The following is a 57,671-nucleotide window of genomic DNA, read 5'->3' on the forward strand; positions in this document are numbered from 1 at the left end:
GCTTTATCATTTTTATCTTCATGTTTAACAACTTGCTTTGTATCTAGGTTGTAATCTTTATCTGTATCAATTAGATTTTCAACAGATTCAGCATTTTCAAATACAACATATTTTTCACCAACTAGAAGTTTTTGATTACCAAAGTCTAATTCCCAAGTACCACTTCCGTTTTCACCGGCTGTTACTTCTGTAGTCTTAGTAGCAACTTCTTCTAATGAACCATCAGCTTTTACGTGTATTAGTTTACCAGTAAGATTATATTTTTCATTAGCTACTAGATCTTTATACTCTATAGTGTCTTTAACATCTACGCCATCTTTAGAATTTTCAAAGTTTACTAAAGCTTCTTTTTCAGAAGAACCATTTATACCATCAGCAGTTACAGTAGTTTTTAAAGTACCTTCTTTAACTTCAGGTATGGTATTAGGAAGTTTTTCATTTTCCAACTTAATAAGGTTTGGTGTAACAAATTTTGTTCCAAGTAAATTTTGATAATAAGTATTATCTGGAAGATATAAATTTAAGACTAAATTATCGGGAATAGCATTCTTTGCATTTATTAATTCATTTAAAGCATCAATTTCTTTTTGAGATAATTTGTCTAAACTTAAATTACTATCTGTAAAGTTCCAAACAGCTCTTTGAGTAATCTTTCTAAACTGTCCTTCTGTTAATTGGTATTTTTCTTTAATGCCCAATGCGTTACTAGGATACCCGTTATATATAACTCTTAAAACTGAATTTTTTAATTCATCACCTTTAACCCTAGGCTTAATAGCTTTTTCTGTAAAAAGTTTAGGACTACCAAATTGTTCATTATATAAAAGTTTTATAACTGAACCTTTAAATGGAGGAGTAGCCTTTGTAACATTAAAACAATAAACAACAGAGCTAGTATCATTATTATCCATATCTTCAATATAAATAGCGTCTCTAAAATCATCTTCTTTAGGATATTGATCAAGTAGAGTGTATGCTTTATATTTTGTGCTTGTTTGAAGTCCCCCTGTAGGTGAAACCGTAAAAGTAATAGGATCTGCCTTTATATATCCATTAGGCACAGAAACTTGCACTAAGGTATATGTACCAGCTTCAAGTTTAAACTCTTTAATCTTTCCATCTGACACCCAACTTAATCCCTCTACTGGTGGACCAGATGTGTCAGTACCTTTTACAATTTTAAAACTTGCACCTTTTAATTCCGTCATAGTATTAGATTCAGTATTACTAAATTTAATTAATATTTTAGGATTTTCAGATGCAAAAACAAAGTGAGATCCAAAATTCATAAAAATAAATGTAAGCATTACAATACATGAAATTATTTTTCTTAATTTTGATTTGATAATAATCACATCCTTTTTAATATAATAAAAAATCTATTATTTAAATAAGTAGCTAAATAGCATTAAATTTAATGCTATTTTTAAAAGATATAAAAATATAATTTTAAAAATTTATAGCCAAGTACTTGTCCAACTTTTGTAATTAATTTTATATAAGTGAAATATAAAATTAATAAAAAAATAACGAATAAAAATTAATAAATAAAAAAAGCTACTTAGGATTTTAATAAATAATTAAATGTTATCGTTATCTGTTTATAAAATTTATATATTTTTAATTATATATTAACATAGAAAAGGAAATTTTAACATGATAATTTGTAAAAATTATTAATTAATTATTTAAATTTGATAACATTATTTACATAAACATAAAAAATATTAAGGAATATCGTTTATACTTGTATTGTTAAATATAATTCTCTTGAATTTAATAATAAGCTTAAAAATCATATTGTTTTATTAAGAAAAAAATCAGTGGTATTATAATGCTAATAAATAGAAATTGTTATGGAGATAGTTGGTTATTTGAAGTGGTTTAAGAGTATATTTTAATTTTTAAAATTTTATATGGAGGGAGATAAATTTGAAGATTAAAGAATCAAAAACTAGAAGATACTTAATTAATATTTTATTAGTGACTATGGCTATAATAGGTATAATTCTAATATTAAATGATCCAATTAAAGATTATTTTATAAAAAGAAACAGCAGAAAGTATTCTGTAGAAAATTTAGAAATAAATGATGTTAAAAAAAATAAGGAAATGCCTGCTTCTTTTGACTTTGATAATGTAAAAGAAATTGATTCTAAATCAGTATTTATGGAACAGTACAAAAATAAAGAATTGCCAGCTATAGGGGGAATAGCAATTCCAAGTGTAGGTATAAATTTACCAATTTTTAAAGGATTGTCTAATGAAGCCTTGATTTATGGTGCAGGAACTATGTCTAAGGATCAAGTTATGGGAAAAGGTAATTATTCATTAGCAAGTCACCATACAAAAAATCCAGAACTTTTATTTACTCCATTAGAAAAGGTTAAAGTAGGTGAGAAAATTTATTTAACTGACTTAGAAAATATTTATGTTTATGATGTTATATCAAATCAAAAGGTATCACCAGATTCAGTGTATTTATTAGATGAAATTCCAGGTAAAAATATTGTTACTCTTGTAACCTGTGGGGAAAGTGAAGGTATTACTAGAATAGTGGTTCAAGGGGATCTAATATCAATTACTCCATTAAATAAATCTACAAAGGATATGAAGAATGCATTTAATATTGATTCGAAAACATACTAATTTAAAATTAGTATAGGTTATTGAAGAAAAGTAAGTATTTTAATTAAATACTTACTTTTTTTGAATTTTTAAAATATTAATCCATAGATTATTTAAATTTTATATATTAGAATATTTATATGTTAAATTATTAACAAAATAATTGATTTTTGGTAAAATTTTAATAGAGGGTATATAAGTTGATTATAAATTAAGAGAATTGCATTATAGCTTTGCTAATTTATATATTAGTAAAAATATATTCAGCTTTAAGCAAAAGAAGGGGAGAATTAATATGAGTAAATATATTTATGATGAGAATGTTTTCTTGAAGATAGATAATTTTGATAATATTTATTTTGAAGAAAAAGATTCTGTTTTAAATATAAGATTGGTCAAAATAGAAGATGGGTTAGTAAAAGAGTTTTTTGAGGATGATTTAAAGTTTGATTTATCCAAGTATAACAATACAAAGAAAGAATTAAATAAAAGTTTAGTTTATGAATTAAAGAATGAATTCTTAGATTTTATGGATAATGAAAAAGAAAAAATATTTGATGTAATTATAAATTTAAAAGAACTTAAGGAAGAACTATGTAGTAAACCAATAAGTTTAGTATAGTTTTATAGAAATAAAAATAAGATTAAGATAGTATCTTAATCTTATTTTTGTTTAGATATTAATAATATCCTGAAATTAAATTGTATACTTTAATCTATCTTTAGCTTAGTAATATAAAGATGATTTATTTTTAAATAATTTAATAAGCTTTAATCCTCCTATTAATAATAAGATAATAGAGATTATTAGGAAAACTATATTTGTTATTATTGGTGAGAAATCTTTTAGTGAGGAAGTTATTAATGGAAGTATTAAAATACCAAATAAATTATAAGTTATATGAGATATTATTGATGCATATAAGGAATTTGTATAGTAAAAAAACGCACCTAAGAATAATCCTAATATAAATGCATAAACACCTTGAACTAAATTACCATGAGCTATAGCAAAAATTAATGCTTGTACTATTAAGGCTATTGGGAATTTATAATTATCTCTTAAAAAACCAAAAATAACTCCTCTAAAGAAAATTTCTTCAAATATTGGTATTAAAACTATAACTATTACAAGTGCCAGTATTGAATTATGAGTAGCACTTATAGCATTTCCTACAAGTGAGTAACTTTCAAATATACTAGGGAACAGACTACCGAAAAATCCCATTAAGAATAATATAAGCATTGTTAATCCAATAGAAAAAATTACTATATAGATTAATGTGTTTCCTTTAACTTTATTAAATCTACAACTTTTAAATAGTTTTTCTTTTGCGCCTAAGTATATTAAAAATAATACAATAAGCATTATTAAATCGGAGATTAAGGATAAATGATACATAACAGGCGTGATAACTTCCATTATATTAAATGAATCTGGACCTACTTTATTTATGACAAAATAAACTCCTATATAGATACCTGAAACCAAATTTGATATAAAAAAATAAAGTAGGGGCAAGCCTATTACGAATCCTAATGTTTTAAAGAATTTTTTCATTTATTTTCCTCCTTTTAGTTTAAAATATTTTAATTATAAATATTAGTATCTTAAAGTAAAATATTTATAAAAAGTAAAAAATATGAAATAATTATTAATATTGTATCAGAAAAAACACACTATGTATACTTTGATACTGGAGTAAAGCATTTAAATATTTATGGCTTTATAAATATTTTTTGGTATTTATTTAATGAGACTAAAAGTTAATTAATCATTTAATAATAGCAATAAAAAAAGAATTCTTGTAATTTAATATGTAATAGATTTTACTCTATGAAGAAAGCTTAATTGTAATTCTATATATAATTAAATACTTATAATATTTATATAAAATAAGTATTTTTACTTATAAGAGAAATGGTATATAATAAAATCATCAAGTGAGTAGGAAGTGGTGATTAGATAGATGAAAAAATATTTAGATAAGCTTCAAAACATGCCAATAGGAATTAGTGGAACTTGCTTGGCATTTATAACATTGAGTAATTCATGGAATTTAAAAGGAATAAATTATTTTAAACCAATAGCAATATTTTTAGCAGTTTGTATGCTATCTTTAATGATTTTAAGGCTTATAAGATTTCCAAAGGTTATGTATGATGAACTTAAAAACCCAGTAACAGGAACATTTTATCCTACAATGGGTATGGTTGTTTGGTTAGTATCAGGATTCTTTTATCCTTACTTTCCAGTAGTATGTAGTTGGCTTTGGATAGCAGCTGTAATATATCATTATGGAATAGTTATTTTCTATACAATAATCAGAATAAAAGAAAGAAAGTTTGAAAACATAATGCCAACTTGTTTCATAGTTTATACAGGTATGATAACAGGTAGTGTAGCAAGTAAAGGTATGGATGGAGTAATTCCTCAAATTCCTCAAATAGCACATTTTATGCTTATGTTTGGATTTATATTCTATACAATTCTTCTACCACTAGTTTTATATATAGTATTTAAAAGTGAAATATTAGATGATCACAAATTACCAACAGTAGGTATAATTTGTTCACCAGCTCCACTTGGAGTAGTTGGTATATTAACTATAGAACCAAACCCTAACCCATACATGTTAGCTTGGTTAATAATAACAGGATTAATATTACTTGTTGTTGTTTATGGATACATTTTAAAACTATTTAAAGAAGGTTTTAAACCATCATACGCAGCATTTACATTCCCATTAGCAATTGCTACTTTATCAGCATTTAAGTTATCAACTTATTTTACTGGTTTAGGATATGCTAAAATGGCTAACTTATTTAAATTCTTAGGTGATGTTGAAATATTTATAGCAACATATGTAATATTCTTTATGCTACTTAACTTCTTAAATATGTTCTTCAAAGCTATAAGTCCAAAACTTGGAGAATATGTAGAGGAAGAAGAAGAATTAATAGGTGGAACTCTTTATTCAAAATAATTGAATAGAGTTTACATATAAACTTAAGACTTGATTCACAGTTGAATTTTAGTCGAAAATTTCTAGAATGGGGCTTAAACTTCTAGAGATACAAACTCTTATATCTATTATTGTTATAAGATAAGCTTTTAGTTAAACAACATAATAAAAATCTCAATCACTTTACAGTATTTTATAATAAAGATTATGGGTAATTCTTTAATAGTAAGTCAAACTCCCACCGACTTTATAAAATGATAAAATAAACAAATTTAGCCTCTACTCATAATCTTTTTATAAGATGCTCCAAAAATAATGTGTCATGCTGTATTTTCTATTTTTTGGAAAATCTAAAAGGTAAGTGGAATGATTTAATAGTCATTCCACTTTCTTTTTTATATAACTAAAAACTTATTATTTATATAATTTTTTAGTATTTTTATTTATATATCGAGGTATGTATAATAATTTCGTAATGCAACTAAAGATGAAACTTTGGAGTTTATTTAATATGAGAACAAGAAAGGAAACATATGAAGAATAAAATATTAAAAAAATCTAAGTCCATATTACCTGGACTTTTTATATGCTTAATAATAGGCATTATTGCTGAAGTTTTAGGAAAAAGCTTTCCTACTATAGGAGCAGCTACCTTTGCAATATTTATAGGAATATTTTTAGGAAATACACTTTTTAAAAGTGATAAGTATGATGAAGGTACTAAATTTTCAGAAAAAGATCTTTTAAACTATTCAATTGTTTTAATGGGAGCATCTTTAAATATTATTGATATAATGGCTCTAGGATTTAACGGAGTGTTTTATATAGCTATTTTAATGACATTAACAATATGCACAACTTACTTTATAGGAAGAAAGTTAGGCTTTGGAGAAAAGTATTCATTACTCATGTCAGCAGGAAATGCTGTGTGTGGTTCATCAGCAATAGGATCAGTTTCTCCAGTAATAAAGGCTAAGGATTCAGATAAAGTAATTGCCATAACAATAGTAAATGTAACAGGTACAATATTAATGATACTTTTACCATTAATAACATCTATTTTATATAATAATGATGTTTTGCAGAGCTCTGCATTAATGGGAGGAATATTACAGTCTGTAGGACAAGTTATTGGTTCTGCTAAATTTATTGGTGACCCAGTTGTAGAGCTAGCTACAGTATTTAAGATTATAAGAATAATATTCTTAGTTGTTGTAGTTTTAGTTTTTGCTAAGATAGAGGTTAATGAAGAAAATAAAGAAGAAATAGCTCATCATCACAAACCAACACATAAGGTTCGTATTCCATGGTTTATAATAGGATTTTTCATTATATGTATTTTAAATTCTATTGGAATTATTCCAGGAATACTTGGAAGAACATTTAAATGGATTAGTTCTAATTTTGAAATCATAGCTTTAGCTGGTATAGGAATGAGAGTAAAAATTGGAGATTTAGTAAAGGAAGGGCCAAAGGCTATGCTTTATGGAGGCCTTGTAGGAGTCTGCCAAATTATATTTGCTATATCATTGATTAATATATTTATAAAATAAAAATCGTCAAGAAAGTTGGATAAAATATTTAAATAGTATTTTATTCAACTTTTTAATTTTTATATACTTTCATTATGATGTTTTATTAGTTAAATATTTTTTCTAAAATGCATTGAAAGCTTATATGATAAATTAAAGCATCATTTTATACCTTAAAAATTCATATATCTTAAATGAAGAGTTTATTAGGAGGAATAAAATGATAGGAGAGGTATTAAGTTTTGGATATGATCAATGTGCTAAACTAGGTTATGCTATAGGCTTTGGAGCAATGGAGGGGTTAGTTATATACCTTGGGCTTTTAGCCATAATTGTATTGAAGCTTTTTAATAGTAAAAGCAAAGCTAATTAGTTACATTAGTAAGTATGTTTGTGAATAAATTTGATTTGAGAAGGGTTAAATACTTCAATAGATTAGAATACTAAATTTTTAGGTTTTATAACATTGATTTTTATAAGATAAAAATTTATAATTAATTGATTTCATTATAAAATAATAATTTTTAATTTTCGACAAAAAGAAAAAGGCTGTGAAGTTATCACAGCTTTTTTCTTTGTTTTAAATAATAGTTTTAATCTGTAGAAACTAAAGAGTTATCTTCATTTACTTCTTCTATAGAAGGCTTTTTATTTCCTAAAATATTTAAAATTGAAGAGCCAACTATTATTATATATCCTGTAAAGGATAAGAAATCAGGAACTTCTCTAAAGAACATAAAGCCGTATATAGCTGCTATAATAAGCCCAATGTAATCATACATTGATATTTCAGATGCTGGAGCATTTTTGTAAGCTATAGTTAAGGCAACTTGTCCTAATGTGAAAGCTATTCCTGCACTAACAAGTAGAAGTATATTTATTAGTGTTAAATTTTCTGTGTTCATAAACATTGAAGGTAACATAACAATAGTAGCTATACCTGTAAAGGATAAGATTATTGTCCAGAAGTCTTCTTTATCACCAAGTACTCTTATCATTGTGTATGCTATTCCTGCAAAGGCAGCAGAAGCTACGCCAATAAGAGATGGAATTATAGCCGTACTAAATTGAGGTTTTATTACAAATAAGCTTCCTGCAAATGCTACTATTAAAAGTGTAAATTGTTTTTTAGTAATTTTTTCGCTAATTAATAAATAAGAAAAGATTATTGTAAAGAATGGTGCTAATTTAGTTAGTATTGTTGCATCAGATAAAAACATTTTATCTAGGGCATAATAGTTTGTTAGTATGGACAGAGTACCTACAACCCCTCTAACTAGCAAATATTTTCTACTTTCTTTTTTTCCAAAAAAAGAACCTTTTTTAGATGCTATTATAAAGCAAACTATTAAAGTTGCTACAACATTTGTCAAAAAAGTTTTTTGATATGAGTTAACTCCTACAGCTAGCTTACTAAGTAAATTCATAGTAGCAAAGGCTGTTGAGGCAAGTATCATAAAAATAATTCCTTTAAATTTTGAATTCATTTTTTCCCTCCTTAATTTATTTTTATATAGATCTTCAAATACAATTTATTTTTAGTCAGTATTCATTTCATTGTTTATTAAAATACTATTAATATTCTATATAAAAATTAAAAGTATTATTATAAATAAACAAAGACTATTATAGAGCTAAGAAAATAAGAGGTCAAATTTAATTGTAAAAATATTTATATAATAATTATGAATAATAGGAAGAATATAAATAAAAACTAGGACATAGAGAAGAAAGTAGAGTAAAATTATTTGTTAGAGGATAATAAATAATTTTATAGAAATAAAATTATAAATTAAGTTTGAGAAGGTGATTTTTTTGAAAGCTGAAATAATGGCAATAGGAACAGAAATACTTTTAGGCGATATAGTAAATACCAATGCCCAATTTTTAGCTAAGGAGTTAGCTAACTTAGGAATTGGAGTTTATCATCAATCAGTAGTTGGAGATAATTCTGAAAGGATTTTAGAGGCTTTTGACAATGCTTTTAAAAATTGCGATACAATTATTACTACAGGTGGGTTAGGACCTACTAAAGATGATTTAAGTAAGGAGCTTGCAGCAAAGTATTTCAATATGGAAATGTGCTTAAGAGAAGAGCTTCTTTGTGATTTGGAGGATTATTTTAAGAAGAATAACCTTGAAATGACAGAGAACAATAAAAAACAATGTTATTTTCCAAGGGAGGCCATAATACTTCCAAACCCTAATGGAACAGCACCAGGAGCTATTTTAGAAGGAGAAAATAATAAGAGAATAATACTTCTACCAGGGCCACCAAGAGAAATGGAGCCAATGTTCACAAATCATGTAGTACCATATTTAAGTAAGTTTACTGATAGTGTTTTAGTATCTAAAATTTTAAGAGTTTTTGGCATTGGAGAAAGTAAGATGGAGGATTTAGTATGTGATCTTTTAGATAATGAAAATCCAACCGTTGCTCCTTATGCAAAAAATATAGATGTTATTTTAAGAATTACTGCTAAGGGAAAAAATAAAGAAGAGGCAGAAAAACTTATTGCTCCTATGGAAAAAGAGATTAGAAAAAGACTTGGAGATAATATTTATGGTGAAGGGGAAGTAACTTTAGAAGAAGTGGTTGGAAAGTTATTAGTTGATAAAAAAATGACAGTATCAACAGCTGAATCTTGTACTGGTGGCATGGTTGCAAGCACATTAATAAACTATCCAGGAATATCAGAAGTGTTTATGGAAGGTGCCGTAACTTACTCCAATGAAGCAAAAATGAAGAGACTTGGAGTAAAAAAAGAAACTTTAGAGGATTTTGGTGCAGTTAGTGAAGAATGTGCTAGAGAGATGGCAAAAGGTATTGCTAAAAATGCAGGAACAAGAATAGGAATATCTACAACAGGTATAGCAGGTCCAGGTGGTGGAACAGAAGAAAAGCCAGTAGGTCTTGTTTATGCTGGATTATGTATAGATGGAATTACAAAGGTTAAAAAATTTAATTTTAAAGCTGATAGACAAAAAGTTAGAACTAGAACTATGATGAATGTTTTAGATTGGTTAAGAAGAGAACTTGAAAAAATTGATTAAAGAAAATTAAGCTTTAAAAATATTTTTACTTTATGTATAGAAAAGAAATAAAAAATTACCCATTAAGTAAACTTAATGGGTAATTCATATGTGCTTAGAATATCTAATAAATTATTTTAAAAAAGCTTAGCTTTAAAATATATGTCTTACTTAAAAATTGAGAGAGTATATGAATACTCTCTACTAGAAAAACATGAAGAAAATTTATTACATTATAAGGGTTTTAAGGGGGAGACAGTTTCGTTAGTCCGTATTTTAACGAAACTGTCAGTATAAATAAAATGGGGGAGAGGCTATTATAAGATTGAAGCTTATTGCCTCAGTAAATATTATTAACAGTATTAATTTTTTTATACAGTTAAAATAAAATATTTTTTAGATTTATTTTTAGAAAAAAAGATTTAGGAAAAAATTAAGTTGTTTAAACTTAAATATGATAAAAATAGCTTATTAAGATATTTATAGAATTTATATGTTTTAAAATTAATATAATAAAAGGTGAGTAAAATAAAAAAAGTAATTAATTAGTACTATAAGCTAATTGATAAATATGTTATATTTTAAAATGATTAAATATGATTTAAAGTATTAAAATTATATCTATATGATTTTTAAATTAATTTTTTTTAGGAGGGAGAAATAAGATGAAGCCTATATTTAAAGTAAGTTTATATTTTCTTATAGTATTAGTTTTATCTATAATAGGGCCAATGTTTGTAACTCCGGTTCTATACAAAATAGGATTAGCGCCACCATTGGTTTTAATGGTAATACACATAATATTTTTCATAGTACCAGCAATAATATATATAATTGTAACTAAGAGTAATTATAAAAAGGTTTTTAGTCTTAAAAAGCCAAAGGGAAAAGATGTGTTCTTTTCTATATTAATAGCAGCTTTAGCGCTTCCAATAATGACATTCTTTTCATATACATCAAGTTTCTTTTATACAAATGATGTAGCATTAGTTTTAGATCAAATGAGATCATTCCCATTATGGTTAATGATTTTAGTTGTAGGGGTAACACCTGCCATAACAGAAGAAATAACTATAAGAGGTATTGCTTTATCAGGATTTGAATTTAAAAGTAAACATGTAGCAGCAATAATGACAGGAATAATGTTTGGTATTCTTCATTTAAATGCACATCAATTTTTATATGCTACAGCTATGGGAGTAATTTTAGCTTATGTAGTAAGAGCTACAGGAAGTATATTTTTATCAATGTTAATCCATTTTTTAATTAATTCATGGAATTTAATTCTTCAAAGAGTAGTCAGTCAAGGAATAACTACAGAGGATTTAGTACATTCAATGGATTCTATAAAAAATATTTCAATGAATTTGAAAATAGGAATGTTCTTCTATTATTTAATTGCTGCAATAGTAGCTGCATTTTTAATTAGTTATCTAATAAGAAAAATGGAAAAGAGAAACTTCGATATAACTTTAGATGAGTTAGATGTTGCAACAAGAGTTTCTTACAAAGAAGAGAGAGTAATAAACATACCATTTATATTAAGTGTAATAGTATTTGTTATATATACATTTTTTATAATGAAAGGTTAATAAGCAAACACTGAAATTTATAATAATTTAGAAGTAAAAAAGGAACTGTTTGGGAGAACAGTTCCTTTTTCTATTAAATTGTGTGGTTAACTTAAGAGTGTATTAAGCTATTAATATTATTGACTGATAATTAAAAAAATATACCAATTAATATATTTTAAATTTTTTCCCTAGAATAGTATTTTTATATTCTAAAGTTGCATCTGTAAAGAAATGAGAAACCTTCTTGTCGGCAACTATTTTAATACCATTATCAACAACCACATCATCATTTTCACGCTGTTCATCCAGAACAACTTCAATATTTAAGCCTGCTCAGCCAGAGGAACAAGCTTTTATTCTAAGGGCATCTTTATCACTGTTATCAAGCATATCTTTAACTTTATCTAATGTATTTGGATGTATTTTAACCTTCATAATAAAAACCTCCTTATAAATTTAAAAGTATTTATATTATAAATTAACTTTATGGATTAAATTATATACTCATATTAAAAAGGTCGCTATAGTATGTAATTTTAAGGAAATATAAAAATAAAATATAGTTATTATTTTCTTATATATTTGAATAATAATATATGAATTTAGAAACAATATGAATGTTTAAATGATAAAATAGTTTTATTAACAAAATGTTCAAAAAATACTTGAAATTTTACCTGAAAGTGATATTATAAATTATATAAGGAATAACAATTATTAATTAATATGACTTAAAAATTATTTATTTGGAAAAATAATTTTAATTGTGTTTTTTCAAATAAGTGATTTGTAGGAGGTTTTTTATTATGAAAAGTTTAAAAGGAACTAAAACAGCTGAAAATTTAATGAAATCATTCGCTGGTGAATGCCAAGCAAGAACAAGATATACTTATTTTTCAAGTACAGCTAGAAAAGAAGGTTATGTTGAAATATCAAATATATTTTTAGAAACTGCTGAAAATGAAAAAGAACATGCTAAGAGATTTTATAAATTCTTAAAAGATGATCTTCAAGGAGAAGCTGTAGAAATAAATGCTGCTTATCCAGTAGAATTACCTACAGATACATTAACTAACTTAAAATTTGCTGCTGAAGGAGAACATGATGAATTAAGTAATCTTTATCCATCATTTGCTGATGTAGCTGATGAAGAAGGATTCCCAGAAGTAGCTGCTGCTTTCAGAATGATAGCTAAAGCAGAAACTGCTCACTATAATAGATTTACTAAATTAGCTAAAAACATTGAAGAAGGAAAAGTATTCAAGAAAGATGAAGTAGTACTTTGGAAATGTGGAAACTGCGGATTTATTTGGGAAGGTGCAGAAGCTCCATTAAAATGTCCTGCATGCTTACATCCACAAGCTTACTTTGAAGTTTTCAAAGAAACTTATTAAAATATAGATTTTATTTACGCTTAACTCGTACCATTTTTATGGATTGAATGTGAATTTAATAAACTAAACTCATTTCAGAGAGAAGAAATTCTCTCTGATTTTTTTATTTTAAGGTAATGGATAACTAAACACAACCATTTTATTTTCATCATTTATTGGTCTCCAAAATTGAATTTCATCAATTAAAAGTTCCCTATCAAAATTATAATCTTGAAGTTTTGTATAAGCTGACTCAAACTCATCCTCTCCCCATACTCTCTGTGCAAAATATGGGTTAGCTAATGATACATGAAGTTGCCATGTATCTGGGTTAGAAGTCAATTTAAATCCTTCTTTTAATAAATTCTCATAAAGCTCTATGGAAAGTTTCTTGATTATTCCGCTTTCTTCATCTACTTTTAAATTTACAGATCTATAAGGGTCTCCAAATTTAATTAACCCATTTAAATGAACTTCAAATTTTTTATATGATTTTAATGTATTTTTTACTACTTCATTTAATTTATCCATATCAGGATCTTCAATTACAGCTAAGGTAATATGAAGCATAGGGAGATTTTTATAAAGTTTATATTCATTTGAAATAGATTCTTGCAATGGTTTTATTATTGCATAGGAAACCTTATCAAACAGTGCCACTAAATAATATAGCATAAACAAACCCCTTTCTTACTAATTTGTACAATTTATACCAAGTATTTAATTTATTATATCATATAGAAACTTAGTAGTACTACAAATTGAATTTATTACAATATGATATACAATCTTAAGAGAATAGTTGATTTTGTTAAAAAGTAATATTAATTTTTTAGAACAAATTTTAAAAAGATGTATATATTAGTTTATTGAGGGAATTTATAATGAATCTAAAAAGTTTTAGTAAATTGAGAGTAAAAAAGAGATAAATTTTATTGGGAGGAAGAAAAATATATTTGAAAAACTAAAGTTAGATAATATACTATATATAATGTGTATTAGAGAAATTTTATTTTTAATTAATATATTTTAATTTAAAACTTTTGAAAGGTGGAATAGGGAAATGGTAGAAAGCAGAGTAAGTAGATTAAACAAGAAAAAGTCATCTAAGATGTCAGTTCTATATAATATAGTTGAAATTTGCTTTTTAGCTTTAATTTTATTTGTTGGTAGTCAAATGTTTCTTTAATAATTTATTATTTGGTTGGAATCTATTTGCATAGATATAAGTTCTGTATAAAGAAGTTATTTTTTATAGTTAATCAAATTATTTTCTTTATATGGATAAAGTGAGTGTAAATAAAAATTCCAGCTTAAAATATTTAGTATTTTACATAATATGAGGTTTAGTTTAGAAAATAGATTTTTTTTATTAAGGGATAGTATTTTGAGTTCATATATTTTATGAGATTATTTTTATAGAGATTTTTAAATAAGGAGAGATAGAAGTTAAATGAGTATTTTAATAGTTAAAAATATAAATCATGGCTTTGGAGATAGAGCTATATTTGAAGATGTGTCTTTCAGACTTTTAAAGGGGGAGCACGTTGGACTTATAGGAGCAAATGGAGAAGGTAAATCAACTTTCATGAACATAATTACAGGTAAACTTATGCCAGATGAGGGAGATGTTCAATGGAGTAACAAGGTTAGAGTTGGTTACATGGATCAGCACGCTCATCTTGAGAAGGGCAAAACTATAAGAGAAGTTTTAAGAGAAGCATTCCAGTATCTTTTTGATATGGAAATTGAAATGAATGGTCTTTATGAGAGAATGGGTGAAATGTCAGAGGATGAGATGACTAAAGCCTTAGAAAGAACAGCTACAATTCAAGATATGTTAGATCATAATGGATTTTATATGATAGATGCAAAGGTTGAAGAGGTTGCAGCTGGATTAGGTCTTAGAGATGTAGGATTAGATAAAGATGTTACTGATTTAAGTGGAGGACAAAGAACTAAGGTTTTATTAGCTAAACTTTTATTAGAAACACCAGATATATTACTTCTAGATGAGCCTACAAACTATCTTGATGAGGAACATATAGCTTGGCTTAAGAACTATTTAATAGGATATGAGAATGCATTTATCTTAATATCACATGATATTCCATTCTTAAATAGTGTAGTAAATGTAATATACCATGTTGAAAATAGAGCATTAACTAGATACACTGGTGATTATGATAATTTTATGAGAGTGTATGAAGCTAACAAGAAGCAATTAGAGGCTGCTTATGAAAGGCAACAGGCTGAAATAGCTAAACTTGAAGACTTCGTTGCTAGAAATAAGGCTAGGGTTGCTACAACAGGTATGGCAAGAGCTAGACAAAAGAAATTAGATAAAATGGATAGAATTGAGCTTGCTGCTGAGAAACCAAAACCAGAGTTTAACTTTAAGCAAGGAAGAACTTCAGGTAAATTAATCTTTGAAGCAAGAGATTTAGTTATAGGATATGATGAGCCATTAAGTAAACCACTTAACATAAGAATGGAAAGAGGGCAAAAAATAGCCTTAGTTGGAGCTAACGGACTTGGAAAATCAACACTTCTAAAAAGCTTAATGGGATTAATAAAACCAATAAGTGGAGAGGTTGAAACAGGAGATTACCAAAGCATAGGATACTTCGAGCAAGAAATAAAAGAAGCAAACTATAATTCATGTATAGAAGAAGTGTGGCAAGAGTTCCCTGGATACACTCAATATGAGGTAAGAAGTGCCTTAGCTAAATGTGGATTAACAACTAAGCACATAGAAAGCTCAGTAGCAGTATTAAGTGGGGGAGAACAAGCTAAGGTAAGACTTTGTAAACTAATAAACAAAGAAACAAACATACTTATCCTAGACGAGCCAACAAACCACTTAGATGTTGAAGCTAAAGATGAATTAAAGAGAGCATTAAAAGAATATAAAGGAAGCATACTTTTAGTTTGCCATGAACCTGAATTCTATAGAGATGTAGTAACAGATGTGTGGAATTGCGAAGAATGGACAACTAAGATTGTATAATAAATAATTAAATAAATTAAAGCTATGGTTTAAAAGCCATAGCTTTTTATTTTATTTAAAATTATTTGTTTATTGTAGCTTACTTTAATATAACCTTAATTATATTATGCGGTATTAATATTAAAAGTATTAATATAACTTAAATATTAATAATTCTTTATAAGTGTAATATCAAAAGTAGTATTGTTATGTATCTTTATATTCTAAGATATCTCCTGGTTGACAATTTAATTCCTTACAAAGTGCTTCTAAAGTAGAAAATCGTATAGCTTTGGCTTTTCCGTTTTTTAATATAGAAAGATTAGAATTAGTTATGTTAACTTTTTTAGACAAATCTTGTAAAGATATTTTATTTTTAGCCATCACTACATCTAAATTTATTATTATTGCCATGGTAAAAATCTCCTCATCAATTAAATTGTTTGGTCATTTTCATCTTTAATTTCTTTAGCATTGTAAAACAATTCTGCAAATACTAAACATAGAAGCGTTAATGGTATACAAATTATTGAAATTAGAATCATTATAGGAATCATAGTAAAGTCATTGAAAATATTTGTGTTGAATTTTAAAAATAGTGAAGCAAATATAAAGATTAACATTTCACTAAAAACACATATGGCTATTGTTTTTAAACATGTAATACTTTCGTTTGAAAAGGACTTATTTTTAATTACTAACTTGCAAAGTTTATTTAATTTAAATAAGGCTATTATATAAGGTATTGCACATAAATAAATACAAAAAGATACTTTAAAAATTAATGAATGATTTAAAATTCCAAATGCACTTTTGAAAAAAGCAGTAGCAATTAATGGCGTTCCTAAAAGAGCAAAGAATGTTAATATTATACCTAATATTAAAATTACGTTTAAAATCTTTGCAGTTAAATGTTCTTTCATTTTGTTACCTCCATGAATTAAATATTATCAAAAAAATAAATAATTAAAAAGCTTAAAAATTGGATTTTTTTAATCTTTTATATAAGATAAATAAAACTTTAGTAAGAAACATGATTATTCCTATGAAGAAGCATACATATCCAATAGGAATTAAAAAGAAAAATGGTTCAATAAGCATTCCATTAGGTGCAATACTTGAACCAGAGATTCCTGATATAATAAAGCAAAATATTCCTAAAATAAATGGTAAAATGTAAATGTATTTTTTCATATAAAGTACTCCTTTCGAATTTGTAAATTTATAATAGCATACATGCAATTAAAAAACAACAATAATTTATTGATAAACAATAAATTATTGTTGTTTTAAAATGATGAGATAATATACTTAATTTAATAGTAGGTCTGTTATAAGCACATATATCTATCAGTATTTGAATATTGAGTATATAGAGCTTACGGATAAGGGGAAAGATTATTGTAAAAAGAGTATAGAACTGAAAAAACAAATAGAGAGAAATAGAAGAGGTTCTAGGAAAAGAGAAAGTAGAAGCACTTAAAGATTTAGTGAGTAGGGATTGGAGTATTAAATAATAGATTTAGTATTAATATTTATGAGTTCAGATTATTAAATTTAAAAATAGCTATTGTTCTCTATGATGATTAAACTTCAACAAGCATATTAATTACTGTATATAAAATAAATTAAATATATATTAAAGTTAAAAGAATAATTTATATTAATTTTATTTATTAAAATAGAGTGAAATATTTAAGTTTTAATAGAAAATAGTATTATTTTAATATTTTATTCTTTAGTGACAGAGTTGTGACGTATTTTTGACGGAGTTGAAACCGGAGTTTTTCTAGTGATACCAATGGTTTTGACGGAAGTGACGGACTTTTTCCTTTTCTGGAATATAGGGAAAAAAATAAAAAAATATATAGTATACATGTATACATAGAAATAGAAAAAAGTCCGTCAAAGTCCGTCATAAGTCCTTCTAAGTAAGTTATATCAAGGCTTTAAAGTATGTGACGGACTTATAAAAGTCTGGTACAAGTCCGGCAAAGCGCTTTTAGAGATTAAATTCACATGGTCTAAGTGGTTAAAAAGGTACTATTTATGATAGAATTCTCTTATTAAGAAGATAATGATATTAATAATCTAAAATTTATTTTTGAAGATAATTTTATTATGCTTTATTAGGATAAGTTAGAAATATCATAGGAGAGTAAGGGAATTGGTGGCATGAAAAATAATGATTCAAAGATAAGTAAATACATAAGTTTAATACTAAGACATAAGCCAGAAGAAATAGGATTAAAACTAGATGAGCATGGATATTTAAGAGTATTAGATTTAATAGAGGGGATAGATAAGTCCTATGAAGGATTTAGCATGGATGATTTAGAAAGAATAGTTAGAGAAGACTCAAAGGGGAGATATTCTTTTAATGAGGATAAGAGCAAAATAAGAGCTAATCAAGGTCATTCAATTAAAGTAGATCTAGGCTTAGAGTCTATTAAGCCACCAAAGGTTTTATATCATGGTACTGGAAGAAAATATTTAGAGTCAATTTTGAAAAATGGACTTATAAAGAAGGAAAGACAGTATGTTCATTTATCAAAGGATATAGAAACTGCAAGTATTGTTGGAAAAAGACATGGCGATTTAGTTATTTTAGAAGTAGATTCAGAAAGTATGTTTAAGGATGGAATTAAGTTTTATTTATCTAAGAATAATGTATGGCTTTGTAATTATGTTCCAGTAAAATATATCAAAGAATTAAATTTAGACAAAATTATTTAAGATTATTTTAAGTTTAAAATATAAAATTAAGATGAAAAAATGATAAAGATTCGTGTCGAAAACATAAAAAAAACAAATCTTTATTGATAAGTTGATATTAAATTATATTAAAATTTATTGTATTAATAATAAAAACTTGATAAATTTAATAAACAATATTTGCTTAGAAAAAATGTATTTTGACAATTTTTTTAAAATACTGTAACATACAGATACAAATTGAAAATTGAATATTAAAAAGTAATGAGTTTTAAGAAATAATTAGTAAATACTAAAATATTATAGAAACGTTGATGTATATTCTGTATCTGGGCATCTGGGATATACTGAGTTAGTGATGCAACCGACTATATTTATAAAAATTATAAATATAGTCGGTTTTTTATTTTCCATTTTTAAGAGAGGAGGGCTTATTTTATGAAAAATAGTAAAAATTATAATATATTTACCTTATGGTCAATTATTATTTCTATGATATTGATTATGATCGCACCTGGAAGTATTGCTTTAGGAGAAGAATCAAAATCACTTCAAAATGATGGTGCTGTTGAAATTACAAGTGCTACTTTTGAAAGCAATACTGTGGCTAAAGATATAAGCAATAATTTACGGATTGACTATAAAATTTTAAATAAAGATAAGCTTAAAAATGGTGATAAAATTATCATTAGTTTACCAGATATATTTAAAGATATAGAACCTAAATGTCCTGAGCAGCATTTTAAAGACTTTGATGTTAAGGATGGAGTGGTAACTTTAACCTTTAATGAAAATGTAGAAAAAGCCGTAACGGGATATATGATTATAAGATTTGTAGGAAATAGTAATATTAGAAAGGGAGTAAGCTACCCAGTTAGTATTGATTTAAATGGTAGACCAAAGACTATTTATATAACAGGAGAAGAATATTCTAATCCTAGTTCAGGTGGTCAATATCCACTTATGTATAAAACTGCTAACTTACCAACAGCTGCTACAGATAATGGACATGGAAAGGAATATTACGGAGAAATAGTCAATAGAAATGAGCCAATACAATATTATGTAGAGATAAATTTAGGTGATGGTATAAATCCCAATACAAGAAGTTATCTGAGAAATGCTGATTTTATTGATAATATTCCAAAGGGAATGGCTTTAGATGTAAATAGTATATCCATAAAAAGAATGGGATATTATGATGAAAGAAGTACAGATGTTACAAAAGATTTTTGGGAGGGCAATAGAATTAAAGCTGATACCAAATATTTAGAAATAAGTTTTGGAGATATAAAATATGAACGTTACTCAATTAGCTATCAGACGCGAATTACTTCTACTGAAAGTGGGTATTTAAATAATGCTAACTTACATTATGATGGTGATAAGGATTTGCCTTCAAAACATTATTCAAAATTATCAAAGGATGCAGGGGCATTAAATGTTTATAAATATGTTGATAAGACAAAAGTAAAAAATGATCCTAATGATCAAAAAATTAAATATCAAATTAAGTTTGATTCTTATGGATACTTTTTAAAAGATACTTTAAATATTTTTGATAAATTAGATTCTAGATTAAGTGATATTAAAATTACAGCTACTGATCAATTTATAATTGATTTTGATGAAAATACAAAAGAGCTAGTTATTAAAAATAGTAATGAAAATATAGATGCTAAAAAACCAGCATATATTACCATAGAAGCAAGTATGAAAGGTGTAAGTCCAGGGGATGAAGTTAAAAACATTGCATACATAAATGGGAATCCAACCAATGAAGTTTCAACTAAAAAAAATCCTTTAGTGGAAATAATCAAGGTTTCTAAAGACGATGCAGAATCAAATTTACTTGAAGGAGCAGTTTTTAAACTAACAACTAAAGACGGTAAAACTGTTAAGGATGTGTACAATCAAGAAATTAAAACGTTTACATCGAGTTCTGAAGGGCCAATAAGGTTTGAATTACCTAATGGAGATTATAAATTAGAAGAAATAAAGGCTCCTAAGGGGTATAAACTTGATCAAACTCCTATTGAATTTACTGTAAATGATGAAAGTAAGATAGTTAAGGTTGTGGCTAAGGATGATCCTCTACCAACTACTTGTAACTTAGTTATAAACAAAATAAATGAAAAAGAAATTCCTATTTTAGGAGCTAAATTTAAATTGTTTGAAGAGAGCAATCCAAAAAAAGTTTTAAAATTTAGTTCTCAAAAAAATAATTACGAATTAAATCAAAATGGAGTTGGAAAATTAACACCTTCAGGGAAAAATGCATCTTTTAAAATTAATAATTTACCTTATGGCAATTACATATTAAAAGAAGTACAGGCTCCTAATGGATATAAATTAAGTGATGATATCTATATAACTTTAAATTCTGAAGAAAGTTTTTATAGAGTTGGAAAAGAAGGAGAAAAAATAATTTTACATAAAAATACAGAAACAAATACATATGATATTTCAGTTAAAAATATTCCAAGAATAATATTACCTGAAACAGGTGGGAGTGGAACTTTTAAGTTTTTATTCATTGGAATTACATTGCTAGCAGGTGTATTAAGCTTGTTAGTTACTACAGAATTTATTTTAAGAGAAAGGAAGAATTAATAGATGAGAAACAATATATTAAAAAAGTTTAGTTTTATAATGGTGTTTATGTTTATTTTTATTACAACATCAATACCTGTATTTGCGGCGACGCCATCAATATCTAAAGATGCTCCTACTGAGGGAAGCATAACAATATCAAAAAAAGGTGCTGTTTTTACTGCATATAAGTTATTAGATGCAACTCAAAGTGGGGATGCATATGAATACTTACCAAGTAATAATTTTAAAGATTTTTTCAATAATTCTAAGTATGGTTCTTATAGCCAAGAAGCAATACCAAAGTTAAGTGGAGAAGAAGTAAAAGAATTTGCTGTTAACTTACATAAATATGTTCTTGATAATAAGATATCTGGACAAGAACTTACAGATGGACAAAAAAATAATGTTGATTTAGGTTATTACCTAGTTACAGAAACTTCAAGTAATTCAGAGGGGGCAGCAGTTGCTTCAACACCTATAATAGTTTCAGTTCCTCAAGTTTCAGGAGATTCATGGAATTATGATGTAACTATTAATCCAAAGGATAATACTCCTATATTAGAAAAAAACATAGTTAAAGAGAATCAAAGAGTTAAAACTTCATCTGAGAATATTGGAGATGTTATTAAATACGAAGTAAAAGCTTCTATACCAGTTTATCAAAAGAATGTACAAAATATAATGTATAAATTTACTGATACTATGAGCAAAGGCTTAACATATGATGAGAAAACTGGCTTTAAGGTAACTTCAGGAGATAAAGTTTTTACTAAGGATACAGATTATACTGTAGATGTAAAAAAACAAGAAGATGGGTCAACAATTATTATAATTAACTTTAATTATGATAATATAAAAGCTTATTCAGAAACTGGAATAGCTTTAAATTACCAAGCTACATTAAATAATGAGGCAGTTCTTAGCACTCAAGAAAATGTGGGAAACACTAACAACATACAATTAGATTATACTAATAACCCACATGTTAAGGATAGTTATAAGAAATTAACTGATAAGGTTACTACTTATACTTGGGGATTGGGTATTACAAAGGTTGATTCAGAACTTAATTCTAAGCTTTTACAAGGTGCTGAGTTTTCAGTAAAAGATGAAAGTGGAAAGACAGTAGCTAAATATACATATGGTGAAAAAGGACAAGTGGTTTCTTTAAGTGGAAATGGGGTAACAGATTCAAAGGGAGTTACAACGTTCATAGGCTTAAAAGAAGGAAAGTACAGTATTAAAGAGGAAGTAGCTCCATCTGGATATAGCTTATTAAAAAATCCAGTAGAAGTAACAATTACAGCTAATAAAGATAAGTCTGGAAATTATACAGGAGCTGCAACTATAGAGGTTTCTAATAGTAATAAAGCAGGAAAAATAATAAATGATATTTCAGAGAAGGATGGAAATATCTTATTTAATGTTCAAATAGAAAATCATGCTGGATTTTCTCTTCCATCAACAGGTGGATTAGGAAACACAGGATTTATAAAAATAGCTATTATCTTATTAAGTATAGTTTGTGTTTTAGCTATACTAGGACTTGGCTACACTAAATTTGAAAATAGCAGAAAAACTAAGAACTAAACTTAAAAATAGACTTAAAAATTAAATACAGAGATATAAATCAAAATACAATAACAAAACTTACAAACAGTATGAAGAGAATATCTAGATGAGCTTTAGAATTTAAATTATTACGTAGAATATATTACGTTAAAAAGCTGAGACTGTTAATTTCTTAGGAATACAATCTCACAAAGTTAGATTGCATAAGTTCAAGAATCCAAATTAAAAATTTGGTCTTTCACTTAAGTTTCGAAGCTTTAGTAATATCTTCGAAGTAATAATTATTAAAATGACTCCAATGTAACTAAAGTTCCATTGGATAAGTTCAAGGTTCCAAATTAAAATTTTGACTTTCACTTAAAATCTAGTAATTCTCGGAATATGTTTGTAAGTTTTATAAAAGTATTTTGATATAGAGCATATAAATAAAAACTTCTTTTTATAATTCAAATTAAAAAGAAGTTTTTTTATGACATGAAGATTTGCGTCTTTTAGGTTAATTAAACTTTAGGAGGTGAATTGGTGCATATCAAAATAACCTATAACTAATGAATTTTGATATAGCACTAGATTTTTTGAAAAGGCTAAAAAAAATATATTTTTCTATTTTAATTTTAATTACACTTATTGCTCTAGGATTTTTGTTATATCCTAGTTTTTCTAATTACATAAATAATAAATTTGCAGTTTCTACAATTTCTGATTATACAGAGAAAATAAATAATGTTAAGGATGAAGAAGTTGATGATTTAATAAAAAATATTAATAAATATAATGAAGATTTATTTAATGGAACTGCTGAGAATGAATTGCCAGATTACTTAAATATTCATCAGGGGGATGTCTTAGGATACATAGAAATTCCTAGCATAAATATTAAATTACCTATATACTATGGAACTTCAGTTGATATTTTAAAAAAGGGAGTTGGAGTTTTAGAGGGAACATCATTGCCCGTAGGAGGAGAAAATACACATTCAGTCTTATCAGCTCATACTGGATTAACAAACCAAAAACTTTTTACTGATATAGACAAGCTAAAAGATGGGGATATTTTTTACCTACACATTTTAAAAAAAGATCTTGCCTATAAAGTGGATCAAATAAAAGTTGTTCACCCAGATGAAATTGATGAACTAAAAATATCAGAGGGCCAGGACTATGTAACTTTACTAACTTGTTATCCTTATGGAATTAATACTGAACGTTTATTAGTAAGAGGAGAGAGAACTGATTTAAGTCCAAGTAATGTAGAGCATATTCAAAAGGAAATAAGCACTTTTAATCATTCAAATGGAAATCTAATACTAATAGTTACAATATTAATTTCATTACTAATAATCATTTTCTTATTATTTTTAATTATGAAATTTAAATATAAGAATAAGAGTAATAAGTAAAAGTTATTTAGCTTAAAATGAATACTATAAATAATAAATTCAAATTTATTATTTGAGTTAATTTACTAAATTAAAATATAAATACTTATTATAAATAGGGAAGTTGTGAAAATAAGCTTTATTAATAGGAAAGAGTAGTTTTGAAAGGCAGAAAATACTAAGATGAGCTTTAAATAAGTCTTATTAATAATTTTTTATAACTTCCCTTAAGATTTTAATAGGTATAAATAAGTCTAGATAACTCTGCACTTAAGAACACAATTGTTCTTTTAAGAGTATAATATATAAAAAATTAAATTGGAGAATATTATGATATCTAGAGAAAAATATGTTACCTCATCATTAGAATTACATCTTTTTTTTATGAGAATTATGAAAGAACATGCAATATTTTTAGAGGCAGGATTAGGACCTAAAAATTCAAAACTCGCTAAAGAACTTGATAAGTGCAAGGGAAATCTTGAGAAACTTTTATTGGATGTAGTAAAGCTTAGTAAGGGAAGGGTTAGACAATCCATAGTAGATTCAGGAGAAGTTTTTACTGATTACACTTTAGAGACAGAAAAGAAAACAGAACATTATACAGGAATTAATATTAATTCTAAAATAACAACAATGGAAAAAGATTTGATGTGTGCTCCTAAAAAGAGTATTGATTCTAAAGTAGCAAGCTGTGTAAAAGATATTAACAATAAGGCTATTAAGTTATTAGATGAATTAATAGATCTTAAGATGAAAATTTTAGATGATGTATTATGTTGCAAGATTTTCACAAGTAATTATCCATCACTTGTTGAACATATCATAGAAGAAGCTAAATTATATCGTTCATATATAGATGATATTGAATGCAATAGAGATATAGATGAGGTCAATATTAGTAAGACAGAATCTTTTTGGAATGAAATTATGATGGAACATGCTCTATTTATAAGAGGACTACTTGATCCAAGTGAATATGAATTAATAAATACTGCAAATGAATTTGCCCTTGAGTTTAATGAATTAATTCAACAATTAAATAATGTTACAAATGTCACAATAGAAAATGTTACCCATGAAACCTTAAAAGAAACAATTAGATTAAGAGATTTTAAGGAAGAAGGTACAAAGGGAATAATGAATTGTAATATAAAATCCTTAATATTACCGCTTCTTTCTGATCATGTTTTAAGAGAGGCAAATCATTATATAAGAATATTAAGATGCTATGAAAAATAGATTTTAAACTTTTATAGTACAAGACTTATGCTTTAAAGAATTTAAAGTTTTTTATCATATATATTTAAATAGAATTATTAGAAGATGTATCAAAAGTTAATAATAAAACTTACAAAACTATGGAGTCAGAGGGTTCTATAAATATTTTGTAGGTTTTATTAAAAGATATTTTGATATATCTTCTTTTTTTATAACAACTTGTTCTTAAATAAAAATGTAATGTAAATTTAAGATTATTATAATATATAAGTTCAGTATTATAGGTTATAATGTATGTAAAAAATTGCAAGTGATTTACATAAAAAAGAGTTAATATGGTTAAATTTAGAGTATATATAATTTTAATTTATATTAACTTTAGACAGTAATTTTATTTTAAATAGTTCTTTGTTTTAGAAAGATAATAGATAGAATAAATACTTATTTAAAATAGAATTTAAAAACTATTTAAGGAGGAAAATCTAAGATTTAAGTTTATTTATGAAGAAGAAGAGTTTAATAATTTTAAGTATAATAGTTTTAATATTTGTATGTATAACTCTTTATTTAACTAGAGAGCATATAATGGTTTTTTATAAATTAATTACTAATGGTGAAGTTGTAAAGAGTTATCTTGAAAGGTTTGGTCCATGGGCAGCAGTAATATTTTTTATATTCCAAATATTACAGGTTGTTATATTCTTTATTCCAGGAGAGGTTATACAAGCTGCTGGGGGATACATATTTGGAGCCTTAGGAGGAACTTTACTTTCATTTTTCGGTATAGCAGTTGGATCTGCAATATTATTTTACATATGTCAAAAGTTTGGAAAGAAGCTAGTACAAAGGTTTGTACCTAAGGACATGTATGATAAATTAGAAAAGATTTTAAATAGTCCTAAATTTAAGCTTATTTTGGTAATACTATTCTTTTTACCAGGAGCACCTAAAGATTCACTTATTATGGTTTGTGCACTAAGTAACATAACAATAGGACACTTCATAATATTCTCTATGATAGGAAGAATACCAGCCTTAGTTGCATCTTCTTTTATGGGAGCAAACTTAGCAGAAGGAAATATTGTAGGTGTAGCGATTATTGGGGTAATAGCCTTAATAGCTTGTGCTTTAGGAGTTATATTTAGAAAAGATGTATTTAAGTACATGGAAAAACTTTAATATTTTATTTAAATGGAGATTTATAAAAATTCATATATAAAATTTATAATTTTATATGAGAGTTTTTACGTAACTCCATTTTTTTATTTAGAATTATAGTTTTATGATAATATGTTCAATGGAAAGGCTTCAGAAGTGTTTAATATAAGCATTGAGTAGAAGGGATTTTAAGAAAAAGGTCTGTTTAAAGTTTTATAGTTAGGTTAGAATATAAGCAAGTTAAGGGGGAGGTATTATGAGATATTCTATAGAATGCATTTGCGAGAGATTTAAGAGTGAAGAGAATTTAGATTTCTTATTTTTCTGGGGACATACAAAAAATAAAAGTGACAAAATAACTAAGGTGTGTTTTAGTCAATGGTATATTTCTGATTTTACTATTGATGGAGTTTTATATAATTGTGCAGAGAAGTATATGATGGCTGAAAAGGCAAGGTTGTTCAAAGATTATAAAACTTTGGAAGAAATATTAGTTACTGAAAATCAACCAGAAATAAAAGCCTTAGGAAGAAAGATTAAAAATTTCAATGAAGAGATTTGGAATAGAGAAAAATATGAAATTGTTAAGAGAGGAAATTTAGCTAAGTTTTCTCAAAATGAAGATATTAAAGAATTTTTATTAAGCACAGGAGATAAAATAATAGTTGAAGCAAGTCCATATGATTGCATTTGGGGAATAGGAATGGGAGCCAATGATGAAAATATAGAGGATCCTACAGCTTGGAAGGGAGAAAATCTCTTAGGTTTTGCTCTTATGGAAGTAAGAGACTTGTTAAATAGAATTTAGGAAGATTTAGGAGAAAATAAATTTCAATATATTCTTTTATTAATATTTAAATTGTGTATTTTAAAATTATAAAAATATATTAATTTTAAAAGGGCATTTATCAAAACAACTTTTAATAAAAATTACAAATATTCAGCGAAATCTAGCAATTCTCTGAATGTTTTTGTAAATTTTGTTATTATTTTTGATAAAGCCCTTTTTGCTTTAGCCTTCAAATTTAGTTTTTTCTATTTCATTTAGAATTTTAACAATATTATTTAAATCATATTGTATTGCTAAATTTGAAAATATGTAAATATTATTATAGTTTTTTGGTATGTAATTGGGATCAAAGTTTGTAATTACAAGATCATAGTTTTCTTGTTTATGTTCATCATAAACTTCCACAATAACATCAAATTTTCTTCTTAAAAACTTTCTTAAATAATCGATAGTGGTGTTAAGAATTAAACTATCTATTCTAGATAAAATACCTATATTAAGGGAATGTTTGGACACTCCACTAAGATAATTTAAGGTTAATATTATGCAAAGTTTAAAGTAATCTGGGTCAAAGGAATATTTTACTTTATATAAAGAATTAATTTTTAATAATAAGTTATTAACAAATTTTTCTCTAGAATCACTTGTAAATTCATTTAAATAATAATTTGTAACAATTTTATTATTTGAATAAAAAACTCCCTTGAAGAAGTAACTTTTAAAGCATAAACTTAATAAATGTAGCTTTAATTCATCATTAAAATTGCTAGGTGGAGTAGTGTATAAATTGCTCATTTCGCTAGTCATTAAAGTAAAAATCTTAAAGGGAGTACTTTCGTTAATAATAGAAATTTCTTTAATAACTTTATATGGGATTATATTAAAACTTAAAATAAAGCAAAGGGTAGAGTAAGCTAAGTATGTACTAGAGGATTTATTTAATGAATCTTTTTCAAAGAAATTTTTAAGTTCTATAAAAATCTTATTATTTTCTAATATTTTTAAATTCTTTTTTGTAAATTCATCCATAAAAAAGTCTTCAACAAAAAATCTTTTTCGTATAATTAAAATTTTTAACCAAGTATATAAGGGATATTTTTCATTAATTTTTAGGGAAGTATTAAAAATTTTTTCAATTACTTCACTTATGTTGTGATTAGATGATACTACAGAAGATATATCTATTCTGTTATTCCAAAATAATAAATAATAAAAATAAGCTATTTGTAATTGAGAACCTGTAAGTTCATAGTTTTTAATAGATATATCAAATTCTTTTAGAATTAGATTACATTCTAATATTTTTCTATTTAAAGTTGCTAAACTTACATTAAAAAGATTACAAAGCTGTATTCCAGTAAAATTTTTTTGATAATTAAGAAAGAAAAACTTTAAAAGTTTATATTTAAGAGAATTTTCTATATAACAAGTTGTTAAACAGTGAAGACTTATTCCAGTATCATATTTCAAAAAAATAAAATCTTTTGAAGAAGATATTTTTACTTTTGATTTATAACATTTATCTAATAAGTCTTCAATTTTTTTTAAGTGATTTTTTAGAGTTGGTAAAGAAATATTCAATTCATTACATAAATTATTTTTATTAATTTTACCGTTATTTACATATACTTTTTTAAAAATGTTATATTGAACTTTCTCAGATGTTTCCAGTAAATCTTCTTTAAACATGTTTAAACCCTTCTATTTAAAATTTGTTTAATATATTACAAATTTTCCTAAGGTGTCAAAGTATTTTGTCAATAAAATATGTAAATATTACATTTTAAAATATAACTTAAAAGTACAAGCATTTCAACTAAAATAAAAAGATTAGCACTAGCTATATTATTATGTAACTAAAACATGAAATTTTAATAATTTACAAAGTAAATTACATAAAAGTTCAAAAAGTTTCAATTAAGTTTAAAATTAACTCTTAAATTTTAAAAAAATAAAAAAAAGTTGAGATTAAGCAATTGAAAAAATAAATTAATATTAATGTATAATTAGTTTCATTAAAATATTAAGCGAGAGAGGACTGGTTTAGATGAAAAGGTTAAAACTAGCTTCAACAATATTAGCTATGTCATGTATTGTTGGAATAAGTATTTTAAATCCAGTTAATACTTTTGCAGCTGGTTTAAGTGGGTATGAGAATATTGCAACATTAAATGATGCTAAAAATGTTGTTAAATCAGATCAGAACTCATTGAATGCTACTAATCAAGAAGGTATTAACTCTGGAATTTTAGGTTTAAAATATAACAGAAATCAGGTTTTAGCTGTAAATGGAGACACAATTCAAAGTTTTGTTCCAAGAGAAGGTAAAAATGCAGGTGAAAAATTTATAGTTGTAGAGCGTAAGAAGAAATCACTTACAACAGCCCCAGTAGATATTTCAATAATTGATTCTGTAAATGATCGTACATATCCAGGAGCATTACAACTTGCTGATGAAGCATTTGTTGATAATAGACCAACATTGTTAATGGTAAAAAGAAAGCCTATTAATCTTAGTATAGATTTACCAGGATTAAAAGGTGAGAATACTGTAACAGTTGATAATCCAACTTATGGCAATGTGTCTGGTGCCATTGATGGATTAGTATCTAAGTGGAATGAAAAATATTCATCTACTCATACTTTACCAGCAAGAACTCAATATTCAGAGTCTATGGTTTATAGCAAATCACAAATAGCAAGTGCACTTAATGTTAATTCTAAGGTTCTTGAAAACTCACTTGGAATAGACTTTAATGCAGTAGCAAATAATGAGAAAAAGGTTATGGTTTTAGCATATAAGCAAATATTCTATACAGTAAGTGCAGCCTTACCAAATAATCCATCAGATCTTTTTGATGATAGTGTTACATTTAAGGAATTGCAACAAAAGGGTGTAAGTAATGAAGCACCACCGCTTATGGTTTCAAATGTGGCCTATGGAAGAACTATATATGTTAAGTTAGAAACAACATCTAATAGTAAAGATGTACAAGCTGCTTTCAAAGCTCTTATAAAAAATACTGATATAAAAAATAGTCAACAGTATAAAGATATTTATGAAAGTAGTTCATTTACAGCAGTAGTTTTAGGTGGAGATGCACAAGAACATAATAAAGTTGTAACTAAAGACTTTGATGAAATAAGAAAAGTAATTAAAGATAATGCAACTTATAGTACAAAGAATCCAGCATATCCAATATCATATACTAGTGTTTTCTTAAAAGATAACTCAGTTGCTACTGTTCATAACAAAACAGACTATATAGAGACAACTTCTACAGAATATTCTAAGGGAAAAATAAACTTAGATCATAGTGGAGCTTATGTTGCACAATTTGATGTATCATGGGATGAAGTTTCTTATGATGAAAAAGGAAATGAAGTTTTAACTCATAAAACATGGGATGGAAATTATAGAGATAAAACAGCTCATTTTTCTACTCAAATCCCTTTAAATGCTAATGCAAGAAATATAAAGATTAAAGCAAGAGAGTGTACAGGTCTTGCTTGGGAATGGTGGAGAACTGTGGTAAATGAGCATAATGTGCCATTAACAAAAGATATAAATGTTTCAATATGGGGAACTACATTATATCCTAGATCAAGTATTACTTACAATTAATCTAAAGTTAAAAACTGATTTTGGCTTATGTCAAAATCAGTTTTTATTTTATAATTGAAAGTATTATAATTGCTGAGTATTTTTTTATTTATACTATAAAGAGGTTATAGGCTTAGTTATAACTACTCTCATATAAATATTTTTATTAAAACACCTAAAAATGTCACAATAATAAATAGAAATATATATTATTAATAAGAATAATTTTAGGAGATAAATAATGGGACATTATATTGAGGTTGAAACAGGAGTAAATTTGTATGTAGAGGATCTTAATAAAGAAGGAAATGAAACCATAGTTTTTTTGCATGGATGGCCAGGAAGTCATAAGCTTTTTGAGTATCAGTTTGACTATTTAGCACAAAATGATTGTCGGTGTATTGGAATAGATCAGAGGGGATTTGGAAAATCTGACAGACCATTACATGGATATGATTATAATACATTAAGTGATGATCTTAGATGTGTGATTCAAGCACTTGGACTTAGTGATTTTACATTATTAGGGCATTCTACAGGTGGGGCAATAGCTATTAGATATATGTCTAGACATAAAGGTTTTGGAGTGAAAAAACTTTTGCTATGTGCAGCTGCGGCACCAAGCCTAATTAAACGTTCTTACTTTCCATATGGTATAAGAAGAGAAACGGTAGAAGATATAATTAAGGGAACATATAATGATAGACCTAAAATGCTAGAGAACTTTGGGAAAATTTTTTTCTATAAGAAAGTTAGCCATCCATTTTCACAATGGTTTTTGCAGTTAGGTTTTGAAGCCGCTGGGTGGTCAACAGCAGAAATTGCTAAGACTTGGCTTGGTGAAGAGCAGTTATTCCAAGATATGAGAGAAATAAATAAACCAACATTAATTATTCATGGTATTCATGATAAAGTATGTTTATTTCAATTAGCAGAACAGCAGAAAAAGCTCATAAAACATAGCAAGCTCAAAAGATTTGAGAATAGTGGACATGGATTATTCTATGATGAAAGAGATAAATTTAATAGAGAAGTTTTGTGCTTTGTTAATTTAAATAAATAATATTATATAAGTAGATTTTAATTAAATAATAGGATAAATAATAGAATATAATAAAATTACTACTTTTTATCCTATTATAATTTAAAATTTTATTTTATTAAAAAATATTTGATTTTTTTGTGATTTAGTATAAAATATAAAATAACTTTAATAATTTGTAAAATAATATTAAAAATTAATCTTTATAAAATAATATTGTTAGAAGTTAAAGTAAATAATTTATGAAAAATTAAAAATTTAATAGTTAATAATAAATTTTATTATAAATCAATCAGTAAACGTTTAAAAGAAAAGTTTTTTAAAAACTAAGGAGGAAAATTTATGCAAGTTTTAATTGGGGCAGGGCTTTTATTAATAGTTTTAGGATTGTTTACCTTATTTAGTTATAAGGCGCCACATGGAATGAAGGCTATGGGAGCATTGGCAGGAGCAGCATGTGCAAGCTTTTTAGTTGAGGCATTTCACTCATCATTTTTTGGAAATGTTCTAAATATAGAATTTTTGAAGAAGGTTGGAGATGCTAATGGAAGCTTGGGAGGAGTTGCAGCAGCAATTCTTGTACCTTTAGCTTTAGGAGTTTCACCAGTTTATTCAGTTTTAATAGGACTATCATGTTCAGGATTAGGAATATTACCAGGCTTTATAGCAGGTTATTTAATGTCATTTGTGGTTAAATTCTTAGAAGAAAAATTACCAAGTGGTTTAGATTTAATTGTAATAATAGTTGTGGCTACGCCTCTTACGAGAATAATAGGTGATTTTACAGCACCAGTAGTTGATTCTACTTTATTAAAAATAGGACAGGTTTTAATAGCTTCAGCAAACTCTAATCCAATAATAATGGGAATAATACTTGGAGGAATTATAACGGTAGTTGCTACGGCACCCTTAAGTTCAATGGCTTTAACAGCTATGCTTGGACTAACAGGAGCACCAATGGCAATAGGAGCATTGTCAGTTTTTGGATCATCTTTCTTAAATTTTGTCTTATTCCAAAAAATGAAGTTTGGAAGCAAAAAAGATACAATATCAGTTGCAATAGAACCATTAACGCAAGCAGATATAATAACTGCTAACCCTATTCCTATTTATGTAACTAATTTTATTGGTGGCGCTTTATGTGGAGTTATAATAGTTTTAATGGGACTTACTAATATGTCTCCAGGGACAGCTACCCCTATTGCTGGATTTGCTGTAATGTTTGCATATAATCCAGCATTTAAGGTATTAATGGCTTCTCTAGCTTGTGTAGTTGTAAGTGCAGGTAGTGGATACTTAGGATATTTATTATTTAAAAACTACAAAATACATACAGTAGATGAGATACGTGGAAATGATTTAGAATTGGAATAATTAAATTATAAAATTAGAGGATGTATCAAAATAACTTTTTATATTTTGGATATATTCTCTTTTTTTTATTTAAGTTTTAAATTACCAAAAAACTAGAGTATAAAATTAGAAAATAGTTGATATGGTTTATTCTGTGATGAAAAAGATAAGTTTAATAGAGAAGTTTTATGCTTTGCTAATTATAATAAATAATATAATAATTTTAGATTTTTAATAGGATAAAGTATTTAATATTAAAATGTTATAATATTTTATCCTATTATAGCAATATTTTATTTTTATAATAAATGAATCTTTTTATATATACTTAATAATTTTTAGTTGTATAATAAGAATAAATATTAGACTTAACTTGAATATTACTAACTAATAAATTTGGTTGGCATGTATTAGGTTCATATGAATTAAAAAAGTTTTTATGAAGCCGAGTTTAATAAAATTTTTATTGGAGGGATTAAAATGAAATTAGCTGAGGCATTGATTTTAAGAGCAGATTTACAAAAAGAATTAATGAGTTTAAAAAATAGAATAAATCAAAACTTATTAGTTCAAGAAGGTGAGAAACCCTCTGAGAACCCATATACACTATATGATGAGATATTGTTGAAAGTAAGTGAACTAGAGGGGTTAATTTTAAAGATTAATAAAACTAATAGTAATTACATAACTAGTAATAATGAAAGTATTTCTGATTTAATTGTAAAAAGAGATATGCTTGGAAAGAAGATAAGCATATTAAAAGAAATAGCTGAAGAAGCTACAGTAAAAGTAAATAGATATTCTCAAACTGAAATAAAAATATTTTCTGCAATGAAGGTAGATCAATTGCAGAGAGAAATAAATAAATATTCTAAGGAATATAGGGAACTTGATACTAAACTACAAGGTCTAAATTGGACAATAGATTTAATGGATTAGATATTTAAATGTTGGTAGCTTTTATTAATGAGGTCATAAATCCTAACCTGGGAGAAAAGGTAATTATGTTACATATGTATCTAGGAGCAGATACTTATTTTATAATTTATGCTCAAACAAGTTACATGGGTACTATTTAAGAGTTACAATTTACAACCATATGACTATTAATAATAAGTGAGGATGGGGCAAGGGGATACAATTTAAAGAAAATAGAGCTATGATATTTTAAAGAAATTATAGCTCTATTTTTTTATTATTAATTTTATTTGTTCTAAATTAAAGTAAATAAAAACTAATTAAATTTAATACAGATCTATTTTTTATAATTCTATTCTCATTTTTTATAATTCTATTGTGAAAATTCACTTCTAAATTATTATGGTTTACCAATAATATCCTGAATTTAAGTAGAAAAATGCTTTTAAAAGAAATTTTATCTTTATTTATGGTAAATATTTAATACGTAAAAATTTTAGTAATAGTTTAATACTATTATACTTCTACATAAACATTTTAAAAGTAACTAATTATAAGATTTCTTTAAAGATATTTTCCAATAAAATCAAAAAAATATAAATTATAATAAATTATTAAAGATAATAATAAATAAAAAACTAAATTTCAATATAGTTCACAGAAATAATATTTATGCACTAATAAATAATAAAGAGTAAATTTTAACTAAAAAACTTAAAGAAATAAAAATTGATTTTTTATCTGTTTATTAATAATATAATTAATTTCAAAAAATACTGAGAAAACATTAAAAAATAATAGTGTTTTTGGTTGATATATCAAATAATATAGGTTTTTATAAAAAATATGGTTAATACTTAATGTTAAAAATATTTTAATTAAAGGTAATTTAGTAAAATAATTTAGTAAAATTATAGTTTTTTTACTAAATATTCAAATTTTGTACATTAACATTTTCACAAAAAATGATATTATAATGTCAGAAAACGTTTCCTAAGGAAACTTTATACTTAAAATATGAAATATGAGGGGGATTTTTAAGATGAGTGAGAGAAAAAGGTCGCTTAGTTCAGGGGCTTTAATGCTTATGACATTTACAGCGGTATTTTCATTCGGAAACATAATTGATAGTAGTGTAAACATTGGACTAGCTACAATACCATCATACATATTTGGTACAGTATTTTACTTTTTACCATTTGCTTTAATGATTGGTGAGTTTGCTTCAGCTAGTTCAGATTCTGAATCAGGTATAAATAGTTGGATAAAGAAATCTTTAGGGGCAAGATGGGCCTTCTTAGGATCATGGTCTTATTTCTTTGTTAACTTGTTCTTCTTTACTTCACTATTACCTAAAATATTAATTTATGCATCTTATACCTTTGTTGGTAGAAATGTATTTGATGGAAAAACAGTATTAATTTCTATTATATCAATAGTATTATTCTGGGCAGTAACTATAATTTCTACTAAGGGTGTATCTTGGATTTCAAAAATAACAAGTATATCTGGTGTAGCTAGAATAATTTTAGGTTTAGGATTCATAGTATTATCTTTTGGAGTTATTTTATTCTTAGGAAAAGCTCCAGCTCAAGAATTTACAGCAGAAACTATTATGCCTAAGTTTAACTGGTCATATTTCATGGTTTTAGCTTGGATTTTACAAGCAGTAGGTGGTGCTGAAAGTATAGGTGTATATATTAAAGACGTAAAGGGTGGAAATAAAACATTCATAAGAACAATGGTAATTTCAACTGCTATAGTTGGTGGTTTATATGCACTTGGAGCTGTTTCAGTAGGTTTAGTTGTACCTTCAGAAGTATTACAAGGTAATTTCTCAAATGGTTTATTTGATGCCTTTGCAATATTAGGTGCAAACTATGGAGTAGGTAATATAATAACTAACATAGTTGGATTCATAATGATGCTTGCTTCTTTAGGTTCATTAGTTTTATGGACTGCAGCTCCTGTTAAAGTATTATTCTCTGAAATTCCTGAAGGAATCTTTGGTAAATGGATTGCTAAAACAGATAAAAAAGGAACTCCTGTAAATGCTTTATATGTACAAGCTGTAATAGTAACAGTATTACTATTAGTACCAGCTTTAGGAATAGGTTCAGTTGATAGCTTACTTGAAATGTTAATAAACATGACTGCTTCAACTTCATTAATTCCAGTATTATTCTTCTTAGTTGGATACATTGTATTAAGAGCTAAGAAAGATGATATGGAAAGATCATTCAAGGTTGGATCTAAAAACTTTGGAATAGCAATTGGGGTATTATTACTTGCTTTATTCGTATTCGTATTTGTAATATCTTCAATTCCAGCTCCACAAGACTTTGCAGCTTACTTTAATGGAACATTAGCAGAAGGTGCAACAAATCCTGTATTCGTACTTTTATACAATGTATTGGGATTAGTATTCTTCTTAGGGTTTGCTGAAATCTGCTGGAGAAAATATGAAAAGAAAGTTGGAAAAGCTGTAGCTAATGAATGGGACGAAGAAGAGGTTTCAGAAATAGCTTAATTATAGTAATCACAGGGTTTTAAAAGATATCAATTAAGGAATAAGCTATAAAAATATAGCTTATTCCTATAACTATAAACTTATTTAGAAATACACAATTTACTTTATAGATTAATAAGAGAAGAAAATGATTAACTTGGTAAAATGGAGGGATTATTTTGAAAAATTATGGACCAATAAGTTCTAAAATAACAAAAATGCTTCATGGAGCAGACTACAATCCAGAACAATGGATTGATATGCCTAACATATGGGGAGAAGATGTTAGATTAATGAAGCTTTCTCATACAAATGTTGTAGCTGTAGGAATATTCTCATGGACAATGTTAGAACCTGAAGAAGGTAAGTTTAACTTTGAATGGTTAGATGAAATCATGGATTTAATGCATAAGAATGGAAACCACGTAATACTTGCTACACCAAGTGGAGCTAAACCAATATGGATGGCTCACAAGTATCCAGAAACTTTAAGAGTTGCTCCAAACAGAGTAAGAAACTTATATGGAGAGCGTCATAACCATTGCTACACATCTCCTATATATAGAGAGAAAATTGCTATAATAGACAGATTATTAGCAGAAAGATATAAAGATCATCCAGCTTTAATTTTATGGCACATTTCAAATGAGTTTGAAGGTCAATGTTATTGTCCTTTATGTGAACAAGCTTTTAGAGATTTCTTAAGAGAGAAATATGATAATGATATAAATAAATTAAATAAAGCTTGGTGGACTAAGTTCTGGAGCCATACATATGCTTCCTTTGATGAAATAGAGGCACCAGCTCCTCATGGAGAACCAGCTCTTCATGGATTAAACTTAGATTGGATGAGATTTGTTACTCACCAAACTTTAGATTATTACAAGCATGAAAGAAGCATATTAAAGGAAATCACACCAGATATTCCTGTAACTACTAACTTCCATGACTATATTTCATTATTTAGAGGAATAGATTACTGGAAATTTGCTCCTTACTTAGATGTTGTATCATGGGATAACTATCCTTACTGGCATGGTGAAAGAACAGATGACCATGAAGGTAGTAGAATTGGATTTGTTCATGACTTAAATAGAGCTATTTTAAATGGTAAGCCATTTATGATGATGGAAAGTTCACCAAGTTCAACAAACTGGCAACCAGTTGCAAAACTTAGACGTCCAGGAATGCACGTTTTATCTTCTCTTCAAGCTGTAGCACATGGTTCAGATACAGTTCAATATTTCCAATGGAGAAAAAGTAGAGGATCATCAGAAAAATTCCATGGAGCTATTGTTGATCACTGTGGACATGAAAATACAAGAGTATTTAGAGATGTAACTAAGGTTGGAGAAATTCTATCAAAACTTGATGACGTAATAGGAACTTCTGTAGAACCACAAGTAGCTGTTATTTACGATTGGGAAAACTACTGGGCAATAAATGATGCTCAAGGTCCTAGAATAGAGCAAAAGGATTACTTTGAAACTTGTCAAAAACACTACAAAGCTTTCTGGGATATGTCAATTCCAACAGATGTTATAAACATGGATTGTGATTTTTCAAAATATAAGGTGGTTGTAGCACCAATGCTTTATATGGTAAGACCAGGTGTTGGAGAAAGATTAGAGGAATTCGTAAATAATGGAGGAACTTTAGTAACAACTTACTGGAGTGGTATTGTTGATGAGAATGATCTTTGCTTCTTAGGAGGATTCCCTGGCCCATTAAAGAAAGTTACAGGAATTTGGGCAGAAGAATTAGATGCACTTTATGATGAAGATGTAAACTATGTTTCTATTGAAGAGGGAAATAGCTTAGGAATGAAAGGTGAATATGAAGCTAGAATATTCTGTGACTTAATTCACTCAGAAGGAGCTGAAGTTCTTGCAACATATAAAACAGACTTCTACAAAGGAATGCCAGCTTTAACTTGTAACAACTTTGGAGAGGGACAAGCTTACTATATAGCATTTAGAAATAATGATGAGTTTTTATCAGATTTCTACTCAAGCTTAGCTAAGAAGTTAACTTTAAAGAGAGCTATAGAAATTGACTTACCAAAGGGAATTAATGCTCAAGTTCGTATGGATGAAAATAACGAGTTTGTATTCTTAATGAACTTCTCATCAGAAGAAAAAACAATAGACATTAAGGATCTTGATTTAACAAATATGTTAACTGGTGAAAAGGTAACTAAGGAAATGGAAATAGAACCTTATGGAGTTAGAATAGTTAGAAGATAATTGAAGTATTATTAACTTATAGTTAGTTTAATAGGTTAATAAGATAAAAAGTAATGCTGAATACTTTTAGTCAAAATTGAATTTTTTATATGAGACAGGCAAGTGAAAACTTGCCTGTTTTTATTTTATAAATAGTTTTTTTAGCAGAGATTAAACTAAAGAATTATAGATTTTTATTATTTATAAGACAAGAATTTATAGAAAAAGCAATAAGATTTTAAAATATTTTTATTGAATTTAAAGCTAATTTTCATAGAAAAACACCATAACATTAAATTTTTTTTAAAATATTATTCATTGATTATACATAATATATTCAATAAAAAGTAATTATTAATATTTATTGCAATATATGGATTTTACAAAATTTGCTTGATTAACCGGTTTATTAGATAGTATTTTTTCTGAATAAAAATAAAAAATTATATACAATAATTTCCAAAATATGGTTTGAAATCGTTTTGTTAGGGGTGTATAACATAGGTGTAGGAAGGACAACGACCTACAAAATCCTAAAAGTTAAAAGGAGGAAGGGTATATTATGAGAGATGACAGAGCATTAAACGTTACTTCTGAAATAGGAAGATTAAAAACAGTTCTACTACATAGACCTGGAGAAGAAATTGAAAACTTAACACCAGATCTATTAGATAGATTACTATTTGATGACATTCCATACTTAAAAGTTGCAAGAGAAGAACACGACGCTTTTGCACAAACTTTAAGAGAAGCAGGAGTAGAAGTGCTTTATTTAGAAGTTCTTGCTGCTGAGGCAATAGGAACTAGTGATGAGGTTAAACAACAATTTATAAGTGAATTTATTGATGAGGCTGGAGTTGAAAGCGAAAGATTAAAAGAAGCATTAATTCAATACTTCAACTCATTTAGTGATAATAAAGCAATGGTTGATAAGATGATGGCTGGTGTAAGAAAGGAAGAACTTAAGGATTACCACAGAGAATCATTATATGACCAAGTAAATAATGTATATCCATTTGTATGTGATCCAATGCCAAATCTTTATTTTACAAGAGATCCATTTGCAACAATTGGACATGGTATTACATTAAACCATATGAGAACAGATACAAGAAATAGAGAAACAATATTTGCTAAATACATATTTAGACATCATCCAAGATTTGAAGGAAAGGATATTCCATTCTGGTTCAATAGAGATGATAAAACTTCTCTTGAAGGTGGAGATGAATTAATACTTTCAAAAGAAATTTTAGCAGTTGGTATATCACAAAGAACTGATTCAAAATCAGTTGAAAAATTAGCTAGAAAGTTACTTTACTATCCAGATACAAGTTTTAAAACTGTATTAGCATTTAAAATACCAGTATCAAGAGCATTTATGCATTTAGATACAGTATTTACTCAAGTTGATTATGATAAGTTTACAGTTCACCCTGGCATAGTAGGACCTTTAGAAGTTTATGCCATAACTAAAGATCCAGAAAATGATGGACAACTAATTGCAGTTGAAGAATGTGATACTTTAGAAAATATACTAAAGAAATACTTAAAGAGAGATATTGAGTTAATAAAATGTGGTGGCGGAGATGAAATAATAGCTGCTAGAGAACAATGGAATGATGGTTCAAATACACTTGCTATTGCTCCAGGAGAGGTTGTAGTTTATTCAAGAAACTATGTAACTAATGAAATCTTAGAAAAGAAAGGAATTAAGTTACATGTTATACCTTCATCTGAATTATCAAGAGGTAGAGGGGGCCCTAGATGTATGTCAATGCCTCTAATAAGAGAAGATTTATAAAATAATATTTAATTGGCAATTTACTATTAGAAATTTAAAAAAAGTTAATATTCTCATACCTACAAAAGAATGTATATAAGAATATTTAATATTAGGAGGAATTCAAAATGGCAGTTAACTTAAAAGGAAGAAGCTTTTTAACATTAAAAGACTTTACACCATCAGAAATCAGATATTTATTAGATCTTTCTCATGATTTAAAGGCTAAAAAGAGAGCTGGAATATTAGGAGATAGCTTAAAAGGTAAAAATGTAGTTTTACTATTTGAAAAAACTTCAACTAGAACAAGATGTGCTTTTGAATGTGGAGCTGCTGAAGAAGGTGCTCATGTAACATTCTTAACTAACTCACAAATGGGTAAAAAAGAATCAATAGAAGACACTGCTAAGGTTCTTGGAAGAATGTATGATGGTATTGAATTTAGAGGATTCAAACAATCAACTGTTGAAGAATTAGCTAAACATGCAGGTGTTCCAGTATGGAATGGATTAACTGACGCTGACCATCCAACTCAAATATTAGCAGACTTCTTAACAATAGAAGAACATGCACATAAACCATTAAGTGAAATCAAATTAGTATTTACTGGTGATACAAGAAATAACATGAGTTATGCATTAATGTATGGTGCAGCTAAAATGGGAATGCACTTTGTAGCTCTTGGACCAGATAGCTTAAAACCAGATGAAGATATTCTTAAAGAAATGCAAGAATACTCAAAAGAAACTGGTGCAACTATAGAATTTAGTTCAAATGTTGATGAAGCAGTTAAGGGTGCAGATGTTATCTACACTGATATCTGGGTATCAATGGGTGAAGATGAAAGCTTATATCCAGAAAGAGTTAAATTATTAACTCCATACAAAGTTACTAGAGAAATGATGAATAAAACAGGAAATAAGAATACTTTATTCATGCACTGCCTACCATCATTCCATGATGAAGATACAGAAGTATGTAAAGATATGATGGATAGATTAGGTCTTGATATAAGAGAAGTTGAAGATGAAGTATTTAGAAGTAAAAATTCAGTTGTATTTGATGAAGCTGAAAACAGAATGCATACAATCAAAGCAGTAATGGTAGCAACTGCTGGAAGATAATAAATTTTCTTAAGGGGCTGTATTTATAATATCATCTAAGGAATAATTAGCATTTAAATTATTTAATTTTAATAACTGAATTTTCCTTTCATTGTATTATAAATGCTGCCCTGTTTTTAATAATATGAAAGTGGGTGAAGTTATATGGCAGAGCAACATAATGAACCAAAAAAATTAGGATTTGCTCAATTAGCAGCCTTAATAGTTGGTTCTATGATTGGTGGCGGAGCTTTCAACCTTCCATCAGATATGGCAAGGGGAGCTGGTACTGGAGCGGTTATAATAGGATGGATTATAACAGGTATTGGTATGATAGCTTTAGCATTTGTTTATCAATCATTAGCTAACAGAAAGCCTGAATTAACAGGTGGTGTTTATAGCTATGCGAAAGCAGGGTTTGGAGAATACATAGGATTTAATTCAGCTTGGGGATATTGGTTAAGTGCATGGATAGGAAATGTATCTTATTCAGTACTTCTATTTGGAGCAGTAGGTTATTTCCTACCTATGTTTGGTGCAGGAAATAACGTAGCATCTATTATTGGTGCATCAGTATTACTTTGGGCATTTACATTACTAATATTAAATGGGGTAAGTGGAGCAGCACTTATAAATCTTATAACTACTATAGCTAAGTTGGTTCCAATATTCTTATTTATAGTTATCTCATTATTTATGTTTAATTTTGATAAATTTACTTTCCAATTTTGGGGTACAAGTGATTTAGGCGGAATTGTAACACAGGTAAAGAGTACTATGCTAGTAACATTATGGTGCTTTATAGGAATTGAGGGAGCTGTAGTTGTTTCAGGAAGAGCTAAGAAACAAAGCGATGTAGGTAAGGCAACAGTACTTGGTCTTATAGGAACATTAATAATATATATGTTAATAACATTAATGGCACTTGGAGTTATGGACAGAGTTAAACTTTCAGGTCTTGAAAACCCATCAATGGCATATGTTCTTGAATTTGCAGTTGGTAAATGGGGAGCAGTTCTTATAAATTTAGGATTGATAATTTCATTATTTGGATCACTTCTTGGATGGGCATTACTTGCAGCAGAAATTCCTTATGTAGCAGCAAAGGATGGGGTATTACCTAAAGTATTTGCTAAATTAAATAAAAAGGGAACACCAAGTGGTTCATTAATAATAACTAATTTATTAGTACAAGCATTTTTAATATTAACTTTAGTAGCAAGTAGTACTTATCAAGCTTTGTACTCTGTAGCTAGTACAGCTATATTGGTACCATATCTTTTAAGTGCTATGTATGGATTTAAGTTAGCACTAACAGGTGAAACTTACGATAAAGATCCTACAGGAAGAACTAGAGATAAAATCTTTGGTGGGATAGCAACTGTTTACGCTATATGGCTATGCTATGCAGCAGGACTTAAATATTTATTATTATGTTTCATATTATATGCAGTAGGAATTATATTCTTCTACATTGGTAAGAAACAGAATAATAAAGATGGCGAAGTATTTGTAGGAAAAGAAAAAATACTAGCAATAATTGTTTTGGTTATAGCAATCATAGCAATAGTAATGTTATTTAACGGAACAATAACTATTTAGAGATAAAATAAATTTAAAACTTAAAGGTTAAATTGAGAGAATTTAGGAGGAAAAAGTAATGAAAATTGTTTTAGCATTAGGCGGAAACGCATTACAAAAGGATTCAAAGGATAAAAGTGCAGAAGGTCAATTAGAAACATGTAGACAAACAGCTGTTTCAGTAGCTGATTTAATAGAAGATGGACATGAAGTATCAATAGTACATGGAAATGGTCCTCAAGTTGGACAAATATTAGCTAGTATTGAATTAGCACATCAAGTTGACAATGGAAACCCATTATTCCCATTTGATGTAGTTGGTGCTTTTTCAGAAGGTTATATCGGTTATCATCTTCAAAACACAATTAGAGAAGAACTATTAAAAAGAGGAATAAAAAAATCAGTAGATACAATTACAACTCAAGTAATAGTTGACAAAAATGATCCTGGTTTTAAAAATCCAACTAAACCAATAGGTTCTTTCTATACAAAAGAGGAAGCGGAAAAGTTAGAAAAAGATAAAGGATATACTATGAAAGAAGATGCTGGTAGAGGATACAGAAGAGTAGTAGCTTCACCAAAACCAGTAGATATAGTAGAAAAAGAAGCTATAAAAACTATGGTAGATAGTGGTTTCATTGTAATCGCTTGCGGAGGAGGTGGAATCCCTGTAGTAGAGGATGGAGATAGACTAGAAGGAGTTCCAGCAGTTATAGATAAAGACTTTGCCGCTGAAAAATTAGCTGAAATATTAGATGCAGATGCATTATTAATATTAACAGCAGTTGATAGAGTTTGTGTAAACTTCAATAAGCCAGATCAAAAGGCTTTAAAAGAAATCAATTTAGAAGAAGTAGATAGATATATAGAAGAAGGTCAATTTGCACCAGGAAGTATGCTTCCAAAGGTTGAAGCTTGTAAGAAGTTTGTATTAAGTGGAGACAAAAAGGTAGCTATAATTGCATCTTTAACTAATGCTAAAGCTGCTTTAAGAGGAGAATCAGGAACAAAAATAGTTAAATAAAATTGCCCATATATATTAATTTCATTGTTTATATAGCATACATACAGGGTTAAAGGGTAGCAAAGGAGATATTATGAGTAATTTAGAGAAATCTTTAAGACATGAAGTAATATTAGATATAATAGAGAGCAAATGTATCTGTAAACAAGAAGAATTAATAATTGAGTTAAAAGAATGCGGAATAAATGTAACTCAAGCCACTTTGTCAAGAGATCTTCATGAGATGAATATAATTAGAAAAAGTTTTAAAAATCATGAGCATAGATATATAGTTACAAAGGAAGATAAGTTTATTAAAAAGTTTAAAAGTATATTTAAGAGTTCTGTAAGAAGCATATCTATGCAAGAATATTTTATATCAGTTAATACTTTAGATGGTATGGCTAGTTTGATTGGAGAGTTTATAGACAGGCTTGGTGATGGAAGAATAGCTGGAACAGTAGCAAAAAAAAATCATATCTTAGTTTTATGTAGAAGTGTTAATGCTACTCAACAGATATTCAAAGAGTTAGATTCCTTGAGAGTTTAATTAAAAGCAATTAACTCTATAAAGAGTTAAAAATAAATATTAATAGCTTAAATGTTGCATTGTATAATTAATCATTATACGAAAAAATTCATGGACTAAAATATTTTATATTTTTTAGCGCTCAATAGTATTAAGAAATATAAATGTATTTTAGCTTAGAAAAAGTCTTAAACAATTACCTAAAAAATACCTTTTTAATATTACGGTGAATGGTGTAATTTACTGAGTTGCCAATAAAATACATTGGATCACCGTAATATTTTTTTATTTAATTAACTGGAATAATTATACATTTAATTTGGGTTATTAATATATTAAAAAAATAAATATAAAAAACAAAAAATAATAGGATTATTTAGAAATTAAATATAAAAAATTACAAATTTTATGTTATACTTAAAAAAGTTACTAAATTAATAACAAATGGTGAATGATTTTTAAATGTGTAAGGTTATTTTAAATTATGTATATAAGAAAACTTCAGCTTAAATAAGCAAAGTTTTATTTATATAAATATTATTTAAGATATAGGAGGCATTTAAACATGAAAAAAAACTTAAAAAGGGGAGAGCTAACGAAACTGAAGTTAGTTGAAAGATGGTCAGCTACTTTTACTTTAGCAGCATTTATTTTATTTAATAGCTCATTTAAAGTACTTGCAGCTGATAAAAAGGTAGAGAATAGTAATAATGGACAGATTACTAGAGAAATTAATGCTGATCAGATTTCTAAAACAGAATTAAATAATGAGGTAGCTACAGACAATAATAGACCATTAGGACCTAGTATTGCTCCATCAAGAGCAAGAAACAACAAGATTTATACATTCGATGAACTTAATAGAATGAATTATAGTGATCTAGTTGAATTAATAAAAACAATAAGTTATGAAAACGTACCAGATTTATTTAATTTTAATGATGGTTCATATACCTTCTTTAGTGATAGAGATCGTGTACAAGCTATAATATATGGTCTAGAGGATAGTGGAAGAACTTATACAGCAGATGATGATAAGGGAATTCCAACTTTAGTTGAATTTTTAAGAGCTGGATATTATTTAGGATTTTATAATAAACAATTATCATACCTAAATACACCACAGTTAAAAAATGAGTGTTTACCAGCTATGAAAGCGATTCAATATAATAGTAATTTTAGATTAGGAACAAAAGAGCAAGATGGAGTTATTGAGGCTTTAGGAAGACTTATAGGGAATACTTCAGCAGATCCAGAAGTTATCAATAATTGCATATATGTTTTAAGTGATTTTAAAGATAACATAGATCAATATGGTTCTAACTATAGCAAGGGAAATGCAGTATTCAACCTTATGAAAGGTATTGATTATTATACTAATTCAGTAATATACAATACTAAGGGATATGATGCTAAAAACACTGAGTTCTATAATAGAATAGATCCATATATGGAAAGATTAGAAAGTTTATGTACAATAGGTGATAAGTTAAATAATGATAATTCTTGGCTTGTGAACAATGCCTTATATTACACAGGTAGAATGGGTAAGTTTAGAAAAGACCCATCAATATCTCAAGAAGCTTTAGAAAGAGCTATGAAGGAGTATCCTTATTTATCATATCAATATATTGAAGCTGCCAATGATTTAGATCTAAATTTTGGTGGTAAAGATTCATCAGGAAATGATATAGATTTCAATAAGATAAAAGCAGATGCAAGGGAAAAATATCTTCCAAAAACATACACTTTTGATGATGGCAAATTTGTAGTAAAAGCTGGTGATAAAGTAACAGAAGAGAAAATAAAAAGATTATACTGGGCTTCAAAGGAAGTTAAGGCTCAATTCATGAGAGTAGTTCAAAATGATAAGGCTTTAGAAGAGGGGAATCCAGATGATGTTTTAACTGTTGTTATTTATAACTCACCAGAAGAGTATAAATTAAATCGTATAATAAATGGATTTAGCACTGATAATGGTGGTATATATATTGAAAACATAGGAACTTTCTTTACTTATGAAAGAACACCAGAGGAAAGTATATATACATTAGAAGAATTATTCCGTCATGAATTTACTCACTATCTTCAAGGTAGATATGTAGTTCCAGGAATGTGGGGACAGGGAGAATTCTATCAAGAGGGAGTTTTAACTTGGTATGAAGAAGGAACAGCAGAGTTCTTTGCAGGTTCAACTAGAACTGATGGAATAAAACCAAGAAAATCAGTTACACAAGGATTAGCTTACGATAGAAATAATAGAATGTCTTTATATGGTGTATTACATGCTAAATATGGCTCATGGGATTTCTATAATTATGGATTTGCTCTATCAAACTACATGTACAACAATAACATGGGAATGTTTAATAAGATGACAAATTACATAAAGAATAATGATATATCTGGTTATAAAGATTATATTGCATCAATGAGTAGTGATTACGGTTTAAATGATAGATATCAAGATTATATGGATTCTTTAATAAACAATATTGATAACTTAGATGTTCCTTTAGTTTCAGATGAGTATGTAAATGGACATGAAGCTAAGGACATAAATGAAATAACTAAGGACATAAAAGAAGTTTCAAATATAAATGATCTTTCTAGTAATGTTGAAAAGTCTCAATTCTTTACTACTTACGATATGAGAGGAACATATATAGGGGTAAGAAGTCAAGGGGAAGAAAATGACTGGAAAGATATGAATTCTAAGTTAAATGATATATTAAAAGAATTATCTAAAAAGAGCTGGAATGGTTATAAAACAGTTACTGCATACTTTGTAAACCATAAAGTAGATGAAAATGGTAACTATGTTTACGATGTTGTATTCCATGGAATGAATACAGATACAAATACTGATGTTCATGTTAATAAAGAGCCTAAGGCTGTTATAAAATCTGATTCTTCAGTAATAGTTGAAGAAGAAATAAACTTTGATGGAACAGAGTCAAAAGATGAAGATGGTGAAATCAAAGCTTATGAATGGGACTTTGGAGATGGAGAAAAATCTAATGAGGCTAAATCCACTCATAAGTATAATAAAACTGGAGAATATGAAGTAAAATTAACAGTTACAGATAATAACGGTGGAATAAATACTGAAAGTAAAAAGATAAAAGTAGTAGAAGATAAACCTGTTGAAGTTATAAATGAAAGCGAGCCTAACAATGATTTTGAAAAGGCTAACCAAATAGCTAAATCTAATATGTTAGTTAAGGGTACTTTGTCAGAAGAGGATTATTCAGATAAATATTATTTCGATGTAGCTAAAAGAGGCAATGTTAGAATCACTCTTAATAATTTAAATTCAGTAGGAATAACTTGGACACTTTATAAAGAGGGAGACCTAAACAATTATGTTTTATATGCAACTAGAAATGATGGAACAGAATTAAAGGGTGAAAAGACTTTAGAACCTGGAAGATACTATTTAAGTGTATATACTTATGATAATCAATCAGGAGCTTACACAGTAAATGTAAAAGGAAACCTTAAAAATGAAGTTAAAGAAACAGAAAAGGATGCTATAAAAGAAGTTGAAAATAACAATGATTTTGATAAAGCTATGAAGGTAGATAGTAATAGCAAAATACTTGGAACATTAAGTAATCATGATCTTAAGGATATTTATAGCATAGACATACAAAATCCAAGTGACTTAAACATAGTGGTTGAAAACTCAGACAATATAAAAATGAACTGGTTATTATATTCAGCTGATGATTTAAGCAATTATGTAGATTACGCTAATGAAGATGGAAATAAATTAAGTAACACTTGTAAGTTAAATCCAGGTAAATATTACTTATGTGTTTATCAATTTGAAAGCTCAGGCACTGGAAATTACACAGTGAACTTACAAAATAAATAAAAAAATACTTAAAATAGTATAAATAGAGGCTGTATCAAAGCTCAAATATAGAATTTATAAAACTATTGTTTATAATTTCTATGTTTAAGAGGGATGGTACAGCCTTAAATTTTATTTAAAATAAGTTTTATGTATTTTTATGAAGATTAATTAGTAGCTTCTTCTAAAACAGATGTACAATGAGGACATCTAGTAGCTTTTATGTCTATTTTAGTATAGCAATAAGGACAATCTTTTTCTGTAGCTTCAACTTTAACTTCTTCTTTTTTCATAGTGAAGTTTTTAAGCTTATTTATTTGTTTTATCACTATAAATATAGAAAATGCTATTATTAAGAAGTTAATTAAGTTATTTAAAAATAGTCCGTAATTTATAGTAGCAGCACCAGCAGCTTGAGCTTCTTGTAATGAGTTAAATTGTTGTCCACTTAAGTTTATGTATAAGTTAGAAAAATCAACTTTTCCAACTAAGCTACCAACTACTGGCATTATAATATCATTTACTAATGAAGTTACAATTTTTCCGAAAGCACCACCTATAACAACACCAATAGCTAGGTCTATTACATTTCCTTTCATGGCGAACTCTTTAAATTCTTTCCACATCTTATTTCCTCCTTTTAAATTTTAATATAAGTTTATAAGAACTAATTTAATACAAATTATTTATTAATATTCCATATCTAAAAATAAAAATTTTTATTAAAATAATAAACAAATTGTAACAGATATTGGTATAGGAAGTCAATTAATAATAATTTATGTTAACTTAGTTTAAAAGAGTGATTATAGAAAGTATTAAATATAGAATTTATATTGTGTAATAATAAAAAATCTATACATAAGAGGTTTTATTTTAAGAAAGTTAATGAATTTTTAAAAATAAATTCAAAAAGGTATTGATTTTTAATATGAATTATATTAAAATTTAATAAAAATTGCTAGTTTTCAGATAGAATTACTAGGATATAAATGCATTGAAAAAGTAAAGTAGCATTTTGGAAAATTACAGAGAGGAAAATGATGGTGAGAGTTTTCTATTTAGAAGAAATGTGAAGTGCACTTTGGAGCAGAAATCCGAAATTTTTAGTAGGGTTCTCCGGGATCACCCGTTATAGTGATTAGGCATGTTAGTGCTAAATTTTGAGTGCAGGTATATCTTTTATATCTGAATTAGAGTGGAACCGCGAGTTACCTCGTCTCTATAGATTTTTATAGAGACGAGGTTTTTTTATTTTAAATTTGCTTTATATAGTTGTTTTAATGCAAATATATTCTATTACATTATTTGAAAATTAATCAATTTAAAAAATTATAGTTTATTTAAATTTTAATTAGGGGGCTAATAAAATGAATTCAGTAAAATATTTTAATTCCATAGCTAAAGAATGGAATAAAATGAGAGTAGACTATTTTAAGGATGAATTAAGAGAAATGGCAATAAACTCTGTAGATATTAGCAATAAAGTTATTGCTGATTTAGGAGCAGGTACAGGTTTTATAAGTCTTGGTATTGCAAAGAAAGCTAATATAGTTTTTTCTTTGGATTCATCTAAGAACATGCTAAAAGAATTATATAGTTCTGCCAAGGAAAATGAGATAAATAATATTTATCCCATAAAAGGAGAACTTGAGAATCTTCCACTCTTTGATGATTCCATAGATTTAATTTTTATGAATATGGCATTACACCATGTAGCTAATCCTGATAAAGCTATTAAGGAAATGAATAGAGTATTAAAGCCTAATGGCAAAGTGGTCATAACTGATGTGTTAGAACACAAGGGAGAGTGGGCTAGAGAGGAAATGTTTGATATTTGGTTAGGTTTTAACTATGATCAATTAATAAATTGGTTTGAAAAAGCGGGATTTAAGAATATAAGTATAAAAAATACAGGATTAGTTGCTCGTGGAGAATCATCCTTTGGGGAAGTGATAGAACCAGGTATTTTTATGGCAATAGCTAAAAAATAGTGGTATGTGAAAAAATTAATTTAAATATATTATTTAGAGCAATAAATAAAAGGAGATGTAGTTATGAAGAAGAATTCTTTATTAATACATGGGGGCATAAGTATAGATGAAAAAACTGGGGCAGTAAATATTCCAATATATCAAACATCCACATACAAGCAAAGATCTTTTGGGGAAAATAGTGGATATGAATATTCAAGAACAGGAAATCCAACTAGGGAATCATTAGAAAAGTTAATTGCGGATATAGAATATGGAAAAAGAGGGTTTGCCTTTGCATCAGGCCTTGCAGCAATTACTGCAGTATTAAGTTTATTTAAAAGTGGAGATAAATTGTTAATTACTAATAATCTTTATGGTGGAACATTTAGAGTAATTGATAAGATATTCTCTAACTTTGGGATAGGATATGAAATAATTGATGACTTTAAAAATATTGAAGAAAAAATTGACGAGAGTGTTAAAGCTATTTATATAGAAACACCTACAAACCCTCTGTTAGATGTTATAGATATAAAAATAACATCAGATAAAGCTAAAAAGTATAATTTATTAACAATAGTAGATAACACATTTATGACTCCATATTTTCAAAATCCATTAAATCTTGGGGCAGATATAGTTATTCATTCAGCAACTAAATATCTTGGGGGGCACAGTGATTTAGTTGCTGGGCTTGTAGTTGTGAAAGATGAAGAGCTTGGAGAGAAAATACACTTTATACAAAACTCTACTGGTGGAATACTTCAACCTTTTGATAGCTTCTTACTAATAAGAGGAATCAAAACTTTATCAGTAAGAATGGATAGACATGAATTAAATGCTAATTTTATAGCTGAAAAGTTAGGTGATTTAGAGGGGATAGATAATGTATATTATCCAGGACTTAAAACTCATATTGGACATGACATACAAAAGAAACAAGCTTCAGGTTTTGGTGGAATAATCTCTTTCACTTTAAATAAGAAATATAATTATGAGAAGTTCTTTAATAGTTTAGAACTTATAACCTTTGGGGAAAGCTTAGGTGGAGTGGAGTCTTTGGCATGTCACCCAGCTTCTATGACTCATGCAGCTATGCCATTAGAACTTAGAGAACGTATAGGAATAACAGATAGGTTAATAAGAATTTCAGTTGGTATAGAAGATAAAGAGGATATTTTAGAAGATATACAACAAGCTTTAGTAAAGGCTGGTGATAAAAATGAAATATTATAATGATATAAGAGATTTAATAGGAAATACTCCAATATTAAAACTAAATAATATAAGTACCAAAGAAGGAGTAAATATTTATGCCAAAATAGAAGGTAATAGTCCAGGGGGAAGTTGTAAAGATAGAGTTGGAATATATATGTTAGAAAAAGCTGAGAAAGAAGGAAAACTTAAATCTGGAAGCACTATTATAGAGGCTACGGCTGGAAATACAGGCATTGGTATAGCTTTGGCAGCTATTAATAAGGGTTATAAAATAATATTTATAGTTCCTGATAAATTTTCTATAGAGAAGCAAAAGATAATGAAAGCTTTAGGTGCTGAAATAATAAATACTCCTAAAGAAGAGGGGATGGAAGGTGCTATAAATTTAGCAAATTCATTATTAAGTGAGATTCCTAATTCATTATCATTAAATCAATTCAAAAATGAGGCAAATCCATTAGCTCATTACGAGACTACTGGTAGAGAATTATATGATGGATTAGATGGACAAATTGATTATTTTGTTGCTGGAGCAGGAAGCGGAGGAACAATTTCTGGTGTATTAAAATTCTTAAAAGAAAATATTTTAGAAGTAAAGGGAATATTAGCTGATCCAGTAGGTTCTATTATTGGTGGTGGACAATGTGGAACTTATAAAATAGAAGGAATAGGAAACAATTTTATTCCAGAAACTATGGATATGAGCTTAGTAGATGATGTTATAAAAGTAAATGATGAGGAAGCTTTTGATGCAGTAAAATTATTAGCTAAAAAAGAAGGATTAATAGTTGGTTCATCTTCAGGAGCAGCATTTGCAGCAGCCTTAAAGTTAGCTGAGAAAATAGAGAAGGGCAATATAGTAACAATATTTCCAGATAGAGGAGATAGGTATTTTAGTACAGATCTTTTTTAATGGATATTAAAGAAAATAGAATTTTAAATTGTTTAATAAAATAAGTAAAAATATAAACGGATAATATTTATATAATAGTTTAAAGGAGATGTGTTAAGTGGTTAAAGTTGAAAGTTTTGAATTAGATCATACAAAGGTTAAGGCACCATATGTAAGAAAAGCAGGTATAAAGATTGGGCCTAAAGGAGATATAGTTTCAAAGTTTGATTTGAGATTTGTACAACCTAATAAAGAACTTTTAAGTGATAAGGGAATACATACATTAGAACATTTTTTAGCAGGTTTTATGAGAGAAAAATTAGATGATGTAATAGACATATCACCAATGGGATGCAAAACAGGTTTTTATTTAACTAGTTTTGGAGATATTGATGTTAAAGATATTATAGAAGCTTTAGAGTATTCACTATCTAAGGTTTTAGAGCAAGAAGAAATACCAGCAGCAAATGAATTACAATGTGGAAGTGCAAAGTTACATTCACTAGAGTTAGCTAAGAGTCATGCAAAACAAGTTTTAGAAAATGGAATAAGTGATAAATTTTATGTAGAGTAAACATAATATTTTTAAATTTAAAGGGCTATATTAAAACTACTAAATTGTTTTGATATAGCCTTTTATAAATGTTAGAATCTTCTATAAGTAAAAATATTAATTATTTAAGTAATTACTATTTATAATCTAAAGTTATTTATTATTATTTATGTTACATATAGTTTTTTATAATTAAGTTGAAATGTTTTAAGTTTTTTACTAAACAAATAAAAGTTATTTTGTCTTTAAGATGATAAAAGAGTAAAAATGAAAATTTTAAATTAATTGATTATGTAATACAATAAATATGTATTTTATTAGGAAGCTAAATATATTATAAGGGAAAAAGAGACTTAAGAAGGTGATTAGCATGTGGTTTAAAAAATTATATGTAGGGACTATAGATTTATTATCAGGAATTTTAGAAAAAGTAGCTAAATGCAATTTAGCATGTAAAATTTATAAAGCAGTTTTTCAATTAGGGGTTTTTCCAAAGCCAAAGAACTTTGATGAGATAGTTAGTAACCTAGTAATAGAGAAAGATATAGCTTATGAATCATCAATTTTAGAGGGGAATAAGTTAGACATATATTATCCTAAGAATCTTAATAAAAAGGCGCCAATATTAATGTGGATACATGGTGGGGGATATATAGCTAATAGTAAGGAGACTGTTAAGAATTATATGATGACCTTGGCTAATAAAGGTTTTGTTGTGTTTAACATAGATTATGCCTTAGCACCAAAGTATAAATATCCAAGTCAAATAATTCAATGTAATGAAGCTTTAAAGTATGTTTTTGAAAATGCAGAGAACTTTAATGGGGATAGGGAGAATATTTTTATTGGAGGAGATTCTGCTGGAGCTCAGATGGCTAGTCAGTTAGCTGCAATTATAAGTAATGGAGAACTATCTAAGAAAATGAATTTAAAACCAAGTATAACAAATAAGTTTTTAAAGGGAGTAATATTATTTTGTGGATTATATAATATGGACACTCTTAGATCAACTGAGTTTCCAGGTATAAAAACTTATATGGAAGCATTAACTGGAGAAAGCAATTTTGAAAAATATAAAAGAATAGATGAGCTAGCTACTATTAAAAATATAACCACTAATTATCCAAGTACCTTTATAACTGTCGGAGATATTGATCCCTTTTTATATCAAGGAAAAGAGTTAGCATCTTCTTTAAGAGCTTTAGGAGTTAATGTGTTTTCAAGATTTTTTGAAAATAAAGGTCTTTGGCATGAATATCAATTCAAATTTTCAATTCTAGAATCAAGAGAAACCTTTAAAAGTGTAATTAAATTTTTAAACTATAATAGTAAAAGTAGTAATTGATTTTGATTTTAACATAGAATTAAAATTTACTTAGAACATGGATAAAAAGGGAGGCTTACCTTATAGCACATAGCATGCTTTAAGGTAAGCCTCTTTTTATTATATAAATACTAAAAGATAATTTTATTAAAGGTACTTTTTATATTTATTGAAGTAGGGACAGAAATTATCTTTTAAAATTTATTTTGAGGTTTTTTAAGTTCTGTATTAAATTATTGACTACCTAGAATAGCTTATAGTTACATATAGTTTAGTATATTTACTTTACCTCACGGCTAAGGATAACACTTATAGACATATATGTTAAGAGATAGCTTAGTATCTTTAGTTTCCAGAACTTTCATAAGAGGAAACCCCTCTAAGCCATATCATATATGATACAACTATTGCTAAGATACCTACTATTAAAGTTAGTATAACTCCCATGAAGAAGCTTTCCTTACCAAGTAGATATGTTCCAGGGTAGTATCCTGTAAAAGCAAAGGGAATTATAAATGTTAATAAGAATTTTATAGCACCTGGGTAAATACTTATAGGATACTTAGAAAAATCACTTAATCCATAGGCCATTTGAACATGTCTAAAGCTTGTTTTAGTCCAAAATGATATTGATGCTGTGGCAAGCTTAATTCCTGTATATATTAAAGTTCCTCCTATAACAGCAATTATAAAGCCTATAATCCAAAGGGGAGTAATATTTACACTAAGCTTTATTGCAGAATAAACAACAAGTATAATTCCAACAACAAGCTCTCCAAAGCCATCAGGTTGAAATCTTTCAGCTATTACTTGAAATAGTGGATTTAAAGGTCTTAATAAATATCTATCAAACTCTCCACGAACTATACTTCTACCAGAAAAAATCCATAAATAATCAGTAAATATGTGATCAATTCCTCTTGGAATTTGAGAAAATCCATATATAAAGATTATTTCGTAAAAACTCCATCCAGAAAGGGTGGGTATATTACTAAATATAAGAGAAATAAAAATTATAGAGGTAGCTTGAACTAGAAAAAATCCTAAAATACCGTATATAAAATCCTCTTTATATTCAAGTAATGTCTTTAGGTATTGCTTCAAAAATTGCACATATATTCTAGCGTATCTTTTCATAATTCTAACCTCCTTGAATAGTTAATTTATCAATTACTTTATTCCACATAATTTTAGATAATATCATAAGAATTACTACCCATATAAGTTGTAATCCAAGGGATTTAGCTATTTCAACGTAACTTAATTTGTTAAGATAAATCATAGCTGGAGTATATATAATTGAACTAAATGGTAAGAAGTTAAATAACTTTTGAACTATTTCAGGGAAGAATGTAAGTGGAATCATGGCTCCTGAAACAAGCATTATAATAGCTCTAGCAATTTGACTTATTCCCCATATGTTATAAAACTTAAAAGATAGTAGTCCAAAAATATAAGAGTAATAAATATTGATTAAACATCCTAAAATAATACTAATTAAAAATATAAATATTGAAGCTAAGTTAATATTTATTCCATTATATATTGCGTAAGCGCTAATTAAAATTGCACCAGGCAAAAATAGTGTTAAAAAGAAAAATATAAAATTTCCTATTCCTATAAAAATTATTCTAAGCCTATAATTTATAGGTTTAATCAGATTTGTAGAAATTGATCCATCTCTAACCTCAAAGGATATTTCTCGGCTTATATCATTACTGGTAACGATTCCGATTAAAAGTGTAATCATAACATAAGTAAGCATTTCCTTTAGGGTAAATCCATTCATAATTCCTTCTTGAGAGCTACTGTAAATAGCTATCCAAAGAAAATAAGTAACACTTATCATAATTAATTGTCCTATTAGCCCCATAAGTAGATTGGCTTTATAAGATGAAAGAGCTTTAAAAGTACCTTTAGCAAAGGAACTATAAACTCGTATTGTTTTAAAGAAATCCATAGCTACACCTCATTTCTATAGATTTTTTTAATTATATCTTCAATGCTACTTTCTCTTAATAAGAAGTCTAAAACATCAACCTTTTCCATAACCTTTGAGAGGATTTTAGAAGAGCTTATTTTATTTTTATTAAAGTTTATAATAAGCTTTCCAGATTCAATATGTTCACTTAAATCATCACTAGAGAAGGTTTCAATAGGTATATTGTTTTCTGATTTTAAAATTTCCTTAATGTTTAGCAAGGTCTTAAAATCTTTCTTACTTTGAATTTCTAAGGTTGTCATATAACCATATTTTTTCTTAATGTCATCTAAACTTCCATCATATATCTTAGTACCTTTATCTATGATGATTATTCTTTCACATAATTCTTCAATATCACTTAAATCGTGAGTAGTTAGTATGACAGTTGTTCCAAATTCTTTATTTATTTCTTTTATGGCTGTCCTTACTTTTTCTTTTACAACTACATCAAGTCCAATGGTAGGCTCGTCTAGATATAGTATTTTAGGATTATGTATCAAAGAGGCAGCTAAATCTCCTCTCATCCTTTGTCCAAGAGAAAGGGTTCTAACAGGTCTTGTCATGAATTCTTCTAAATCTAAAACCTTATTTAAGAAGTTCATGTTTTTTTCGTATACTTCATCTGGAATAGAGTAAATGTCTTTTAATATTGTAAAGGTCTCTGATAGAGCTAAGTCCCACCAAAGTTGA

General features: G+C 27.2%; 46 protein-coding genes, 1 riboswitch and 1 other annotated feature (1 of these 48 running past the window's edge). Of the genes, 34 read left to right on the forward strand and 12 right to left on the reverse strand.

Annotation, left to right across the window (positions count from 1 at the left end; all coding sequences use genetic code 11):
- On the reverse strand, positions 1-1,355 hold a 1,355-nt coding region (locus ACYUCG_RS12935; RefSeq protein ID WP_460268740.1), incomplete at its 3' end, for a thioester-forming surface-anchored protein.
- Positions 1,356-1,932: 577 nt separating this feature from the next.
- Between ACYUCG_RS12935 and ACYUCG_RS12940 the strand changes: the two genes are divergently transcribed.
- Positions 1,933-2,649, forward strand: a complete 717-nt coding sequence (locus ACYUCG_RS12940) for a class A sortase (protein WP_283681659.1) — start codon at positions 1,933-1,935, stop codon at positions 2,647-2,649.
- 274 nt (positions 2,650-2,923) lie between these two features.
- On the forward strand, positions 2,924-3,250 hold the full coding sequence (locus tag ACYUCG_RS12945; RefSeq protein WP_004459653.1) for a hypothetical protein: 327 nt from the start codon (positions 2,924-2,926) through the stop codon (positions 3,248-3,250).
- Between the two features lie 105 nt (positions 3,251-3,355).
- On the opposite strand, the gene ACYUCG_RS12950 is transcribed toward ACYUCG_RS12945, so the two are convergent.
- Entirely contained in the window at positions 3,356-4,189 is an 834-nt protein-coding gene (locus ACYUCG_RS12950; protein ID WP_283703797.1) for a CPBP family intramembrane glutamic endopeptidase, read from the reverse strand.
- Positions 4,190-4,598: 409 nt separating this feature from the next.
- Here ACYUCG_RS12950 and ACYUCG_RS12955 point away from each other — a divergent pair, with 409 nt between their 5' ends.
- From ACYUCG_RS12955 to ACYUCG_RS12965, 3 genes are all read left to right on the forward strand, one after another.
- Positions 4,599-5,615, forward strand: coding sequence for a TDT family transporter (locus ACYUCG_RS12955; protein WP_270207202.1), 1,017 nt, complete (start codon positions 4,599-4,601; stop codon positions 5,613-5,615).
- A gap of 512 nt (positions 5,616-6,127) precedes the next feature.
- The gene (locus ACYUCG_RS12960; protein WP_240297401.1) at positions 6,128-7,147 is read left to right on the forward strand and encodes a YeiH family protein; all 1,020 of its coding nucleotides are present in this window, start codon (positions 6,128-6,130) and stop codon (positions 7,145-7,147) included.
- A gap of 199 nt (positions 7,148-7,346) precedes the next feature.
- Positions 7,347-7,499, forward strand: coding sequence for a hypothetical protein (locus tag ACYUCG_RS12965; RefSeq protein WP_181159587.1), 153 nt, complete (start codon positions 7,347-7,349; stop codon positions 7,497-7,499).
- A gap of 220 nt (positions 7,500-7,719) precedes the next feature.
- Here ACYUCG_RS12965 and ACYUCG_RS12970 read toward each other — a convergent pair whose 3' ends face one another.
- Positions 7,720-8,613: a DMT family transporter gene (locus ACYUCG_RS12970; protein ID WP_240297403.1), complete on the reverse strand. Its 894-nt coding sequence runs from the start codon at positions 8,611-8,613 to the stop codon at positions 7,720-7,722.
- Between the two features lie 328 nt (positions 8,614-8,941).
- Between ACYUCG_RS12970 and ACYUCG_RS12975 the strand changes: the two genes are divergently transcribed.
- From ACYUCG_RS12975 to rbr, 3 genes are all read left to right on the forward strand, one after another.
- Complete coding sequence (locus tag ACYUCG_RS12975; protein ID WP_164787370.1) at positions 8,942-10,180, forward strand: competence/damage-inducible protein A; 1,239 nt, start codon at positions 8,942-8,944, stop codon at positions 10,178-10,180.
- Positions 10,181-10,824: 644 nt separating this feature from the next.
- Positions 10,825-11,751, forward strand: a complete 927-nt coding sequence (locus ACYUCG_RS12980; protein WP_139932549.1) for a CPBP family intramembrane glutamic endopeptidase — start codon at positions 10,825-10,827, stop codon at positions 11,749-11,751.
- Between the two features lie 788 nt (positions 11,752-12,539).
- Positions 12,540-13,127 (forward strand): rubrerythrin, encoded by a 588-nt coding sequence (rbr, locus tag ACYUCG_RS12985; protein WP_061426114.1) that lies wholly within the window; start codon positions 12,540-12,542, stop codon positions 13,125-13,127.
- A gap of 108 nt (positions 13,128-13,235) precedes the next feature.
- Here the strand turns inward: rbr and ACYUCG_RS12990 are convergent, their stop codons facing one another.
- Positions 13,236-13,781: a 2'-5' RNA ligase family protein gene (locus tag ACYUCG_RS12990; protein WP_139932551.1), complete on the reverse strand. Its 546-nt coding sequence runs from the start codon at positions 13,779-13,781 to the stop codon at positions 13,236-13,238.
- Between the two features lie 388 nt (positions 13,782-14,169).
- Between ACYUCG_RS12990 and ACYUCG_RS12995 the strand changes: the two genes are divergently transcribed.
- Positions 14,170-14,295, forward strand: coding sequence for a hypothetical protein (locus ACYUCG_RS12995; protein ID WP_460268741.1), 126 nt, complete (start codon positions 14,170-14,172; stop codon positions 14,293-14,295).
- 264 nt (positions 14,296-14,559) lie between these two features.
- Positions 14,560-16,116, forward strand: a complete 1,557-nt coding sequence (locus ACYUCG_RS13000; protein WP_460268742.1) for an ABC-F family ATP-binding cassette domain-containing protein — start codon at positions 14,560-14,562, stop codon at positions 16,114-16,116.
- Positions 16,117-16,302: 186 nt separating this feature from the next.
- Here ACYUCG_RS13000 and ACYUCG_RS13005 read toward each other — a convergent pair whose 3' ends face one another.
- Genes ACYUCG_RS13005 through ACYUCG_RS13015 form a run of 3 tightly spaced genes read right to left on the reverse strand, consistent with a single transcriptional unit; the run spans position 16,303 to position 17,289 of the window.
- Complete coding sequence (locus ACYUCG_RS13005) at positions 16,303-16,509, reverse strand: helix-turn-helix domain-containing protein (protein WP_003462914.1); 207 nt, start codon at positions 16,507-16,509, stop codon at positions 16,303-16,305.
- A gap of 20 nt (positions 16,510-16,529) precedes the next feature.
- Positions 16,530-17,018: a DUF2975 domain-containing protein gene (locus tag ACYUCG_RS13010; protein WP_003462894.1), complete on the reverse strand. Its 489-nt coding sequence runs from the start codon at positions 17,016-17,018 to the stop codon at positions 16,530-16,532.
- A gap of 52 nt (positions 17,019-17,070) precedes the next feature.
- Complete coding sequence (locus tag ACYUCG_RS13015; RefSeq protein WP_415319644.1) at positions 17,071-17,289, reverse strand: DUF3955 domain-containing protein; 219 nt, start codon at positions 17,287-17,289, stop codon at positions 17,071-17,073.
- Positions 17,290-18,270: 981 nt separating this feature from the next.
- Between ACYUCG_RS13015 and ACYUCG_RS13020 the strand changes: the two genes are divergently transcribed.
- The 7 genes from ACYUCG_RS13020 (at position 18,271) to ACYUCG_RS13050 (ending at position 27,543) form a co-directional block, all read left to right on the forward strand.
- Entirely contained in the window at positions 18,271-18,831 is a 561-nt protein-coding gene (locus ACYUCG_RS13020) for an RNA 2'-phosphotransferase (RefSeq protein WP_415319643.1), read from the forward strand.
- 274 nt (positions 18,832-19,105) lie between these two features.
- Positions 19,106-19,189: riboswitch (cyclic di-GMP riboswitch) on the forward strand.
- A gap of 59 nt (positions 19,190-19,248) precedes the next feature.
- Positions 19,249-21,423: a SpaA isopeptide-forming pilin-related protein gene (locus ACYUCG_RS13025; protein WP_460268743.1), complete on the forward strand. Its 2,175-nt coding sequence runs from the start codon at positions 19,249-19,251 to the stop codon at positions 21,421-21,423.
- Positions 21,424-21,426: 3 nt separating this feature from the next.
- Positions 21,427-22,995, forward strand: coding sequence for a SpaH/EbpB family LPXTG-anchored major pilin (locus tag ACYUCG_RS13030; RefSeq protein ID WP_460268744.1), 1,569 nt, complete (start codon positions 21,427-21,429; stop codon positions 22,993-22,995).
- 530 nt (positions 22,996-23,525) lie between these two features.
- Positions 23,526-24,377, forward strand: a complete 852-nt coding sequence (locus tag ACYUCG_RS13035) for a class C sortase (RefSeq protein ID WP_415342282.1) — start codon at positions 23,526-23,528, stop codon at positions 24,375-24,377.
- A 309-nt stretch (positions 24,378-24,686) separates the two neighbouring features.
- Positions 24,687-25,598: a DUF2935 domain-containing protein gene (locus ACYUCG_RS13040; protein WP_460268745.1), complete on the forward strand. Its 912-nt coding sequence runs from the start codon at positions 24,687-24,689 to the stop codon at positions 25,596-25,598.
- 564 nt (positions 25,599-26,162) lie between these two features.
- On the forward strand, positions 26,163-26,756 hold the full coding sequence (locus ACYUCG_RS13045; protein ID WP_460268746.1) for a TVP38/TMEM64 family protein: 594 nt from the start codon (positions 26,163-26,165) through the stop codon (positions 26,754-26,756).
- Between the two features lie 235 nt (positions 26,757-26,991).
- The gene (locus ACYUCG_RS13050) at positions 26,992-27,543 is read left to right on the forward strand and encodes an NADAR family protein (protein WP_060796366.1); all 552 of its coding nucleotides are present in this window, start codon (positions 26,992-26,994) and stop codon (positions 27,541-27,543) included.
- A gap of 204 nt (positions 27,544-27,747) precedes the next feature.
- On the opposite strand, the gene ACYUCG_RS13055 is transcribed toward ACYUCG_RS13050, so the two are convergent.
- The gene (locus ACYUCG_RS13055; protein ID WP_139932560.1) at positions 27,748-29,214 is read right to left on the reverse strand and encodes a helix-turn-helix domain-containing protein; all 1,467 of its coding nucleotides are present in this window, start codon (positions 29,212-29,214) and stop codon (positions 27,748-27,750) included.
- Positions 29,215-29,572: 358 nt separating this feature from the next.
- On the opposite strand from ACYUCG_RS13055, the gene ACYUCG_RS13060 reads away from it, so the two are divergent.
- From ACYUCG_RS13060 to colA, 12 genes are all read left to right on the forward strand, one after another.
- Positions 29,573-31,150, forward strand: a complete 1,578-nt coding sequence (locus ACYUCG_RS13060; RefSeq protein ID WP_415319637.1) for a thiol-activated cytolysin family protein — start codon at positions 29,573-29,575, stop codon at positions 31,148-31,150.
- A 220-nt stretch (positions 31,151-31,370) separates the two neighbouring features.
- Entirely contained in the window at positions 31,371-32,192 is an 822-nt protein-coding gene (locus ACYUCG_RS13065) for an alpha/beta fold hydrolase (RefSeq protein ID WP_283703809.1), read from the forward strand.
- A 321-nt stretch (positions 32,193-32,513) separates the two neighbouring features.
- Complete coding sequence (locus ACYUCG_RS13070; protein WP_060794880.1) at positions 32,514-33,545, forward strand: PTS sugar transporter subunit IIC; 1,032 nt, start codon at positions 32,514-32,516, stop codon at positions 33,543-33,545.
- A gap of 459 nt (positions 33,546-34,004) precedes the next feature.
- Entirely contained in the window at positions 34,005-34,463 is a 459-nt protein-coding gene (locus tag ACYUCG_RS13075; RefSeq protein WP_060794879.1) for a DIP1984 family protein, read from the forward strand.
- A 1,021-nt stretch (positions 34,464-35,484) separates the two neighbouring features.
- Positions 35,485-36,972 (forward strand): amino acid permease, encoded by a 1,488-nt coding sequence (locus tag ACYUCG_RS13080; protein WP_060794878.1) that lies wholly within the window; start codon positions 35,485-35,487, stop codon positions 36,970-36,972.
- Between the two features lie 158 nt (positions 36,973-37,130).
- Positions 37,131-39,197 carry a beta-galactosidase gene (locus tag ACYUCG_RS13085; protein ID WP_415319636.1) on the forward strand — a complete coding sequence of 689 codons (2,067 nt, stop codon included), beginning with the start codon at positions 37,131-37,133 and terminating at the stop codon, positions 39,195-39,197.
- Positions 39,198-39,738: 541 nt separating this feature from the next.
- Positions 39,739-40,980 carry an arginine deiminase gene (gene arcA, locus ACYUCG_RS13090; RefSeq protein WP_060794877.1) on the forward strand — a complete coding sequence of 414 codons (1,242 nt, stop codon included), beginning with the start codon at positions 39,739-39,741 and terminating at the stop codon, positions 40,978-40,980.
- A gap of 107 nt (positions 40,981-41,087) precedes the next feature.
- The gene (gene argF, locus ACYUCG_RS13095) at positions 41,088-42,083 is read left to right on the forward strand and encodes an ornithine carbamoyltransferase (RefSeq protein WP_060794876.1); all 996 of its coding nucleotides are present in this window, start codon (positions 41,088-41,090) and stop codon (positions 42,081-42,083) included.
- A 144-nt stretch (positions 42,084-42,227) separates the two neighbouring features.
- Positions 42,228-43,664 (forward strand): arginine-ornithine antiporter, encoded by a 1,437-nt coding sequence (arcD, locus tag ACYUCG_RS13100; RefSeq protein WP_060794875.1) that lies wholly within the window; start codon positions 42,228-42,230, stop codon positions 43,662-43,664.
- A gap of 58 nt (positions 43,665-43,722) precedes the next feature.
- On the forward strand, positions 43,723-44,667 hold the full coding sequence (gene arcC, locus ACYUCG_RS13105; protein ID WP_283681702.1) for a carbamate kinase: 945 nt from the start codon (positions 43,723-43,725) through the stop codon (positions 44,665-44,667).
- Positions 44,668-44,740: 73 nt separating this feature from the next.
- Positions 44,741-45,196 (forward strand): arginine repressor, encoded by a 456-nt coding sequence (locus tag ACYUCG_RS13110; protein WP_060795022.1) that lies wholly within the window; start codon positions 44,741-44,743, stop codon positions 45,194-45,196.
- Positions 45,197-45,740: 544 nt separating this feature from the next.
- Positions 45,741-49,055, forward strand: coding sequence for a collagenase ColA (colA, locus tag ACYUCG_RS13115; protein ID WP_460268747.1), 3,315 nt, complete (start codon positions 45,741-45,743; stop codon positions 49,053-49,055).
- Positions 49,056-49,201: 146 nt separating this feature from the next.
- On the opposite strand, the gene mscL is transcribed toward colA, so the two are convergent.
- Positions 49,202-49,660 carry a large conductance mechanosensitive channel protein MscL gene (mscL, locus tag ACYUCG_RS13120; protein WP_060795020.1) on the reverse strand — a complete coding sequence of 153 codons (459 nt, stop codon included), beginning with the start codon at positions 49,658-49,660 and terminating at the stop codon, positions 49,202-49,204.
- A 362-nt stretch (positions 49,661-50,022) separates the two neighbouring features.
- Positions 50,023-50,261, forward strand: a binding site (T-box leader).
- Between the two features lie 143 nt (positions 50,262-50,404).
- Here mscL and ACYUCG_RS13125 point away from each other — a divergent pair.
- The 5 genes from ACYUCG_RS13125 to ACYUCG_RS13145 all read left to right on the forward strand — a co-directional run bounded on the left by ACYUCG_RS13125 (position 50,405) and on the right by ACYUCG_RS13145 (position 55,018).
- Positions 50,405-51,028 carry a class I SAM-dependent methyltransferase gene (locus ACYUCG_RS13125; RefSeq protein ID WP_139932568.1) on the forward strand — a complete coding sequence of 208 codons (624 nt, stop codon included), beginning with the start codon at positions 50,405-50,407 and terminating at the stop codon, positions 51,026-51,028.
- 63 nt (positions 51,029-51,091) lie between these two features.
- Entirely contained in the window at positions 51,092-52,246 is a 1,155-nt protein-coding gene (locus ACYUCG_RS13130) for a trans-sulfuration enzyme family protein (protein ID WP_283681708.1), read from the forward strand.
- On the forward strand, positions 52,233-53,141 hold the full coding sequence (locus tag ACYUCG_RS13135) for a PLP-dependent cysteine synthase family protein (protein ID WP_060795017.1): 909 nt from the start codon (positions 52,233-52,235) through the stop codon (positions 53,139-53,141). The genes ACYUCG_RS13130 and ACYUCG_RS13135 overlap by 14 nt, the downstream gene beginning before the upstream one ends.
- Before the next feature lie 97 nt (positions 53,142-53,238).
- A complete protein-coding gene (locus ACYUCG_RS13140; RefSeq protein WP_060795016.1) occupies positions 53,239-53,694 on the forward strand; it encodes an S-ribosylhomocysteine lyase in 456 nt (151 codons plus the stop codon).
- 349 nt (positions 53,695-54,043) lie between these two features.
- Entirely contained in the window at positions 54,044-55,018 is a 975-nt protein-coding gene (locus tag ACYUCG_RS13145; RefSeq protein ID WP_415319634.1) for an alpha/beta hydrolase, read from the forward strand.
- 324 nt (positions 55,019-55,342) lie between these two features.
- On the opposite strand, the gene ACYUCG_RS13150 is transcribed toward ACYUCG_RS13145, so the two are convergent.
- The 3 genes in view from ACYUCG_RS13150 to ACYUCG_RS13160 are tightly spaced (at most 4 nt apart) and all read right to left on the reverse strand, a layout consistent with a single transcriptional unit that may run on beyond the window.
- On the reverse strand, positions 55,343-56,134 hold the full coding sequence (locus ACYUCG_RS13150; protein WP_060795014.1) for an ABC transporter permease: 792 nt from the start codon (positions 56,132-56,134) through the stop codon (positions 55,343-55,345).
- A gap of 4 nt (positions 56,135-56,138) precedes the next feature.
- On the reverse strand, positions 56,139-56,957 hold the full coding sequence (locus ACYUCG_RS13155) for an ABC transporter permease (RefSeq protein ID WP_060795013.1): 819 nt from the start codon (positions 56,955-56,957) through the stop codon (positions 56,139-56,141).
- Between the two features lie 2 nt (positions 56,958-56,959).
- Positions 56,960-57,671 carry the 3' portion of an ABC transporter ATP-binding protein gene (locus ACYUCG_RS13160; protein WP_057230389.1) on the reverse strand. Its footprint extends 314 nt past the window's final position, so the window shows 712 of its 1,026 coding nt (coding positions 315-1,026); the start codon falls outside the window, past its right edge; the stop codon is at positions 56,960-56,962.

This window comes from Clostridium sp. CTA-17 (genome assembly GCF_054767895.1).

Coding starts and splice junctions, on each gene's coding strand:
- ACYUCG_RS12945 (WP_004459653.1), top strand. CDS start 2,924: ATGAGTAAATATATTTATGATGAGAATGTTTTCTTGAAGATAGATAAT.
- ACYUCG_RS12950 (WP_283703797.1), bottom strand. CDS start 4,189: ATGAAAAAATTCTTTAAAACATTAGGATTCGTAATAGGCTTGCCCCTA.
- ACYUCG_RS12955 (WP_270207202.1), top strand. CDS start 4,599: ATGAAAAAATATTTAGATAAGCTTCAAAACATGCCAATAGGAATTAGT.
- ACYUCG_RS12960 (WP_240297401.1), top strand. CDS start 6,128: ATGAAGAATAAAATATTAAAAAAATCTAAGTCCATATTACCTGGACTT.
- ACYUCG_RS12965 (WP_181159587.1), top strand. CDS start 7,347: ATGATAGGAGAGGTATTAAGTTTTGGATATGATCAATGTGCTAAACTA.
- ACYUCG_RS12970 (WP_240297403.1), bottom strand. CDS start 8,613: ATGAATTCAAAATTTAAAGGAATTATTTTTATGATACTTGCCTCAACA.
- ACYUCG_RS12980 (WP_139932549.1), top strand. CDS start 10,825: ATGAAGCCTATATTTAAAGTAAGTTTATATTTTCTTATAGTATTAGTT.
- rbr (WP_061426114.1), top strand. CDS start 12,540: ATGAAAAGTTTAAAAGGAACTAAAACAGCTGAAAATTTAATGAAATCA.
- ACYUCG_RS12990 (WP_139932551.1), bottom strand. CDS start 13,781: ATGCTATATTATTTAGTGGCACTGTTTGATAAGGTTTCCTATGCAATA.
- ACYUCG_RS12995 (WP_460268741.1), top strand. CDS start 14,170: ATGGTAGAAAGCAGAGTAAGTAGATTAAACAAGAAAAAGTCATCTAAG.
- ACYUCG_RS13000 (WP_460268742.1), top strand. CDS start 14,560: ATGAGTATTTTAATAGTTAAAAATATAAATCATGGCTTTGGAGATAGA.
- ACYUCG_RS13005 (WP_003462914.1), bottom strand. CDS start 16,509: ATGGCAATAATAATAAATTTAGATGTAGTGATGGCTAAAAATAAAATA.
- ACYUCG_RS13010 (WP_003462894.1), bottom strand. CDS start 17,018: ATGAAAGAACATTTAACTGCAAAGATTTTAAACGTAATTTTAATATTA.
- ACYUCG_RS13015 (WP_415319644.1), bottom strand. CDS start 17,289: ATGAAAAAATACATTTACATTTTACCATTTATTTTAGGAATATTTTGC.
- ACYUCG_RS13020 (WP_415319643.1), top strand. CDS start 18,271: ATGAAAAATAATGATTCAAAGATAAGTAAATACATAAGTTTAATACTA.
- ACYUCG_RS13025 (WP_460268743.1), top strand. CDS start 19,249: ATGAAAAATAGTAAAAATTATAATATATTTACCTTATGGTCAATTATT.
- ACYUCG_RS13030 (WP_460268744.1), top strand. CDS start 21,427: ATGAGAAACAATATATTAAAAAAGTTTAGTTTTATAATGGTGTTTATG.
- ACYUCG_RS13035 (WP_415342282.1), top strand. CDS start 23,526: ATGAATTTTGATATAGCACTAGATTTTTTGAAAAGGCTAAAAAAAATA.
- ACYUCG_RS13040 (WP_460268745.1), top strand. CDS start 24,687: ATGATATCTAGAGAAAAATATGTTACCTCATCATTAGAATTACATCTT.
- ACYUCG_RS13045 (WP_460268746.1), top strand. CDS start 26,163: ATGGTTTTTTATAAATTAATTACTAATGGTGAAGTTGTAAAGAGTTAT.
- ACYUCG_RS13050 (WP_060796366.1), top strand. CDS start 26,992: ATGAGATATTCTATAGAATGCATTTGCGAGAGATTTAAGAGTGAAGAG.
- ACYUCG_RS13055 (WP_139932560.1), bottom strand. CDS start 29,214: ATGTTTAAAGAAGATTTACTGGAAACATCTGAGAAAGTTCAATATAAC.
- ACYUCG_RS13060 (WP_415319637.1), top strand. CDS start 29,573: ATGAAAAGGTTAAAACTAGCTTCAACAATATTAGCTATGTCATGTATT.
- ACYUCG_RS13065 (WP_283703809.1), top strand. CDS start 31,371: ATGGGACATTATATTGAGGTTGAAACAGGAGTAAATTTGTATGTAGAG.
- ACYUCG_RS13070 (WP_060794880.1), top strand. CDS start 32,514: ATGCAAGTTTTAATTGGGGCAGGGCTTTTATTAATAGTTTTAGGATTG.
- ACYUCG_RS13075 (WP_060794879.1), top strand. CDS start 34,005: ATGAAATTAGCTGAGGCATTGATTTTAAGAGCAGATTTACAAAAAGAA.
- ACYUCG_RS13080 (WP_060794878.1), top strand. CDS start 35,485: ATGAGTGAGAGAAAAAGGTCGCTTAGTTCAGGGGCTTTAATGCTTATG.
- arcA (WP_060794877.1), top strand. CDS start 39,739: ATGAGAGATGACAGAGCATTAAACGTTACTTCTGAAATAGGAAGATTA.
- argF (WP_060794876.1), top strand. CDS start 41,088: ATGGCAGTTAACTTAAAAGGAAGAAGCTTTTTAACATTAAAAGACTTT.
- arcD (WP_060794875.1), top strand. CDS start 42,228: ATGGCAGAGCAACATAATGAACCAAAAAAATTAGGATTTGCTCAATTA.
- arcC (WP_283681702.1), top strand. CDS start 43,723: ATGAAAATTGTTTTAGCATTAGGCGGAAACGCATTACAAAAGGATTCA.
- ACYUCG_RS13110 (WP_060795022.1), top strand. CDS start 44,741: ATGAGTAATTTAGAGAAATCTTTAAGACATGAAGTAATATTAGATATA.
- colA (WP_460268747.1), top strand. CDS start 45,741: ATGAAAAAAAACTTAAAAAGGGGAGAGCTAACGAAACTGAAGTTAGTT.
- mscL (WP_060795020.1), bottom strand. CDS start 49,660: ATGTGGAAAGAATTTAAAGAGTTCGCCATGAAAGGAAATGTAATAGAC.
- ACYUCG_RS13125 (WP_139932568.1), top strand. CDS start 50,405: ATGAATTCAGTAAAATATTTTAATTCCATAGCTAAAGAATGGAATAAA.
- ACYUCG_RS13130 (WP_283681708.1), top strand. CDS start 51,092: ATGAAGAAGAATTCTTTATTAATACATGGGGGCATAAGTATAGATGAA.
- ACYUCG_RS13135 (WP_060795017.1), top strand. CDS start 52,233: ATGAAATATTATAATGATATAAGAGATTTAATAGGAAATACTCCAATA.
- ACYUCG_RS13145 (WP_415319634.1), top strand. CDS start 54,044: ATGTGGTTTAAAAAATTATATGTAGGGACTATAGATTTATTATCAGGA.
- ACYUCG_RS13150 (WP_060795014.1), bottom strand. CDS start 56,134: ATGAAAAGATACGCTAGAATATATGTGCAATTTTTGAAGCAATACCTA.
- ACYUCG_RS13155 (WP_060795013.1), bottom strand. CDS start 56,957: ATGGATTTCTTTAAAACAATACGAGTTTATAGTTCCTTTGCTAAAGGT.